Genomic DNA, 56,790 nt, shown 5'->3' on the forward strand with positions numbered 1-56,790 from the left:
CCTCACGCATTGAAAGTTCTTCATCGGGAGCAGTCCGGACAACAGTCATCCGGAACGCCGGAGAATGGCGGTCATTTTTCCAGGTAATACCATCAAGACCGTGGAGTTGCCAGGCTCTTACCCAGCGTCGCACTGATGTTCTTTCAACACCAAAACGTTCAGCGGTACGGTGTGTTCCATCTTTTCCGGCGAGGTAGTGATTAACTACAGCTAATCTGGTTTCGAGGGAATATTTTGGCTTTGCCATAAAAAACTGCACCTTACTCAGTTGGGTGTCCAACTTTTGGGGTGCAGTCCAAGCATCAGCTTCCGGGCTTTTTTTACCGCGTTAAAACGCTATCAGAAAGTGGTCCAGCCTTCATCGCTGCTTTGCGTTTCACGCGGTGCAGCAGGTGCATTCGCCGTTGGCGTGGCTTTGGGTTTCCCTGTGGAGGATTTCGGCGCGCTTTTGGCTTCGTTTTGCTCCAGACGGAACGTAGCCACCAGTTCTTCCAGCAGACGCGCCTGCTCTTCCAGCGAACCTGCCGCTGAAGACGATTCGCTCACCAGCGCCGCGTTTTGCTGCGTGGTGCTGTCCAGCTCGCTCACTGCGCGGGCAATCTGCTCGATACCACGGCTCTGCTCTTCCGACGCGGAGGAAATTTCACCCATGATATCGTTAACACGCGTTACCGACTGGACAACCTGGTCCATGGTTTCACCGGCTTTGGCCACTAATTCACTGCCGACATTGATACGGGAAACCGACTCGCTGATCAGTTGTTCAATATCTTTTGCCGCCTGTGAACTGCGCTGAGACAGGCTGCGCACTTCGCTGGCCACTACGGCGAAACCCCGGCCTTGTTCACCGGCACGCGCGGCTTCCACCGCGGCGTTCAGCGCCAGAATGTTCGTCTGGAATGCAATGCTGTTAATCACTGCGGTGATATCAGCAATTTTGTTAGAGCTGCTGTGAATGTCGCCCATGGTGTTCACCACTTCGCGCATCACCGTACCGCCTTCGCCGGCCGTCTGTGAGGCCTGCGCTGCAAGGCTGCTGGCGTTACGGGCGTTATCGGCGTTATTTTTCACCGTCGCGGTTAACTCTTCCATGCTGGCGGCCGTTTCCACAACCGCTGCGGCCTGCTGTTCCGTACGGGAAGAGAGATCGGTATTGCCTTCGGCAATTTCGGTTGCCGCGCGGGAAACCTTTGTCACGCTGTTACGCACTTCGTGGATCATTTCACGCAGTGTGTCGTTCATCCGCCCCATTGCCCCGGTCAATTGCCCCAGCTCGTCGGTACTCTGCGCGCGAATTTGCGAGCTGAGATCGCCGCTGGCAATACGTTCCGCCAGCGCAAGGTTGCGGTCAATCGGACGGGTAATCTGGCGGATCACCCACCAGGAGACAATCACACCAAGCAGAATGGCGATAGCGCCAATAATTGCGGCGATGGTACTGGAGCTATAGGCCAGCTCATCGTTGTGCGCTTTCACCAGCGTAATGATCTGCTTCAGCGCCGCGCTGCTGTTATCGCCACTGGTTTTAACATGATCTTCTGCGGTCTTCAGCGCCTGGTAGGCGGTGAAATAGTTGCGGCTCAGATCGTGGTATTTAACGGTGTTATCCCATAAAGCCTGTAACGGCGCTTGCAGTTCGCCAGGCAACTGGCTCGCCAGCGCCTGCACGCTTTTTTGCGTGTCACTGAAATGGCGTTCCAGCGCGTCGCTGCTCTCTTTGCCTGGGCTATAACGGACGACCAGCGCCGCTTCACGCACGGCGCTGATAGCAAATAATTGCTCATAAACTTGCGTCATCAGGCCCGGATCGGCAACCGGCGTACGCACGAGCGTGGTGTAGCTGGCGGCAAGATCTTCAGCAGCGAGTTTATCCAGCGCATCACGAACAGCGTGAATATCACTGGTCGCTTTTTGCATTTCGCCAATGCTGCTCTGGAATTTCGCCAGATGATCGGCGACATCACTGATGATCTGCTTTTCGTTGGTGGACCAGCTCATGTTGTCAGCACTTGCCGTCAACTCTGAAGCGTGGCGCACATAATCAGACATCACCTGACCCGATTTATCATCACCATAGAAATATTTCAGGCGGTTAATTTTTGCCTGAAACACTTCGATGTTGATGTTGTACAACAGATTGGTTTTTTGGTAAACGTCGCGGATTTCCTGAAAGCGCAACACACTGAGGACAGAAGAAACAGCAACCAGAAACAGAACTAACCCAAATCCTACCGACAGCTTTCTACTAATTTTTATATTGCTTAACCGTTGGTTAAATGACATTCCCCGACTCCTCGCTGGACACCAAATGTTAGCGCCTTACTACGCGCTAAAAGGTTATCGGCAGGGAATGCGTGGATTACAGGTATTAACTGGTCTTATAAGTGCAAAACGTGATATGGATGCGCCCCAATGACAAATTTTTGTCGGGCAACATCCATGATTTAGGTTAAATGATTGTATTTAAGAAAAATCGCTCAGCGATAAAATTGCTTATGGATAATGTTTGCGCCCTCATCGATGGCGCGCCATATTCCGCGTTCGCTGGCAAAGGCATCACCTTCTTCAAGTGCGGCTAATAAGTCTGAATAATCGTGGCTGCGTGTTAAATCATCCGAATGTGGATAAAGATAATTAAAACATGGGCCAATGCGTACCCATAATTGCTCAATCAGTGCTGTCAATGTCGGCATACCTGCCTGCTGGTAAATCGAAAAGCGAAAAATCCGATTTGCCTGCAACATCTGCTCGGTATGGCCACTTTTTAGTGTTTCGTGAAAAGCCGCCGCCAGCGCACGCAACTCCCTGATCCTCTCCGGGGTCATACTTTGACTGGCGGCACGGGCAGCCATCCCTTCAAGGTTTTTGCGTATCTGGTTGATTTCGTCATAGCGTTCGAGGCTGACTTCCGGCACCAAAAACGCCTGCGCCGGTGTGGCATGCAGTGCGCCTGCGGAGACCAACCGCAAAAGCGCTTCCCGTACCGGAGTAATGCTGGTACCCAACTGATCTGCTATTTCTTTCGTGATAAGCCGTGCGCCAGGTTTCAGCGCGCCGATAATAAGCGCATTCTTCAGACTCGCCTCCACCTGCATAGTAAGGCTGGTTCGTTGCGCTTTTTCCAAATCAAGCATGTTTGCGTCCTGTATAATTTCTTATTTATTTTCAGCCTGGTAGCGTGTCCGTAATCATTCAAATATATTATATAAACATGCCTGATATTGGATTGTCGCGTAAAAGGTGTAGCTAATAATTAGTTATTATGCACAACTACCAGGAACCGCCTTCACAAGGTTATCAGTTCCTTATGCATGTCTAATTAAAGACGTTTTTTCAGATTTTGCACAATTCTGATGGCGGTTTTTTTCGCCGCCATCAATCGTTTAGCGTGAGGGTCCAATTTGCACGACGACCTTGCCGAAATTTCGACCTTCCAGCATACCGATAAACGTCTCTGGCGCTCGCTCAAGACCTTCTGTGAGTTGCTCACGGTAGTGAATTATTTCCTGTTTTACCCATTTCCCCATTTCTTGCTGGAATTCATTAATTCGGTGACCGTAATCCTGCGTAATAATAAATCCCTGCAACCGAATTCGTTTTTTAAGCAGCGTTGCCATTAATAGCGGAATACGATCCGGGCCGTCAGGAAGTTCAGTGGCGTTATAACCGCTGACTAATCCGCAAAGCGGAATTCGCGCCTGAGTATTTAATAATGGCAGTACGGCATCAAAGACTTTGCCGCCGACATTTTCGAAATAGATATCGATCCCTTGCGGGCAGGCCGCCGCCAGTTGTTCGGCAAAATCCTCCGCGTGATGGTCAAGACAGAGATCAAAACCGAGCACCTCCACGGCATGGCGGCATTTCTCTTTGCCCCCGGCAACCCCGACAACACGACAGCCCTTAATTTTACCGATCTGCCCGACCGTTGCGCCGACCGGGCCGGTTGCCGCGGCAACAACCAGCGTTTCCCCCGCTTTCGGCTGACCGATATCAAGCAGCCCCATGTAGGCGGTAAACCCCGGCATGCCGAGAATACCCAGTGACCAGGAAGGATGCTGCGGATCTTTACCAAGGTTGATCACATCGTCGCCGTTAGCGATGTCGTAATCCTGCCAGCCGCTGTAAGCCAGCACCCAATCGCCTTCGGCAAAATCCGGATGCAGTGAACTGACCACGCGGCTGACCGTCGCGCCGCACATCACTTCGCCGATTTTTACCGGCGGCGAGTAGGATGGCGCATCGCTCATACGACCGCGCATATAGGGATCTAACGAGAGGTAAACAGTACGCAGTAACACCTGGCCTTCGCCGGGCGTTGCGATGTCGTCCTCTTCAAGGCGGAAATTGTCGGTAACCGGGGCGCCATGTGGACGGGAAGCCAGTACCCAACGGCGATTGCGGTGAGAAGATTGGTTCATCGTGCTCTCCTGTGCATGAAAGACTAATTACTGATACTAGTCGTTTCCTGCCAGCAGCGCGTTAACATTATGAACCGGCGTGGTTGAGCCGCACCACCAGGTAGCGACAAGGCGCACTGCTCTCGTTGATAAAACGGCAATCGTTCGGCGGCCCAAGTTCCAGGCAATCCCCGGCTTTCATCTCGTGTCGCGTATCACCTTCGACAAACACCAACTCGCCTTCCTGCAACCAAATTAACTGCCGCGCCAGCGCATACGAAGAAGCGGGCATCGGAATATCGCTGCCCGCAGGCAGGTCGATTTGCACCAGATCGATAGGCAGATCGCTGCGCGGCGAGACGTGGCGGCGCAGGTAGTGGCTTTGCGGATCGCGCCATACCGGCTGATCGGCGTAGCGCAGCAGTTTTCCTTCCTGCATTTCAGCACGGGCAATCAGCGTTGACATGCTGATGCCGAACGCGCCGGAAAGCCGCGCCAGCAGCGCCGCCGTTGGGCTGCTCTCGCCGCGCTCGATTTTGTGGATCATCGCCCGCGAAACGCCCGCGCGTTCGGCCAGTTCGCTCAATGACCAGCCGCGGGATTCACGTTCTACACGAATTCGGGCACTGATCCGTTGATTTATATTGTCTGAGATAGTATTCATATCGTAATACTATAGTGTACAAATCTGAGGTTCAACCATGAATATTCGTTTTGCCGGGAAAGAAGATTGTGCCGCCATTGCGGAGATCTACAACCATGCAGTGGTGAACACCGCCGCCATCTGGAACGATCAAACGGTCGATGTCGGGAACCGCATTGCCTGGTTTGAAGCGCGCGCCAAACTGGGTTATCCGGTGCTGGTCAGTGAAGAAAATGGCGTGGTCACCGGCTACTCTTCGTTCGGTGACTGGCGCGCTTTCGACGGTTTTCGCCACACCGTCGAGCACTCGGTGTATGTTCACCCAGAACATCAGGGCAAAGGCCTCGGGCTGGCGCTGATGGAACGTCTGATTGAAGAAGCGAAACGCATTGGCAAACATGTGATGGTGGCGGGGATTGAATCGCAAAACCACGGCTCTATTCACCTGCACAGTAAACTGGGTTTTGTCACCACCGGGGAAATGCCGCAGGTCGGCACCAAGTTTGGCCGCTGGCTCGATTTAACCTTTATGCAGTTGCAGCTCGATAACCGTACCGATCCGGATGCTATCTAATGAACCAGTCGTTGACCCTCACCTTTCTGATCGCCGCCGGGATTGGCCTGGTCGTGCAAAATACGCTGATGGTGCGCATTACCCAGTCGGCCTCGACGATCCTTATCGCCATGCTGCTCAACTCGCTGGTGGGTATTGTACTGTTTGTCTCGATTTTGCTGATTAAGCACGGGATGAGCGGGTTTCAGGAACTGTACGCCAGCGTGAAGTGGTGGACATTGATTCCCGGTCTGCTGGGTTCGTTTTTTGTCTTTGCCAGCATCAGCGGTTATCAGTACGTTGGCGCGGCCACGACCATTGCGGTTCTGGTGGCAAGCCAGCTGATTGGCGGGCTGGCGATGGATGTGATGAGGAGTCAGGGGATCGCGCTGCGGGCGCTGATTGGCCCGGTGTGCGGCGCGGTGCTGCTGGTGATTGGCGCCTGGCTGGTTGCCAGACGCCAGTTCTGATTACAGGATTGAGCCACCTTTGGTGAGCTGGTCACGGCGCGCTTCCATATCTTCTTTATGCTGGCGGCCGTGATGCGCAATCGCCGTTCGCAGGCGCTGCTGCTGCGTGTAGCGCTCTTCCCGGCTTAGCGCGGCATCATCGCTGAGTTCAACCAGTAATTCGTTCATCCCAATAATAACGCTCTGTTCAATGGCCGCATCAACGCGCGCGACAACCTCATCCAGATGTGACATATCCACTCCTTTAATTCAATTTCGCTTTCGAGAAATCACTGCCCATCAGGCTAACCTGGTAACCGGTCACATTGCTGCGCGTGGCGTAGAAGGTTTTGCCGTTCGCCAGCGCAATCCACGGCGCCTGCTGGTAGAAGATATCCTGCGCCTGTTCGTACAGTTTGGCGCGTGCCGCCGGATCGCTGACCACTTTGGCTTTCTGCACCAGCGCATCATAGCCTTTATCGCACCAGCGCGCGGCGTTGGCGCCGGTTTTGATGCTGTTGCAGCCCAGCAGCGTATCGGCGAAGTTATCCGGGTCGCCATTATCCGACATCCAGCCGAACAGTGCCGTATCGTGCTCGCCTTTGCGCATTCCGGCCAGATACTCGCCCCATTCGAAAGAGACAATCTTCGCTTTTACGCCCACTTTCGCCCAGTCGCTCTGGATCATCTCGGCGATACGGCGCGAGTTCGGGTTATACGGGCGCTGTACCGGCATTGACCACAGTGTGGCTTCAAAGCCTTTCTCCAGGCCCGCCTGTTTCAGCAGTGCTTTGGCTTTTTCCGGATCGTAGCTGTAATCCTTCAGATCTTTGTTATAGCCCAGCATATTGGGCGGCAGCGGTGATTTCGCCACGCTGCCCGAGCCGAGGAATACGGCGTTAACGATCGCCTGCTTATCGGTGGCGTAGTTCAGCGCCTGACGCACCAGTACGTTATCAAACGGTTTTTTCTCGGTATTAAACGCCAGATAACCGACGTTCAGCGCATCAACGGTATGCAGCGTCAAATCTTTGTTGTTTTTGATCTGATCGAACTGCACCGGTGACGGTGCCGGAATGATCTGGCACTCGTTGGTTTGCAGCTTCGCCAGGCGCGTCTGCACATCCGGAGTGATAGAGAAAATCAGGTGTTTAGTCGGTACCGGGCCTTCCCAGTAGTTCGGGTTGGCAAGGTAGCGGATTTGCGCATCGGTTTTATATTGCTGCAACACATAGGGGCCAGTACCGATTGGCCAGTTATCGACGTTTTCCGGCGTGCCTTTTTTCAGCATCGCATCGGCGTATTCTGCTGAGAGAATAGAGGCGAAATCCATCCCCCAGTCGGCAAGAAATGCGGCGTTCGGTTCGTTCAGCACAAACTGGACGTGGTAATCATCCACCTTTTTCACCTCTTTAATCAGCTTATCAAGGCCGACATCGGTGAAGTATTCGTAATTACCCTGCGAAACATTGTGATACGGGTGTTTCGCGTCCATCTGCCGCATGACGGAAAAAATCACGTCATCGGCATTGAAATCGCGCGTCGGTTTAAAATATTTATTGCTGTTGAATTTCACCCCCTGGCGCAGTGTAAACGTCCAGGTTTTGCCATCTTCCGACACTTTCCACTCCGTCGCCAGCGACGGAATCGGGGTATTTTTCACCGGATCGAAGGTGACCAGGCGGTTGTAAAGCACCTGCGAGCTGGCAACAAAAGTAGGCCCGGAACTGGCAATTTGCGGGTTAAAGGATTCAGGCGACGCTTCGGAACAGTAGACGATGGTGTCGTTAGATGCAGCCCATGCAGCACTTGCCGGTAACAATGTGCTCAGCGCGAGGGCGAGCAGCGTTTTCCCCGTAGTCATTATCAGGAACCTTCTTATTTATATGGAGTAGTAATCTCAGCACAGCTCAGGTGAACTGGCAAATAGTGATTCTCTATCAGGTTATGCTAAAGCAGTTGATTTCGCTGAAATATCAACCATCATTACGATTAAAACTTATCTTAAATAATTATCGCGGCGTCAAGTCTGATTGATGTTATCTATGCATCGAGAATTCAATGGTTTTGCAGTCTCCTCTTCCTTTTACTGGCGACAAGTTTGCGTATAGTAGACGCGTAAAGAAGCCTATGGGATGAAAACGTGGCAAAAACTCTCTTACGCAGCGGCGATCTGGATGATTTCCAGGCCGTGGGCGGCGGCGGTCAGGCCGTATTTGATTCGGCATTACAAATTCGTGAAGCACTGCGTCTGCGCAAACAGCAGGCGCTGGTTGACTGTCTGGCAATACCCCAGGTCAATGATGAAGGCGATCGTGTCGACTGGTATTCACCCATCGACGGTCGTTCGGTTTCGTGGAAAGCCGCCGATGAAGAGGCGCGAAGCCGCGCCCGCGAGCACCTCGAAAATACCCTCGACAGCGCTTATGCCCTGAGCCGCAAATGCCTGCAATCGCAGAAAACAGCGCAGCAGCTGTTTGGCTCGCTGCTGGAAAAAGCGCTGCAATTTCCCGGTGAAAACCACGTTTTCCTCGTCGATGGCAAACCGGTCATCACCTTCTGGGGGTTCGTCAACCTCAATGAAAGCGCGCGTGAAAATGTGCTCGACTGTCTGCGCGAACCGGAACCCGAAGTGCCGGAAATCACCATGCTGCCGGAACCGGAGCCAGAAGAAGAGCCTGCCGTTGAAGTCACCTTCAGCCAGGCGGATGCGCCGCTGTTAAGCCCGCCGCCGGAAATCAAAATGCAGCCTGAACCGGTTGAAGAGCCGCCGGTGCAGGCCGCGCCGACGCCAGAACCCGCACCGGTTGCCGCGACGCCGGCGAAAAAACGTCGTCGCTACGGTCTGTGGGCACTGCCGGTTGCCGCCGCCGTTGCGGCGGCTATTGCCACCCCGCTGCTGCTGAAGCAACAAGAGGTTCCGGCTCCCGCGCCGGTGGTTGCCAAAGTTGAACCTGTCGAGATTGCGCCGCCCGCCATGCAGGCCGCGCCAATTCCTGTGCTGGCGGCGAAGCTGCCGCTGCACCAGGCGGAAGTCTCTGCCCCAGTTGAACCCGTAGTCGAGAAACCCGCAGCGAAAGAGCCGGTGGTGATTTCCGCCATCCCGAAAGGTGCGCTGGTGATGGATGCTGTCGAGGTGAAAATCGGTTCGACTAAATTCCTTAACGGTAGCTGGCGCGTTGATCTGGATGTCAAAGATCCGGTGACCGGCAAAGCGCCAGCGGTGCGTTACCAGATCCAGAACAACAAAGGGTCGGCGCGCATTGTTCACGGTAAGAACATTACCTGCCGCGCAGATCTCTTCTCTGGCCTGCACGACACCGGCGAACTGCTGATTAAAAGCCGCGGTAACGCGCGGTGCAGCGACGGTACCCGTTACCCGATGCCGGACATTTCCTGTAAAGCAGGCAGCAACGACGTAGCCGAGTGCAGCGCACGTTTTGACGCCAAAACCACCGTTCCGGTGACGTTCAGAAAAACAGGTGACTGAGTTTATGCTGGTTAATCTTTGCGACTACAAACAGAGCGTGACGCTGATTGCCAACAGCGGCGTGCAGTTTCTTGATTTTGGCGTGACGCCGCAGGATTCGGCCAATAGCGGCCGTTTTGTGCGTAAAACGGCTAACGGCCCGCTGCTGCGACTCGATTTTGATGTGGTGAACGAGCGCTATACCCTGCCGAACCGCGATGGCGGTCAGCCGGAAGTGGTTAAGCCGGAAAGTACCCACGCGTTGCAGTATTCGCTGTCGATCCTCGATGGCGTCTGGCTGCCGGTGCCTTTTTTGCGCTTTAACCCGCCGCGTACTTTTGTTGAAGGGCCGGATAACTGGGCGCGGGTGCAGATCCGTAAATTGAGCGAGCCGGACAGCGCAGGCAATACGCACCGTATCGCGCTGGCGCTCGACAGCCAGATCAACGACAACTCCCCGGCTTCTTTGGCGCCGCAGGAGAACGACATTCTTAACGGCACGCGCTTTGCGCTGGCCTGGCATGATGATGAAGTCGCCGATTTCCTCGATCAAACCTGGGTTGACGGCTGGCTGCGCGAAGCCTTCTTACACTACATTTCGCAGCATGAAAGCCGCAGCGAGCGGGAAATCACGCAGGCGCTGCGCGGCTTTGAATACCAGGCGCACTGGCTGAACCTGATGACCCTGCTCGGCTCGCAATTGCAGGTGCCGGAAGTCAAAATTGTCACCCATACGCTGAGTACCCCGGCGATTCCGGTTGATCTGATCCTCGATGTCGGTAACACCCACACCTGCGGCGTAATCATTGAAGATCATGGCGATGCCAATGACGGTTTGCGCCAGACGGCAGAGTTGCAGGTGCGATCGCTCAGCGAGCCGCAATTCCTTAACGAGCCGTTATTTACCAGCCGGCTGGAGTTTTCGGAAGCGCGTTTTGGTAAGCAGCACTTCTCGGTGGAGAGCGGGCGCGAAGATGCATTCATCTGGCCGTCGATTGTGCGCGTCGGCGATGAAGCCCGCAAACTGGCGATGCAGCGCGTCGGTACTGAAGGCAACAGCGGGATCTCCAGCCCGCGCCGTTATCTGTGGGATGAAACCCCGGTGTTGCAGGACTGGCGCTTTAGCCAGATGAACAGCAAAACGCAGCGCGAACCGCTGGCCACCGCTTTCCCACTGATGAATCTGATGAACGATGAAGGCCAGCCGCTCTACAGCTTGCCGCTGGATGAGCGTTTGCCGGTCTTTTCGCCGCAGTACAGCCGCAGCACCCTGATGACCCATATGCTGTGCGAATTGCTGTCGCAGGCGCTGGGGCAAATCAACAGCGTGGCGACGCGTTTACGCCTCGGCTTCCCGGCGTCTCCGCGCCAGTTGCGCACCATCATTTTGACCCTGCCTTCCGCGATGCCGAAGCAGGAGCGTGAAATCTTCCGCCGCCGCATGTTTGAAGCAATAGCGCTGGTGTGGAAAGCGATGGGCTGGCATCCGCAGGATGAAGACTTTGCCAACCGCAAGCAGCAGGAAAAGAGCGTGGTGCCGGTTCCGCATATTCAGATGGAGTGGGACGAAGCAAGCTGCGGACAACTGGTGTGGCTGTATAACGAAGCGATCTCCCGTTTTGCCGGGCAGACAGAAACCTTTTTTGCCTCCCTCGCCCGCCCGGATCGCGAGGAAGCGCCCGGCGCAGTCAAAGGCCGTTCGCTGCGCGTTGCCTCTGTCGATATTGGCGGCGGCACCACCGATATGGCGATCACCCATTATCAGCTTGATGATGGCACCGGCAGCAACGTCAAAATCACCCCGCAACTGCTGTTTCGCGAAGGGTTTAAAGTGGCGGGTGACGACATTCTGCTGGATGTGATCCAGCGCTGCGTGCTGCCTGCGCTGCAAACGCAGATGCAAAAAGCGGGCATCAGCGATGCGGCGGCGATTATGGCGACGCTGTTTGGCGATTCCGGACGTATTGATACGCAGGCAGTGTTGCGCCAGCAGACCACGCTGCAACTGTTTATGCCGATCGGTCACGCGATCCTTGCCGCCTGGGAAGAGAGCGATATCAACGATCCGCTGGCCGGATTGCATGCGACCTTCGGCGAATTGCTCAAGCAGCAGCCGACGCGCAACGTGATGAATTATCTGCGTCAGGCGATCGATCATGCGTTGCCGTCCGGCTCGGCGGAGTTCGACGTGCTTTCCGTGCCGTTGCAGGTCAATTTCCGCGAATTGCAGGATGCGATGCTGAACGGGCAATTTACGCTGACCGCCCCGCTGCATGCGGTGTGCGAAGCCATTTCCCACTACAGTTGTGACGTGTTGCTGATCACCGGCCGTCCGGGCTGCCTGCCGGGCGTGCAGGCGCTGATCCGCCATTTGCAACCGGTTCCGGTTAACCGCATGATCTGGCTGGATAAATATCGCGTGCATGAGTGGTATCCCTTCAGCCAGCAGGGCAAAATCGGTAACCCGAAATCAACAGCGGCGGTCGGTGCGATGCTGTGCAGCCTGGCGCTGGATTTGCGTCTGCCGCGCTTTAACTTTAAGGCGGCTGACATTGGCGCTTACTCCACCGTGCGCTACCTCGGCGTGCTGGATAATGTGGTTAACACCCTGCGTGACGAAAACATCTGGTATCACGATATTGATCTCGATAAACCGGGCGCCAAGCTGGATGCGAAGCTGCACTTCCCGCTGCGCGGCAATGTGACGCTGGGTTTCCGTCAGTTAGCTAACGCCCGCTGGCCCGCCACGCCGCTCTATACGCTGAGCATTAACTCGCAGGATCTGGCGAAAACCATCGCTGGCGATGGCGTGTTAAATGTGCGCCTGGCCTTTAGCGGCGGCAACAAACATCACGGCCCGGAATCCTTGACGCTGAGCGAAGCCTGGTTGCAGGACGGAACGCCGGTGCCTGCCGACGCGTTAACTTTTAAACTGAATACGCTGGCCGACCGCCGCCATAGCGGTAGTCACTACTGGATCGACAGCGGGAGTGTGTATCTGAAATGAGTGCGAGCGTAAACACCACCCAGGCGTTGAGCGCATGGATTAACGAGAACCGGACACTTTCACCGCTGCTGGATGATGATGCCGACGCGCTGCTGGCGCGCCTGAATGCGGCTGCAGCCGGAGAAACCGCGCTGCGCGACGCCGTTAACGCGCCCTGCACCATCGGTCTGTATGGCCATTCGCAGGCGGCGAAAGCCCATCTGCTCGGCGCGCTGTGCGGTAGCGGCAACGGGCGGCTGGATGTGCGTCCGGGCGACAAAACGCTGGATTACTTTACCCACATCAATCCGGGCCACGCGCTGACCAGCATGGCGCTGCGTTTCAGCCCGGATCACTCGCCGATGGACGACAGCTTTCCGCTCTGTTTGCGCATTATCAGCGAAGCCGAACTGGTGCAGTTGTTTATTGCCCATACCCAGCAGCAGCCGGAATTGCGTGCGGCCGATAAAGCGGTGATCGAAAGCCGGGTCGCGAAATGGCGCGCCCTGCGCCAGCCGAATCCGGTACCGGGGATCACCGCCGAAGAGATTGGCGGCATTGCCCGTTTCTGGCGCTCGGTTGTACCTTCGTCGCAGCAGCAAATGGACGATGCTTTGTGGTATCAATTCGCCAGCCTGCTGCCGCAACTGGATCTCAGCGCGCGGGCCAGCGCCTGGTCGTTATTATGGGGCGAGCAACACGAGCTGACGCAGCAGTGGCTGGCGCTGGCGCACACCCTGCACCAGACCGGCAATGCCAGCGAACTGGCCGCGCCGTTAAGCGTTCTGGTCGATAGCTTCGCCCTGCCGACAGATGGATTTTTAACCCCGGCGGAACCCGGCAGCGAAGAGATTCATGATGAAGTGGTGGTGCATCCCTGGGCCAACGATCAACGGCTCAATGCCGTCAGTATTCCACTGGCGACGCTGGCGCTGATCACCCGCGAATTGGTGCTGCCGGTGGAAAACAGCGTGCTGCCGTCAGTGGATATTCTGGATATCCCGGTGCCCGGCCCGCAGGACGGCCAACCGCTGTGGCGCAGCAAATGCCGCTGGCTGCTGGAGAGCTATCGCCAGCGTTTACAGCCGGACGTGCTGATGATCTGCAACGCCACGCTGGAGCGTTCGACTACCGCAGCCACTGCCCGCGCCCTGCTCAACTGGGTAAAAGAGACGCAATCGGGCCAGGAAGCGGCGTTGCCGGGTCTGGTCTGGGCAATTACGCCACAAGATGCGCGTTTTACGCTGGCGCAGAACCTGGATGAAGCGGTCCAGCAGTTGATCGGCAAACCGGGACAACACTGGGGCACGTTGCAAGCGCTGGATGCCAGCAGTCTGCAACGCCTGCTGGCATGGTTAGCGCAGGCCACCGCGCCGGATCTGCGTCAACAGCGTTTAAAAGCGCTGGCAGAGCGCCATCAGCATGCGCTGCGCGAGCTGCTGCAAACATGGCTCGTCAGCCCGGAGCAGGATGCGGCTACTCAGCGCACCCGCGCTGAAGCCGTGGTGCGCGAATTGCAGGGCCAGGCTTCCCGCCACGGTGAACTGCTGGAAGGTTTGCAGCCGGATATGCAGCAGTTCGATACGCTGTGGAAAGTACAGCAGCCGCGCGAAGAGAAAGTCAGCGGCCTGTTTAATGATGCAATCGATCTGTTTGCCGAATCGCCGGACAACGCGGAACAGCAGTCGCAAAGCAAAGATGTCGGCCAGCAGGCGCATGCGCTGTGGGTTAACCATGTTCGCCAGTGGAGCCGCAACGACGACAACGCTGTGCGTCTTGGGCTCAGTCCGTCTGCCCTGCGCCAGATGGCGGAAATTGTGATTGCCAGCAGCTACCGCCTCAATCTGCCGGAGCAGCTGCAAGCCATCATGCAGCGTGATACTGCCTGCGCCGCGCAGCTGCATGCCGCGATTGGCAACTTTGTCGCCTGGCTCGGTTATGCCTCGGTGGCGGAAGCCGATCGTCCGGCCAGCCGCGTGCAGAAAGACCGCGCCATTTTCGCCACCGGTTCGACGGAAGCGAGCAACACGCGCTTAACCCGACTGAGCGAGCAGCCGGTTCACGCCGCCACCCGCTATGTTTACGACTGGCTGGTTGCGCTCTATCACCGTGCAACGGAAAACATTGGCTACCGCCACCCGCTGGATGTCACTCCGGCGGCGCGCAAGAAGCTGAAGTCTCTACTGCCATAAGCTAAAACGGATGCAGTACAAAAAGAAACCCGGCCGGTATTGCGCGCCGGGTTTTTTATTTGTGCGGCACAACAGGGAATTTCGCGCACGTAATTTCCCTGGCCAACGGTGGGTTGAGCAATGATTGCGACAATCCTTAGTCGTCGGTAATGCCATCGTAATGTCAAAAATGACTAAATGACACGTCATGCATGACTTTCAATTTTAAAGAATAATAATTTCAATTGTTTAAAAATATGGCGTGAAATTTGCTTTAAGTGAATGGATACACAAAGCGGAAAAGCGGTATGTCACGCTAAATATATGTCAGTACAAATTAGGAATATCATCAAGTAAATCAAGGACGTTTATGAAAAATCGTTGGCTTGTTGCTGCTGCGGCAGTAGGAATTCATGCATCTTTAGGTTCAGTCTATGCCTGGAGCGTGTTTAAAAAACCCTTTATAGATGCTTTTGGTTGGAGTGATTTTGAGGCGGGCCTGCCGTTTGGTCTGGCTATTTTTCTCCTGGGAACGTCTGCCGCAATAATGGGGCATGTGGTCGAGCGTCGGGGGCCACGTTTTTCAGGCATCCTGTCGGCATTAATTTGGACAGTCGGCCTTCTCGGTGCAGGTTTTGCCACTTCTGATTTCATCACCGACAACACCCTTCGCCTGTGGTTGTTATTGAGCTTTTCCGCTATTGGCGGTATCGGACTGGGTACCGGTTATGTCACGCCCGTTTCTACCCTGATGAAATGGTTTCCGGATCGTCGAGGCTTTGCCACTGGTCTTGCAATAATGGGATTTGGCTTCGGGGCATTTCTGGGTGGGCCGGTGATGACCCGATTAATTGCTGCGGAGGGTATTTCATTCACATTTTACCTGTTGGGAGGCGTGTATTGCCTGATCATGCTAGTTTCAGCCAGCTATCTCTCGCCGCCACCGAAAAACTGGACACCCGCGGGTGCGCAAAATAAGCCAGAAAAAACAACAACGCTCCCGGCTCAGGGAATTATGCCGATGCGGGCCAATAAGGCGGTTCGCACCCCTTACTTTTATGGATTGTGGTTGATGATGTTCATTAATATCACCTGTGGCATTGCGGTGATTTCGGTGGCTTCCCCTCTGGCTCAGGAAGCCACGGGAATATCAGCGCTGGCGGCTGGAGCGCTGGTCGGAATGATTGGTTTATTCAATGGTTTTGGCCGAATTTTGTGGGCATCTTTCTCAGATATCATTGGGCGCCCCAGTACCTTTATCACCTTTTTTATTCTGCAAATTGCCGCATTCAGATTACTGCCCTCACTGGATGAGATCGTGTTATTTGAAGCTACGCTACTGCTTATTATCACCTGCTATGGCGGTGGTTATTCGACGTTACCCGCTTATATTGGCGATATATTCGGATTCCAACAGGTCAGCGCCATCCACGGCTATGTATTGACTGCCTGGGCCATCGCGGGTTTGGTGGGATCGTCCGTGTCGTCGCTGATTCGACAAAATACAGGAAGCTATGATGCCATGATGCAGGTCTTTGCCGGAATATTGGCTGTGGCGCTTTTGATTTCAGCGCTCATGAAGTACTTCATTATGCGCAAATTACGCGAAAATGCCACGATACCGACAACGGACAATGGATAGTGAGTTTTCAGGCTCTGCCGCAAGCAGAGCCTCACCGTTCTGGAAGCGGGTGCCAGTAAGTTGTTGCGGAGCCACTGGATAGCGCTTCAATCCAAAGAACTTCACTTTCCCTTAGCGGATGTTATTCCACAAAACCGCCAATAAAGTGGCTGAGTGCCTGCGCCAGCGCGGCGGGCTGCTCCCACGACATCGAATGCCCCGCATCGGCAATCACCTGTACCGGGATCCCCTGTTTTCGCACCGCTTCTTCGTCATTATCCGGCAGTGAAAGCGTGCCAAAGATCAGCGTTTTTGGCCGCGGGAAATCGACAAACAGCGTCATCCACGTTGGCTCAATACCGTCAACCAGGCTTTTTGCTCCTCGCCAGACCGCCCACGGCGCATTGCTTTGCAGGCATCCGGCCCACGCGGTTTTCTCCTGCGCCAGCATTGCCGCGTAACCGCTGGTGACAAACCCCGCTTCATCCTGGCTGGCAATCTGGCGGCTGAACATACCACCGCCGGGATAGAAATTGGGTTCCGATACCGCCAGCCCATTCACACGTTCGGCCATTTGCGCTGCCACCTCAATGGCGATGCTGCCGCCCATGCTGTGGCCGTAGAGCCAGAAGGCCTGCAGATCGAGCTTATCCAGCAACTCCACCACCACTTTCGCCTGATCGCTGGTGCGATAGGAGAAACTGGCTGGCCGTTCGCTGTAACCGCTGCCGGGTAAATCGATAAGGATGGCGCGCCTGCCGCCAAATGCGGGATCGGCAACCACACGCGGATATTCAAACGATGATGCGCAGCCCAGCCCGTGGATAAACACCAGCGGATCGCCGTGCCCCGGCAGATCGAGCCAACGCACCTGCCCCTGAGCATAACGTGAATAGAATGTGTTCATGAGGTTTCCCTTTTATCGGATAACTGTGATTATATACAGTATTGCGATAAAAGGGAGAGATCGCGATCAAAAGAGTGAAAACAGTAACGCGACCGGAAAGCTGATGGGCCAGGTGGCACCAATGAGTAGTGCGCTGAGGAGTCGGACTTTGCGGTTGTCGCGGGCCAGAAAGTACGTTGCCACGCCGGACAGTACGGCCATTACAACGTAAAAGATGAGCAGTTTTGTGTAGAGTTCCAACGTATGCCTCCTGTCCTTAGGTAAACATTCAGCTAACATGTTGCCCTAATTTTCAATAAGGTATCGTTTTATTCGTCACGCTTTATGATCAGAAAATCGAGAACAACAACGCCACGGGAAAACTCATTGGCCAGGTGGAACCGACCAGAAAGGCGCTCAGCAAGCGAATGCGTTTACGATCGTGGGAAAGGAACCAGGTAATCAGTGCGCAAATCAACGCCATCACTGCGTAGAAAACCAACATTTTTTGATATAACGACATAACAAACATTAACCTGGAAGTAACAAAACGTGCGCAATATGCTCTAATTGTTGATATTTATCAAGTTTAATTACTTTTGTAACAATCCAGGCCATCAGTAATTTTGATTTAACTTACTGAAGAACATAAAAAAGCCGGGATTTTACCCGGCCTGTCAATTTTACGGTTGCTGGCGCTCGCGCCAGGCTTTCACCTGCTCTTTACTGACATCGTCAGGATAACAAAGTGGCGAATAGCCCCCCTGTTTGCTCCAGGCGCTGCGCCTGCCGCACGCACTGCCGTTGCGCGCCTGATTGTACGGGCAGGCGCAGGGACCGGGATATTGCGCAATGGATTCCGCAATGATCGCTTTTTTAACCTGCGCATCGGACAGCGCCTGCGTTCTGGCAACCCCTTCTGTTGCGCCCAGCAATGAGACCGCAACAACCATCCCCCACATCATCGAACGAATTCGCATTTTTGTTATCCTGGTAAAGGTAGGAATATGCAGATTATTATTCTCACACCCTGTGAATATTGATTAAACACAAATTACGCTGACCCTTTTCTTTTTTATAGTGAGATTTAACTTAAGTCTGAATTTAAGATTCTGAAGCATTAACGTAAGCATCGGGAAATTTGGCGGCGCACAATCTTCTCTGATATTGTCTCTCTGTAAGGAATACTTCGGATCAAACAAGGTAAGGTTATGCAGAATTATGACGACCTGTGGCAAGCCATAGAAATTCGGGTGCGTGAAAACAATGACATAACGCACATCGATATGACCACTGACACACCGCGCGGACAGGCAGCACGCCAGCGCATTGCGCAGATTTTTATCCTTGAATATCTGCTTGCGCGCCACCGCGAGAAGTACGCCAGCAGCTTTGTTCCGTTGGCAGGCGAAGAAGCGCTTTATCATTTGATTTTTAAACGCACCGGCTGGAAACCATTTGAAGTAAAACAGTTATCCTTTATTGATACGCTGTTTGTACTGGCAGAATTATTTCGTGATGAAAACCTGTCGGCGGAAGTTCGCGCCGTTATTCGTTCTCAGGGTGTAAAAGAAGAGTCCTACCCGACCTATGATTTTTCAGAGAAAGATTGGGCGCCGCGCGAGAATGAAGCATTTTTAAAACGATAAGCAGGCAAATTAATTAAATAATTAAATAAAAAAGGGCTCACTCTGGAGCCCTTTTTTTAATTAAATGATGCTGAGGCGATTTCACTGCTGGAAAGATTTTCCACGCGCGCAAAATAAAACTCTTCGCCTTCGCAATAGTAGGTTTCGATGGGTAACAAACCGGTTTGCGCTCCGCTGCTACCGTTACCAGTAGCCCATGAGACGGCGGTTTCGCTATCATCGACCGTCAAAAACTCAGACGCGCCCCCGGGTACGAGCACGACCACGATTTTACTCATTATGGGTTTTCCCCTGCCTGTTTTTTATAAAAAAGCCAGCCATTATCTTCTGTCGCAATGACTGTCTGTTATAGAACCGATGACACTCATATGACGGGCAGAGGAAATGCTGGTGCGCGGTATTATTTGATTAAGATATTTCGCCACTCCGCTGATGGCTGAATATTATTAAATCAGTTTTTCATGAATAACAACACAGATAATTTATCTATGAGATTTGCCTCATGATTCATAAGGTTTTTTAAAAGCCTTCCATGGCTTTATTCAACGATTAATGTTTGATCATTACGTGACGAACAACCGTGTAATCTTCCAGCCCGTACAGCGACATATCTTTGCCGTAACCAGAGAGTTTCTGCCCGCCGTGCGGCATTTCGCTGACCAGCATAAAATGGGTATTCACCCAGGTGCAGCCATATTGCAGGCGCGCGCTTAAGCGATGCGCCCGCCCGACATCACGCGTCCAGACTGATGATGCCAGCCCGTACTGTGAGTCATTTGCCCAGCCGAGCACCTGCTCTTCATCATCAAACACCGTGACGCTGACCACCGGGCCAAACACTTCGCGCTGCACAATGGCATCTTCCTGTTTCGCTCCGGCCAGCAAGGTTGGCTGATAGTAATAGCCTGCGCCCTCGCCCTTTTTCCCGCCGGTGACCACGTTGATGTGGCTCAGCGCTTTTGCCTCTTCAACGGCTTTACTGACGCGCACCAGATGAGCGGCAGAACTCAGCGGCCCCAGTTCGGTACTTTCCTCTTCTGGCGCCCCCATTTTCAGGCTGGCGACGGCGGCACCGAGTTTTTCGACCAGCGCATCGTAGATCCCTTTTTGCGCGTAAATCCGGCATGCTGCGGTGCAATCTTGCCCGGCGTTATAAAAACCAAAGGTGCGCACGCCCTCGACTACAGCGTCGAGATCCGCATCATCAAACACAATCACCGGCGCTTTGCCGCCCAGTTCCATATGGGTGCGCTTAATTGACGATGCGGTATGAGCAATAATGTGTTCGCCGGTGGCGATCGAACCGGTGAGCGACACCATACGTACTTTTTCGTGGCCGGTTAACGGATCGCCGACCGTCTGACCGCGGCCAAACAGCACATTCAGCACGCCAGCCGGGAAGATATCTTTCGCCAGTTCGGCAAGTTTCAGCGCCGTCAGCGGGGTAATTTCCGACGGTTTGATCACCACGCAGTTACCCGCCGCCAGCGCCGGGCCCAGTTTCCATGCTGCCATCATCAGCGGGTAGTTCCACGGCGCAATGGATGCCACCACGCCCAGCGGATCGCGGCGGATCATCGACGTATGCCCTTCCAGATACTCCCCGGCCGCCAGCCCGTTCAGGCAGCGCGCCGCGCCAGCGAAGAAACGGAACACATCCACCACCGCCGGAATTTCATCATTCAGCACGCAGTGGTAGGGTTTGCCGCAGTTGAGGGATTCCAGTTGCGCAAAGGTTTCGGCGTTGTCCTCAATCACCTGCGCCAGTTGCAGCAGGCATTCGGCCCGCGCTTTTGGCGTGGTTTGCCCCCAACGGGCAAAAGCCCGATCGGCGGCCAGCACCGCCGCATCGACCTGCGCGGCGGAGGCTTCGGCGATCTCCAGCAACACCTCGCCGGTGGCCGGGTTGTAGACAGCCTGTTTCTCGCCTTCGCCGTTAACCAGTTCTCCATTGATAAACAAGTGATGTTGCATAGTTCTGTCCTTCAGCTTGGTGTGTTATTTGCCGGTTCCGGCAACGGTGTCGGTATCGCGTGTCAGCCACCAGGCACCGAGAATAGGTAGCATCGTCACCAGCATCACCAGTAGTGCCACCACATTGGTCACCGGCACATCGCGCGGGCGACCCAACTGGTTCAGCAGCCACAGCGGCAGAGTGCGCTCATGGCCTGCGGTAAAGGTAGTGACGATGATTTCGTCAAACGACAGCGCAAACGCCAGCATCCCTCCGGCCAGCAGCGCCGAACCGAGATTCGGCAGCACCACATAGCGAAAGGTCTGCCAGCCGTTGGCGCCCAGATCCATTGAGGCTTCGACCAGGCTCCACGAGGTGCGCCGGAAACGGGCGATGACGTTGTTAAACACCACCACCACGCAAAACGTCGCGTGCCCGACAACAATGGTGAAAAACCCCGGCTCCAGATTGACCGCTTTGAAGGCAGTCAGCAGCGCCAGCCCGGTAATGATCCCTGGCAACGCTATCGGCAACAGCAGCAACAGCGAGATCGCATTCTTGCCAAAAAACTCGCTGCGCCATAAGGCCATTGCAGCAAGTGTGCCAAGAATCAAGGCGATAGCTGTCGCCAGCGCCGCGATCTGGAGTGACAGTGTCACTGCATCAAGAATATCCCCACGTGCCGCCGCGACGCTGAACCAGCGCAGCGTAAAGCCCTGCGGCGGGAAACTGAACGCCGCATCCTCAGTATTGAAAGCATAGATGGCAATGATCAAGAGCGGGAAATGGAGAAAGATAACGCCGCCCCATGCGGCGACTTTGAGTAAAAAAGGTGCGCGGTCAGAGTGCATTGAATGCTCCCAGACGTTTCACGAACGCCAGATAAAGGGCAATCAACACGATGGGCACCAGCGTAAAGGCGGCGGCCATCGGCATATTGCCAATCGCGCCCTGCTGCGCATACACCATGTTGCCAATGAAGTAACCCGGCGGCCCCACCAGTTGCGGCACGATAAAATCGCCCAGCGTTAGCGAGAAGGTGAAAATCGACCCGGCCGCCACGCCCGGAATAGCCAGCGGCAACACCACATAGCGGAAAGTCTGGCGCGGATGAGCCCCCAAATCGGCCGATGCCTGCAACAGCGAGGGCGGTAGCCGCTCCAGCGCCGCCTGAACCGGTAAAATCATAAACGGCAGCCAGATATAGACGAACACCAGAAAGCGCCCCAGCCCGGAGGTGGAGAGCGTATTCCCGCCGACGGCAGGCAGCGTCAGAAAAGTGGTTAACAGCGGCTCCAGCCCCAGATGGCTTAAAAACCACTGCGCCACGCCATCTTTTGCCAGCAGCAGCGTCCACGCATAGGCTTTGACGATATAACTGGCCCACATCGGCAACATGACGGCGATATAGAAAAACGCCTTCCATTTCCCCTGCGCATAACGCGCCATATACCACGCCATCGGGAACGCGAGGATCGCGCTTGCCACGGTGACGGTCATTGCCATCATCAGGGTGCGCACGATGATGTCGTAATTCGCCGGGTTGAACAGCGCTTGCAGGTTGGCCAGCGTCAAATCCGGCGTCACCGACATGGTGAAGTCGTCGAAGGTATAAAAGCCCTGCCACAGCAGCGTTAACAGCGAGCCAAAATAGACAATACCGAACCACATCAGCGGCCCCAGCAACAAGAGCAGCAGCCCAAGCAGCGGTTTGCGCCAGAACACCCCGCTCAGGCTGGCACGTCGCCGGGCGGTTAACGGAGTACTCATTGCCATGTCACCCCGCTCCCTGCAACGGCACCATCGCGTCCCGCGACCATGAAATCTGCACCTGTTGCCCCGGCGTCAGTATTTCGGTCAGCAGCAGGCCGGAGAGATTCGCCTGGCTGACCAGCACTTTCTCCCCCTGCGCCAGCAGCAGTTCAAAACGCGTCGCCGCTCCCTGATACTGCACCGCCTGCACCACGGCGTTGACTTCAATTTCCCCTGGCGCGTTCAGGCGAATATGTTCCGGGCGCAACGAAAAGGTGCCCTGCATACCGCACAGTTTGCTGGCAAGCTCCTGATTGAAGACGTTTGACGTACCGACAAACCCGGCGACAAACGGCGTGCGCGGGCGCAGGTAAAGTTCACGCGGGGTATCAATCTGCTCGATGCGGCCGTTATTAAACACCGCCACCCGATCCGACATCGACAGCGCTTCGCCCTGATCGTGAGTGACGAAAATAAAAGTGATGCCGAGATCCTGTTGCAGTTTTTTCAGCTCCAGTTGCATCTGTTCGCGCAGTTTCAGATCGAGCGCGCCGAGCGGCTCATCCAGCAGCAAGACGCGCGGCTCGTTAACCAGCGCACGGGCGATCGCCACCCGTTGCCGCTGCCCGCCGGAGAGTTGTGAAGGTTTGCGTGTATGGACAAAACCGAGCGCCACCTTTTCCAGCGCTTCACGGGCGCGGGCGTGGCGCTGCTTTTTGTCCACGCCTTTCACCATCAGCCCGTAGGCCACATTGTCGAGAATCGACATATGCGGGAACAGCGCGTAGTCCTGGAACACGGTGTTGACGTCCCGCTCCCACGGCGGCAGTTCGCTGGCTTCACGGCCAAAGATGCGGATTGCGCCGCCGCTCAATTGCTCAAACCCGGCAATCAGCCGCAGACAGGTGGTTTTGCCGGAGCCGGACGGCCCCAGCATGGAGAAAAACTCCCCGTCGTTGACGGCGATAGTGACGCCGTCAACCGCCCGGATGTCGCCGTATAACCGCGAGACATCCAGAAATTCCACTGCATAGGTCATGCTTGGCTCCTGGCAGGTTAACGGCCACCCATAATGGCGATGTAATCCTGTGTCCAGCGGCTGTACGGCACATATTTGCCACCCTCAGCAACCGGGGTTTTCCAGAAAGCGATTTTGTCAAAGAAGCGGTAACCGTTGGTTTCGCAGCCTTGCTCACCCAGCAGCGTGCTGGCTTTGCACCCTTCCGGCACCACTGGCAGCGAACCAAACCAGGCGGCCACGTCGCCCTGAACTTTTGGCGTCAGCGACCAGTTCATCCACTTGTAGGCGCAGTTCGGGTGTTTCGCATCGGCATGCAATATCGTGGTATCCGCCCAGCCTGTAACGCCCTCTTTCGGAAATACGGTGGCAATCGGCTGGTTTTCCCCTTTCAGGGCATTCGCCTGATACGGCCAGGCGCTGGAGGCGACAACGCCTTCGTTTTTGAAGTCGCTCATCTGTACCGTGGTGTCATGCCAGTAGCGGTGGATCAGCATGTGCTGATCGCGCAGAGTTTTCAGCACCGCCTGATATTGCGCTTCCGTGAGCTGGTAGGGATCGTCAATACCCAGTTGCGGCTGCGTGGCTTTCAGGAACAGCGCCGCATCGGCGATGTAGATCGGCCCGTCGTAAGCCTGCACGCGCCCTTTATTGGTTTTACCATCCGGCAGGTTTTGTTGCACAAACACCACCGACCAGCTATCCGGCGGCGTCGGGAAGGTTTTGGTGTTATACATCAGCAGGTTTGGTCCCCACTGATACGGCGTGCCATACACTTTGCCGCCGACGTTAAACCACGCGCCGTTAACCAGTTTCGGGTCGAGGGTTTTCCAGTTCGGGATCAGCGCAGTATTAATCGGCTGCACGCGTTTCCCCATAATCAGGCGCAGCGAGGCATCGCCGGAGGCGGTGACCAGATCGTAACCGCCTTTCGCCATCAGGCTGACCATTTCATCGGAGGTGGCGGCGGTTTTGACGTTCACCGCGCAACCGGTGTCCTTTTCAAAGGCGGTAACCCAGTCATATTGCTTGTCGGTCTGGCCGCGTTCGATATACCCCGGCCAGGCAATAATATCCAGACGACCTTCCCCTTTTCCTACTTCGGTGGGTTCGGCGGCATGCGCGACCATCATCGTCATGCTCAGCGCACACAGACTGCTGCGGGCAAATTTCTTGCTCATTGTTTACTCCTGTCGCAATGAAAAAAGTGCGGCAGCCTTGCCGTAAATATATCTCCCTTAATAAAAATAGACGGCACGCGGACGGCCAGAATGTCGCCCGGCGTAAATTTCGCCAGGATGTGACACATAACGCATTACGTTTCGAATGAAAATGATAACCGGCCGTCTTTTTGAGTATAGACAAGGAGTTAGCCGGTACGCGGTTAATCTGTGTTGCTATTCACATTTCCTATGAATACACAAAACAAAAGCACAGAAAATAATGACGGCGCCCTGCAAGTTTTCACCGTCACTATTTTTAAAATGAGAACAAGATATTCAGAAAATAAGAATGGGGTGAGCGAGTTTATTTCATCATCTGGCGAATCAATTCCCCTAAGCGAATTGCCGCACGCTCCTCTTTATCGCCCCACGCCCAGGCGCAATTAAAGCGGAAAAAGGATTGCCAGCGGTCTGATGTTGAGAACATTTTCCCCGGCGCGATGCTGATATGGTGCGCCAGCGCCTGCTGGCTCAGTACTCCGGCATCCAGCCCGGCGGGCAGCTCCAGCCAGAGAAAATAGCCGCTCTCATTGCGGTAAATTTTTACCTCCGGCGGAAGATGGCGCAGCAGCGCCTGCCAGGCCAGATGCTTGCGCTCCGCCAGCACGCGCCGCAGGCGGCGCAGATGCGCGTCATAGTGATGGGTGGAGAGATAATCGACCAGCGCCAGTTGCAGCGGCGAACTGGTGGAGAGCGTACTCATTAACTGCAGTTGCTGAATGCGCCGCGCGTGGCGACCGGCCGCCACCCAGCCAACGCGGAAACCGGCGACCAGGCATTTAGAAAACGACGAGCAGTGCAGCGTCATATCCTGCTTATCCCACGCTTTTGCCGGTAACGGCTGCTCGCGGCCGTAATAGAGTTCGCTGTAGACATCGTCTTCGATAAGCGTGACGTTATGTTCCGCCAATAGCGCCACCAGATGCGCTTTTTTCTCCGCGCTCAACGTAAAACCGAGCGGGTTCTGGCTATTGGTCATCAGCCAGCAGGCTTTTACCGGATAATCGGCCAATGCCTGCGCCAGCGCATCGAGATCGATCCCCTCTTTCACATCCGTCGGCACCGACAGCGCTTTCAGCTTTAAACGCTCCAGCGCCTGCAACGCGCCATAAAAGCACGGGCTTTCAATGATCACCCAGTCGCCCGGTTCGGTAACCGCCTGCAAACTGAGGTTCAGCGCCTCCAGCGCTCCGGCGGTAATGACAATTTCGTCCGGCGAGATGTTCATCCCCTGACGGGCGTAGCGCCGGGCAATGGCGTGTCGCAACTGGCTGTTGCCCGGCGGCAGGTTTTCAATCACGCTCATGGCGGTGGCGCTTTTACTGACCTTCGCCAGCGAACGGTTAAGCTGCGGCATCGGAAACAGTTTCGGATCGGGAAACGCCGAGCCAAACGGTAGCACCGAGGCATCGCAGCTGGCCTGCAATACATCGAAAATATAGGTATTGATATCCACCGCTTCATCGCGGGTAACCTGCGCCGCCGCCACGCGTGGCACACCGGATGCCGGTGCGACAAAGTAACCGGATTGCGGCCGGGCAATCACCCGCCCCTGGCTTTCCAGCAACTGATAAGCGTGGCCCACCGTCATAAAACTCAGCCCGCTGCTGGTGACCTGCTCACGCAGCGACGGCAGTTTTTCCCCCGGACGCCAGACGCCAAGCTCAATTTGTTCACTGATTTGTTGCGCCAGGCGCTGGTATTTTTTCATGCATATTCACCGGGTTGAGGATGATGAATATCATGGCACGGGAACTCGCCTTTTACTATATCAGTTCACGTAAACCAGCCATTGTAGAGGTACTGTTATGCTACAGAGGGATAAGCGCTTTGCCCGGTAGTCTGCCTCGGGTAAAGAGCTTGCTGGCCAGCCAGGTGAACACACGCTCATCCAGTAATGCATCGACAAATAATGAATTCCAGTTATTTTTTGAAGCATACTCTTCATCCTTTGCCTGCAATTCCCATTCAAGAATGTCTCGCAGATGACCAATACTCTTCGGATTTTCCCGCAATGGCGTTATATAAACCGCAGGCCTGCGGCAAAAATCAATAAAACGCTTCCGCACGTAGTTTTCCAGTTTTTCCTGTACCAGTTTTTCGAAATGATAATTAACGGCGGTGAAGTCCGGGTGGCTTGCTGGTAATATTACTCTGCTACTCACGGTCGGAGCCGAATCAAGGTGATGAAGATCGACTTTAATTAATCGCTGTTGCAGGCAGTTATCAAAATAGGGATGCAGGAAGCGCTCATTGACATTTTTTCCGGTTAAGCGGTTACTTCTTTTACTGTTGCACAGGCAGGTAGGTACAAGATTTAAAGAGAAAATCGCGAAAATATTATGCGGCGCTTGTGGCAAATAATGATCAATGGTGCCGCAAGAAAATGAACCACACATCGGGCAACAGCGAAAACTGTGTTCATCACGTAGTTTATCAATAAATTTGATCGGCAACATAGGGTGATCATAATAGTATGATAACAGTTCCCCCATCTCTTTGCTGATAGATATTTTACTCAACCCGGCAATTATTTTTTCTGGATTTCCCCGGTTAGTTTTGTAGAGCCGATAAGCAGCTTTTATATTGCTGATATCACTGGCTAACCCAATGACCTTGGCCATTTTTGTACTTCGTGAATTTAAGATATCGAGACGCTTTTCATCACGATAATTAGCACATCTTAACTTATTCATTTGAGCCTTCCAGGGCAATTCGCAATGAGGACAATAACTCACTTGCCAGCAAATGTCCGTAATCACGTGCCAATGCTTCCCAGCCTTCTGTTCTGTATTTTTCTAGCAAAATGGCAGTGATACGTTCAACTTGCGGCGTTTGCTGTTCCTGGCCAAATACGAACCATGAAATTGCGCCGACATCGGCTCCCAGTGTTTTCAGGATCGGTACATCGACAGTTATTTCATCTTCATTTTTCTGCCGTAACACAACGACCTGTTCCTGGCTTACTTCACGGACAAAATACACCGAGTGAGTTGCAACGATGGCAACCGATCCGCTCATTTCAAGCAAATTAAACAATAAATTCGCGAACTGGCTAATAAACTGCGGGTGGAGATGGGTTTCAGGCTCATCAATCAGTACCAGCGTACCATTATCAATATGGCAACAGGCTTGCGCGGCGAAAGCGAGAAAATTTCGCTCTCCGCTGCTGAGAGGGTAACGTCTGTCGCCACACTGGCGAAAGGGTTCCTCATGTACAAGCACATCATTGAAGGAGTCGATACGGACACGCCCCGGCCAGGGTTGATAAATATTCGCCAGTTCGTCAAGGGTAATAAAGCCACCATCACTATGATGCGCAAGCGCAATCTCATGGCTATTATCAATAGAATGTAACGCCGCGCGGAAAATATCCCAACGACTGCGGTTCCCTAGCGTTTCCCGTACGCGAGCCAGCTTCAGAATATCATTGACAATAAAATTACGATCCAGCCTGCTACGTGGAGCGGTATTCGGATTGAGTAAAAAACGACGATAATAAATTTGTACCGGAGCGTATAAATCCGGACGATTCATTGTACGCCCATCATCAGGAAAAAGAGATTGCAACTCTTTTGACGGCGAGAACGCAAGCAGTCGGTTGACCATCACTCGCTGATGAGTCTCAGGAACAAAAAAATTATCCTTTTTGGCAATTAATGCCGAGGCGATTTCTGCCAGCGTCTGGCTTTTCCCTATACCATTTTTACCAATAATGACAGCAATGCGCTGAGAAATGAGGTTTTCAAGATTGAAATTGAATGTAATTTCATGTGGCGTGGACATAGTCTCACGTTTGAATCGAATATGCATACTGGATGAGATAACATCAAATAACTCTTCATTTAATCCACGCAAGATCGTCCCGGCATTATTCCATGCAAACCAGGAGCTTGAGTGACGAAGGAATGAGTATTTAAATATACTGCGATCTTCCAGTTTGGTAATAAATTCAGATGAGATATTAAGCTCTTTGGCCAGAATGACATCATTGAGTTTTTTGAGTATGGTTTGTGCTGCATCCAGGCCAAAACTCTTGATCAGTAAGCGATACTCCGCAGAACTTTTTAGCATTATATAGAAAGAACCGATACTGTTCTTTAAATCAATGTAATCGGTATCATTCCTTTTAAAGTAGCGAGAAATTATCTGTAAGCCGTCATTATCTTCATCAAGGTCGCGTATGGCGTTATTCATGTCAATAAACCCGATATAACCGGGCACCAGTACACTGTCCGTTGCTGTCTTTATTAAAATTGCGACATTGGAAAAATAGCCGTTATCGTTCCAGGCGCGATCGATATGCTGGCTTTGAATATAAATACCGGGCTTTTTTTCATAATCTCGGAATCTGTTGGAGGGTCGCACCAGATAGACCGGTAATTGCTCGATGCTATTCATCGTTTTCCCTGGTTTATTTTCTTTTCGACGATTTAACATCGACCATTGCCTGCACGATGTCAACGCCCATAAATTATAGCCTTTTACTCTTTTTTATATCAGTAATGAAATTTACATAGTTTATAACAACTGTTATACAAAAATTTCGCCAATCTGTTTCTGCAAGTTCCGGCTCGCACTCATTACCATACCCCTCACAGCAGTTGATCTGAGGTTGTCTATGTTTGGTTTAGACGCGTTTCACCTGGCGAGAATACAGTTCGCCTTCACCGTTTCGTTTCACATTATTTTTCCGGCGATCACCATCGGGCTGGCCAGTTTTCTGGCGGTGCTGGAGGGCTTATGGCTGAAAACCCGTAACCCGGACTGGCGCACGCTGTACCACTTCTGGTCGAAGGTTTTCGCCGTTAACTTCGGCATGGGCGTGGTTTCCGGGTTGGTGATGGCTTACCAGTTTGGCACCAACTGGAGCGGCTTTTCCCAGTTCGCGGGCAGCATTACCGGGCCATTACTGACCTATGAAGTGCTGACCGCGTTCTTTCTGGAAGCCGGTTTTCTCGGCGTGATGCTGTTTGGCTGGAACCGCGTCGGGCCGGGGCTGCACTATTTTGCCACCTGCATGGTGGCGCTGGGCACGCTGATGTCCACTTTCTGGATCCTCGCCTCCAATAGCTGGATGCACACACCGCAGGGTTACATTATCGAGCAGGGCCAGGTGGTTCCGGTGGACTGGCTGAAAGTGATCTTCAACCCTTCCTTCCCGTATCGCCTGATGCATATGACCATCGCCGCGTTCCTCAGCAGTGCGCTGTTTGTCGGCGCATCTGCCGCCTGGCATTTACTGCGCGGTAACGATACGCCCGCGATGCGCAAAATGTTCTCAATGGCGATGTGGATGGCGCTGATTGTCGCGCCAATCCAGGCGATGGTGGGCGATATGCACGGGCTTAACACGCTGGAGCATCAACCGGCAAAAATTGCCGCCATTGAAGGCCACTGGGAGAATCCGCCCGGCGAAGCCACCCCGCTGCTGCTGTTCGGCCTGCCGGATATGCAACAGGAACGCACCCGTTACGCGGTTGAGATCCCGGCGCTTGGCAGCCTGATCCTTACTCACAGCCTGGATAAACAGGTTCCGGCGCTAAAAGAGTTTCCCAAAGACGAGCGCCCTTATGCGCCGCTGGTGTTCTGGTCATTTCGCGTGATGGTCGGCCTCGGCGTGCTGATGATCGCCCTAGGTGTCGGCGCGCTGTGGCTGCGCTACAAACAGCGGCTCTACCAATCGCGACCGTTCCTGCATTTTGCCCTGTGGATGGGGCCTGCCGGGCTGATCGCCATTCTCGCCGGTTGGGTCACCACCGAAGTTGGCCGCCAGCCGTGGGTCGTCAACGGATTGTTGCGCACGGCCGATGCGGTTTCGGCGCACGGCGTGATGCAGATGAGTCTCAGCCTGCTGACATTCTTCGTGGTTTACAGCGCCGTTTTTGGTGTCGGCTACAGCTATATGGTGCGGTTGATCTGCAAAGGCCCGCAAGCCTGGCATGAGGAGGCTAAATAATGGGTATCGATCTTTCGCTGATCTGGTTTGTGATTATTGTTTTTGCCACCCTGATGTACATCGTGATGGACGGTTTTGATCTGGGGATCGGCATTCTGTTTCCGCTGACCCGCGATGCTCACGATCGCGATGTGATGGTGAACAGTGTTGCGCCGGTCTGGGACGGCAACGAGACCTGGCTGGTGCTCGGCGGAGCGGGGTTGTTCGGCGCATTTCCGCTGGCTTATGCGGTGATTGTTGATGCGCTGACCATTCCGCTGACGCTCATGCTGCTGGGGCTGATTTTTCGCGGCGTGGCGTTCGAGTTTCGTTTCAAAGCCACGCCTGCGCATCGTCCGTTCTGGGATAAAGCGTTTATGGCAGGTTCTGTACTGGCAACCTTTACTCAGGGCGTGGTGGTTGGCGCAGTGCTGAATGGTTTTTCGGTCAGCGGACGGCGCTTTAACGGCGGCGCGCTGGACTGGCTGACGCCCTTCACCCTGTTCTGCGGCGTCGGGCTGGTGATTGCCTATGCGCTGCTGGGCGCAAGCTGGCTGGTGATGAAAAGCGGCGCGCCGTTGCAGGATAAAATGCGCGCAGCGGCGAGGAAATTGCTGCTGGTTTTACTGGCGGTTATTGCGGTCATCAGCCTGTGGACACCGCTGGCGCACCCGGAGATTGCTTCCCGTTGGTTCAGCCTGCCAAACCTGTTGTTCTTCGCGCCGGTGCCGCTGCTGGTTATTGCACTCAGCGCCTGGTTGTGGCGCAGCCTCGGCAATCCTCAGCATCATGCATTGCCGTTTGTGCAGACGCTGGGCCTGATTTTCCTCGGCTTTAGCGGGCTGGGCATCAGCATCTGGCCGCATATCATTCCGCCGGATATCACCTTCTGGCAGGCCGCCGCACCGCCGCAAAGCCAGGGCTTTATGCTGGTCGGCGCGCTGCTGATTATCCCGATTATCCTGGTCTATACCGCGTGGAGCTATTATGTGTTTCGCGGCAAAGTACAACCTGGCGAGGGCTATCACTGATGAAACAATCGTTTTTCAACCGCCTGATGTGGCTGATACTGATCTGGGGCGGCAGCGTGCTGGCGCTGGCCGCCGTGAGTATGGTGTTCCGCCTGCTGATGTCGGCGGCCGGGTTTAAATCCCACTGATGTGTGCAGAGTTTGCTGTGGTAAACAGCAAACTCTTTTTTATAGAAATAAGGCGGTTATGGACGAGAAGCGGATGTCTGTCTTGTTCTGCTGACTGCAAAACCCTGCTCTGCTTGCGAAGGCGTTAAATAGATGAGCGATGTGCTTTATTGATATAAGCCTGTAAGCCCTCTGCAAGAATATCGAATACCGTTTTACAGGCCTGGCTGTGGCGCAAGTCCTCGTGCATCACCAACCAGGTATCAAGATGGAATGCAAAGAAATCAGGCATCAACCTCTTTAATGGGACAGGAAAATCGGCAAGTTGAACCTGGCATATACCTATACCAGCACCTGCGCGAATAAGGTTCAACTGCGCCACATCACTGTCAGTACGTAAGGTAAATACTTCACGATTCAACTGAGGATAGTGCTTCAGTGCCTGTAAAATAAAGGGCGTCGTTTTATCAAAGCCGACAAGCGCATGCGTGAACAACGCGTCAATACTTTCCGGTGCGGCATGCCGGGCAAGATAGGAATGTGATGCATGCAGACCAATTTCAATACTGCCTAACCGGCGTGCAATCAGTTGCTCCTGCATCGGTGTGGTCATGCGTACCGCAATATCCACTTCCCGGTTCAATAAATCCTGCATTCGGTTAGACAGAACCAGTTCAATTGTAACCTGCGGATAATCCTCTTTAATGCGTGCAATCAGGGGAGGAAGAACTTCCGTGCCGATAATTTCGCTCGCAGAAACACGCACCACTCCACGCAACCCGGCGGTGAGGATACTGAAGCTGGCAGCCGTTCGCTCAATCATACTGGCCGTGTTTTCCATCGCTTGCGCATGGCCTTGAATTGCTACCGCCGCATCCGTGGCCTGCAGGCCAGTCTGAGACCGAGTAAACAAAACCAGACCAAGGGCGGATTCCAGTGCTGCCACGTGGCGCCCCGCTGTGGGCTGGGTAATGGCAAGCATGCGGGCTGCCCCCGACAGGGAGCCTTCTTTCATCACCGCCAGGAAGGTTCGATACCATTCCCATGGAATATTTATCTTCATACAAAAATGCATACCTGCTGCCTGATGTTATGCAATTACATTTAGCTCGCGCAGGCACTACGATGTCAAGCAGACATCCGGCAAAGGCAAGGTTATGAAAAACAGAAACAAGGTACTCATATTGGGCGCAACAGGCGGAATCGGTAGCGAAATCGCCCGTAAACTCATCCGTGAAAAATGGGACGTTCACGCATTGCGCCGCAATGCTCCAGGTGAAAAGCACGGAAATATGACGTGGATAGACGGTGATGCGTTGAATGCAGAACAGGTAACGGCGGCTGCGTCAGAATGTCGCGTGATTGTCCATGCCGTTAATCCGCCAGGTTATCGAAACTGGGAACAACTGGTTTTGCCAATGTTACATAACACCATCAGTGCGGCGGAGCGAAATGATGCATTAATCGTTCTCCCGGGCACCGTTTACAACTACGGTCCGGACGCCTTTCCTCTCTTGCGGGAGAACTCGCCTCAGACTCCCGTCACCAAAAAAGGAGCCATACGGGTGCAAATGGAGAAGGCGCTGTTCGCCTACGCGCAGCGAGGCGGAAAGGTGCTGATTCTGCGGGCAGGTGACTTCTTTGGCCCTGACGCAGGTAACAGCTGGTTTTCACAGGGATGGATCAAACCGGGTCAACTTCCCCGGACAATTAAAAACCCGGGTAAAGCCGGAGCAGGCCATCAATGGGCCTATCTGCCGGACGTCGCCGAAACGCTGTCTGCATTGTTGGCGCGTCGGGACCAACTCGAGCCGTTTGCCTGTTTTCATATGCGGGGGCACTGGGATCCCGATGGCACGGAGATGGCCGCAGCGATACAGCATGTCGCGAAACTTGCTGGTATTAAAGCGAAGGTAAAATCATTTCCCTGGTGGCTCATCTTTGCGATGGCACCGTTCAATACCACACTGCATGAGATGCGGGAGATGCGGTATTTGTGGGAACAGCCAATACAGATGGACAATTCAAAACTGATCGATTTTTTGGGCCATGAACCGCATACCCCGCTTATTGAGGCCGTGCGTACTACTTTGATCGGCCTGGGCTGTATTCATCACGCGTGAGTAACGCGTTTGTGAGCGGATCAGATGAGTCACCGTTGCGGCAACCTCTTCCCGCGTGGCAATGCGGCGGATGGGATGGAGTGCTATCAGCGACTCCGGAACCGATTCGCCTAACTATCGCCGGGGCGTGAAAACAATGTCGTGCAATCTCCAGCCGTGGATTGCCGGAAGTGAGGCACCCAATATAAATTAATCAGGCTCGCCTTTCTGATCCTGAGAAGTTAACGCAGCCAGATTGATATAGTTAAGGATCCTCATATTCCTCTCTTCGCTTCGCGTCACCAGCGCCATGCATAACTCCGCATCGTCATCCGCCAACGGGATGAACACCACCCCACCGGGCCTGAGGCTGTCAACCGGTTTGGGCAGAACAGAAATCCCCACACCCGCCGCGACCAGCCCAATGTGCGTCAACACCTCTGCGGCTTCCTGGACAACGGTTGGTGTGAATCCGGCCCGTTGGCAAAGCCGTCTGACCAGTTCAGGAACCGCCGCTCCTGATGTTTCCGGGTAAAAGATAAAAGACGCGTTACGCATGGCGGCAATGGGCAGAGAATCGGCCGTCGCTTGAGGGTGATCTTCTGGCAGAACAACGCAGAGCCGGTCATGCCTGAGGATGCGGATGTCCAGCCCATCCTGCCGGGTGCCGGGTGTCAGACGCACGTAGCCGATATCAATTTCCTGCTGAAGAAGCGCGTCAAACTGCTGGCGGGAGTACATCTCGCGAAGTGAGATCCTGACGTCAGGATAATGGCGTCGGTAGGTTTTAAGCGGCTGACTGAGTTCATCCACAAATAAGCCGGTGGTGGTAAACCCTATTCGCAACTCCCCCCTTTTCCCCTGCTCAATATCACGTAATTCAGCCTGCAGATTACCGCTGATGCGTAATATTTCCTTCGCCTGAATGACGAGGTGCTCCCCGGCTTCCGTCAGCGCCACACTGCGCCTCGTCCGGTTAAAGAGTTTTACACCCAGCTCGCCTTCAAGTGACTGGATCTGCTGCGACAGCGGAGGCTGGCCAATATTGAGTTTTTCTGCGGCGCGCGTGAAGTGCAGCTCTTGCGCGACGGTCAGAAAATAACGCAGATGACGAAATTCCACTTATATGCCCGGATATATAAATTGATGCTTATTTATATATTGGACAGCAAAACAAGGCAATCCTACCATGGCAGCCGCCAGCAAATATGACGCCAATGCAAACACTTAGCGCCGACCATAGCATTTCAGTAAGGAACACCAATGCATAACGAGCTTTACCTGCTGCTCCCTGTCGCATTTATTGCCGGGATCATTAACGCGGCTGTCGGCGGTGGCGGATTGATCACTATTCCGACCTTTTACAGCACCCTGCCACATTTCACGCCTGCGCAAATCATGGGGATCGACAAGCTCTCTTCCGTTATGGGGCACCTGATGTCTGTCCGGCAGTTTATGACAAGATTGCGCCTGCCCTGGCAACTGATCCTGCCCACCGCAGCCAGTGCGGTTGTCGGCGCTTACTCGGGGATCCGGCTACTGGACTTTATGCCTTCCGCGTGGATGCGCCCGGTCGTTATCGTGGTGCTGGCGGTGATGGTGGCCTACACCTGGTTCAAACCCCAGTTCGGTCATCATGATACCAGTCAGGCACCGACCCGGGCCGATCTCATCAAGGGTGTTTGCCTGGGCTTTGCTATCGGCTTTTATGACGGATTTATTGGGCCGGGAACGGGAAGTTTTCTGCTGTTTTTGTTTATCCGTTTCTTTCATTTTGATTTTTTGCGGGCAACCGCCTGCGCCAAAGTTGTCAATTTTGGCACCAACTTCGCGACGTTGTTTTTTCTTATTCCACACGGTCTTATTGATTATGGGCTGGCTATTCCACTGGGGATCGCGGCAATCAGTGGCTCCTTTATCGGCGTACAGATTGCGCTTAAGGGGGGAAATCAATGGATACGCCGACTTTTCCTGTTACTGGCGTGCAGCCTGCTGATCAAGCTGTTATGGGAAACGATCCACTGAACCAAACAGCAATGAATTACGCAACAGGCTCCGTGCTTTTCACGCAGGCACTGTGACTAATTACGTAAGCCGCTCGCCAGTAGCGTAAACACCTCGATATAGTTGGGGAGCGCTTTTTGCGCATCGTCGCTGGCCGCAATTGCCAGTGCGGCATTCATTGCCGCACCATTTAACATCTGCGCAGCGGCATCGGCGTCCACCGGTTTGAGGATGTCGCGTTCGATCAGTTTCAGCACCGCCTGGCGGGTGGATTCCAGGCAGCTATTCTGGCTTGGCCACTGTGCCGGGTCGCCGAGAAAAGCCGGGCCATCCAGCAAAACAATACGCTGTACTTCCGGGTCGAGAGCCATTTTGATGTAGGCAATCCCTTCGGCCAGTAACCTTTCCCATTCATCGCTGGCAGTGGCCGCAATCGCTTTCGCACGTTGTGCCATTTCCCCGTCCACCTGCGCAACAACCGCGGCAAGCAATCCCTTTTTATCACCAAAGTTGTGATAGAGCGCGCCGCGCGTCAGGCCAACGCTGGCCGTTAATTCATCCATCGATGCGGCGGCATAGCCTCTTTCTGCAAACGCCTTTCGCGCTGCACCGATCAATTTAGCCCGGTTCTCTTCCATCGTTTCACTGCGACGCTTAATCATGCGATCTCCTTTTGACATACGCGGCGTATGTGATATTAATTTAACATACGCCGCGTATATTAAACGATTTGTCAGCACCCTGCTTCTCGTTTTCACCATTCACTGAAAAAGGAAACCCTATGATCCAGCGTGAACCCGTATTCCCGGCTAACCGCCATGCGCTTTATGAAGAACATGGTTATTCAGCCGCCATCCGTTCCGGAGATTTGCTGTTTGTTTCCGGCCAGGTCGGTAGCCGCGCCGACGGTACGCCGGAGCCGGATTTTGCCGCTCAGGTGCAACTGGCATTCGATAATCTGCGAGCGACGCTTGCTGCCGCAGGCTGTACGTTTGACGATCTGATTGATGTCACGACCTTTCATACCGATCCGCAAAACCAGTTTCCGACAATTATGCAGATAAAACAGGCGCTTTTCCCGCTGCCACCTTATCCGAACTGGACGGCCGTCGGCGTTACCTGGCTTGCCGGATTTGATTTTGAAATAAAGGTTATTGCCCGCATTCCTGCCCGGTAGAAACAGGTGCCGGTATTTGCGCCGTTTACGCTTCGGGCGTGCTCAGGCGCAAAACCGTTGTTTCGCGCGACATCTTATTTTCATCAAACGCCGATACACTTAATGAGAATGATTTGGTGAGCTTTGTTGAGGCATATGCCATTGCTAACAGAGTGAGTTAACTATGCCAAAGGCCGGAAATATGTCTCTTCGTTCCCTCAGGGCGCTGTGCCTGACAAGTTTTTTTATTGCTGATGTCCGCGATGGTCTCGGCCCTTTTCTGGGGATATTTCTCACCCAGCGCCACTGGCAACCGGATGATATCGGCTTGCTGATGACGCTGGGAGGCGTAGCCGGTTTATTGGCAACGCTCCCGGCAGGATTTATCACCGACACATCCAAAAACAAGCGCACTCTGCTGGCGCTGCTCTGCATCATGATCACCGCAAGTACGCTTCTGCTCTGGTTCAGCCAGCAAAACACCGTCGTTGCGCTTTCGCAAATAGTCAGCGGTATCTGCGCGGCTTTTGTCGGCCCTCTGATCACGGGGATTACGCTGGGTCTGACAAGGCAACGCGGTTTTAATGCGCAAATGGGTAAAAATGAGGCATTCAATCACGCCGGGAATTTCTTTACCGCGCTGATTGCCGGAGGCATTGCCTGGTACTGGGGCGTCGGCGGTATTTTCCTGTTGATGGCCTGTACGACCGTGTTAACGCTGTGTGCGCTGCTGGCTATTCGTAGTCAAGATATCGATAACGATGCGGCGCGAGGGATTCAGTCCTCGGTTCCCCAACCGCTGCCGGGGCTCTCGGTACTCACCCAAAACAGGGCACTTTTGATTACCGGATTGACCCTGATGCTGTTTCATCTGGCCAATGCGGCGCTGTTACCCATGCTCAGCATGCGCGTCGCCGCCGCACCTGGCGCCATGAATCCCGGTTTGTATGCTGCCGCCACGGTGATTATTTCTCAGGCGGTGATGATTCCGGTGGCCATCTGGGTTGCCCGGCGCATCGATAAGTACGGCTACTGGCGATTAATTATGCTGGCGTTGCTGATAATGCCTCTGCGGGCTGCGCTGGCAGCGTCCACTGCGGCCCCGCTGATGATGGTGCCGGTGCAAATACTGGACGGAGCGGCTGCGGGTATCCTGGGCGTGGTCGTACCCGGTTTTATTGTGGCGCTGCTGTGCGACAGCGGACACGTCAATGCCGGGCAAAGCGTAGTGATGTTAATGCAGGGCGTGGGGGCATCAATGAGCCCTGCATTAACAGGGACGATTGCCGGTAATTACTCCTTTGCCACGGCGTTCAGCGTGCTGAGCGCCATTGCGCTTGTGGCGCTGCTTATCTGGTGGCGATATGCGAGCGTACTTATTGAGTATGCATCCGCACGGGCATTAAAGGTGGGTGCGGACTGAGCCGCCGCAATCTACTCTTTTATACTCTTGCTCATGTTGATTCCTGTCACGCCAAAACCGATGGCCTCATATACGTGCCGGGCGCGATCGTTGTCGCCCGCAACGCGAAGCCTGATCTGTTCAATGCCCTTACACCGCATCTCATGCTCAAACGTCCGCAGAGCAAGTTTACCCAAACCTTGCCCCTGCAAGGCGTTGAAAATATGAAAATCGTAAATGAAGACAGTACGCATGGCAGTATCGGGTTTATACCAGAGATAGCCGACATGCTTCTCCGTGTTGTCTGATTTGGCAATCAGACACAGCAAAACCTGGCCTGGTGTATTGACTCCCTCAGGAAGATCTTCCGCAATCTCCTGCTTTGCTCTTGCCAGTGAATCTTCCGCAGAAAGCCGGTAGTTTGACGCAATTTCCCGCGCATAATCCGCAATGAAATATTCCAGATAACCAGGATATTCATCCTCGCGCATTGGGCGAAATTCAATCATTCGTGTTCCTTTATTTTGGTGTGTATTCTGCAATAACTAACGGTCTTATTGTTTTTATCTGACTGTATAGCAAAGATAAATTGTCTCTGTGGTTCTGTCAGCATAAAACACACACTCATGTTGGCTTTTATGGCGCGTTGAATATCTTGCTCAGTGAAAATGCGCGGCCCATTTTGGCGGGCGGAGATTGATGTGACTGGGCTGGTATCGGCGACCTGGTTTACATCCCCTGACATTTGCACAGAGTTTGCTGCGATCTGCAGCAAACTCTTCATCCGTACCAGGCTTTAATTCAACGCGTCCAGCGCAATAATCCCCTGCCCGGTTTTTATCCAGCGCGGCGCTTTCAGGCGCTCAGCAAAAAATGTTACCAGCTCCAGCAGCAAATCCCCCATCACGCGGGACTGATCAGTGGACAGCGAACCATTAATCAGCAACCGCGTTAGCTCCTCACAATAGCGGCACAGCGCATCGCTTTCCGGTGCGAATTCCGGGATATAGGGTAAAAACTCGACGGTCAGAGATTCAGTTAAATGCGCGGGGATCGGTTCGTGTAATGTCGTGCGTAATAAATTAAGGCAGGAAGAAAGTTTGCCGCAGAGCGCCAGTTTTTCTGCCGGTTCATGCGTTTCAACCAGCACTTCGACAAATCGCTCGCAGTTATCGGCCAGCTCGGTGAAATCGGTTGAACAGGAAAAAGGAAGCGCTAACAGAGAATGAATGTGGTTGGGAGTTATAGCCATAAGGCAGCCTCACTAAGTGTGTTTTTGACATCGACCATCACTAAGTTTGAACAGGAGGCTAACCCCGGCACCTGAATTTGCAGGTGCCGGGAAAAGATACGACGAGGTGCGATATAGGGCAATGGGGATTATTGGGAAGCGGCTCTCAGAAAATGAAGAAAATATATGAAACATCATATGTTTTTTTAAAGAGAAAGAGCCCGATCGGTAGCGGTAACATTTGCAAGGTAGTTATGAGCAAGGATCAGTACACTATGCTTGGATCTCTATCAACTAATAGCTAGCAGAAAATTGATAATGGGAGTTTAAACTAACCTAATGTACTAGACATGATAAATGGCGAAGAACTAAAATCAATCAAGCACAGAAAACTCTAAAGTTATATTAACCATTCCCGATAACCAATAAAATAACATGAAATTGAACCTAAGACAGGGGGCGTTATGGTCATCATAAAAGGCGATCCAATTGCAAGTGATAATTTGGCTGTGTTTTTAAAGCCAAATTATCGATGGAATGACTTCGGTTTTTTTACAACCTTTACCTTGTATATAAGCCAGAAAGAGAGGATAATCAAAATAGGCGAAATGAAAATTGGGTGTATAGGACAAGATGAAAATACCCTAACATGGGAGTTAATTGAAGATGGAATCGGAAGTTTAAAAGATAATTTCTTTTCGCTAGGGCAAGATCCTGAGTATTACAATAATTTAATTCATTTTCCTAGAGAACTGAGAAATGAAATTCTAAGTGCTTTAAAGGATATACCTTATAACTATAACAGACTAAATGAATTTGAGGGTGAATTAGTTTTTCAAAAATCCCTTGCACGATATGTTAGCGTTTCCAGCATTGTGCAATTTAAAGCGATATTACATGAAAGTGATTTTCAGAAAATGTTTGGATTGAGATTGAATTTAGGTTTAAAAGATAATCCTGAATTTAATGTCTACCAAGGTTCAAAACCACCGACTAACATCCATGTATTGATTGGCAGAAACGGGGTTGGAAAAAGTCATTTACTCAGGATGATTGTTGATAACATTGACAAAGCAAATGGTATAATTACTAATAATAATGGAGAAAATGTATCAGCTTCAGATTTTGGGTTACTGTTATACTTCTCTCTCAGCATTTTCGACAAACCTTTTGAAGGTGCGACGTTTAATGAAGGTGATTTCAAAACTAATCAGTCAAAAAAGAGATATATAGGTATTTTTGATTACATAAGTGGCGAGCTAAAAGATCTTAAAAATGATTTGGCTAAGGAATTTTCTCATGCATTATATTCTTGCTTATACGGTTCGGAAATTAAAAAGAAACTTTGGTCGAAGGTCGTGAAATCATTGGAAGTTGATGTAAACTTTAGGGAACTTAAACTATCCAATCTTGAAAAGATACTTGAAGATAATTTCATAGAAAAGTCCATTCATTTTTTTAAATCTTTAAGCTCGGGGCACTCGGCGGTTATATATAATTTGATTCATATAGTTGAATTAGTTGAAAATAAAACAATTTGTATATTTGACGAACCTGAAAACCACCTTCACCCACCTCTTCTTTCAGCTTTTATCCGCACCTTATCAGATATATTAAGTGAAAACAATGGCATGGCAATTATTGCAACGCATTCTCCTGTAATATTACAAGAAATTCCAAGGTCATGCATTTGGAAAATGCATAGATTTAACGAGGAGATTGTGGATTATGCTAGGCCTAATATTGAAACATTTGGTGAAAGCGTTGGTGAAATAACTGCGGAGGTTTTTAGTTTGGACATAAGAAACTCTGGATTCTATGCTTTACTCGAAAATGATTCAGAGAGAGAGGAAAGTGCAGAAGCCGTGATTCAGTCATATAAAAACCAAATCGGCTTCGAAGGGAGGTCTGTAATTTATTCTACTTTCAATAAAAAGGCGGTGAGCAATGATGATTTACACCTTTGATCAAATTTATGAAAGCTGCGTAATTGGGGTCAAAAAAAGATCATTTAATGCAGATGAAATTAAGCTCAATGCATTTCTTCGTGCTAATCATAATTATTATCGGATTTATGCTAACTACGGATTGCTTCATCTGTATATTGACAAGGCTGAGGATATGGGGTGGAACAAAGAATATCTACTCCATTTATATAATCAAAGGCTTTCAAAAAATGGTACTACAGCCAGGGAATATTATAATTTACTTAAATCTTATTCTGCAGATAATAAATGTACATTATGCCATATATCTGAAGCAGATAGTTTAGACCATTTTCTTCCTAAGGAATTATTCCCTTCGCTGACCATTTCTCCCAACAATTTAATTCCATCATGTGATAAATGCAACAAAAAGAAACTCGAATATTTCACAAGCCAAAAAGACGCTCAACTTATCCATCCTAGGTTTGAGGGGTATTACAATAGTTTTTGGTTGCTGGCTCGTTTTGACGAAAAGCAGAATAGAATAATTATTTTTCCGAACAAGAACATTTATCATGAAAATAGTATAGAGTATCAAAGAATTTTAAAGCACATTGATAGATTAGGCCTTACTACTGTTTATGAAGCTAATGCAATGAGAAAAGTAAGGGAAATTGTTAGAGCAACAACAATTAATAGTAATTTGACATTAAAAGAAGCAGTTACGAAAGAAATTGAAACCCTGCAAGCTAACTTTGAAGAGTACATGGAGGCGAAGTTCACATTTGATATTTGGAAGTGGATTACTTGCATGGCTCTCTTACAATCAGATTACTTCCTGGCAAATGGAACTAAAATATTTTCTAGTCAACCTGTGATTACAAAACCTAGCTATAAATTTAGATAGTTACTTTTGATAGTTATTTCAGCACACCTCAAAAACAAGATACGCCGCTGCACGTGACGGGTAGTGCAGCGGCAGTTGCGCGTTGATTGCCGGATGGCGGCGTTGCCTTATCCGGCCTACGAATATATTCGGCAATGGCTAGCCTGACGCAGAGCAGGATTCACCTACCCCGGCCAACACCTTACCCGTGCATCACCACGCTGTTTTCCACCGGCACGCGCGGCATTCGCGTGTTGGCGGCAGCGGCGCTTTTATCGGCATAGCCAAACGAAATACCAAACAGCAGGCGATACTCGTCGGAAACGCCCAGCTCGGCGCGGATCATATCGGCGTGAAAACCGAGCATCGTTTGCGGAATACCGGCAAAACCGCGCGCAGTCAGCGACAGCAGAAAACTTTGCGCGTACATGCCGATGTCCGATGCGACGCGGATGTTATCGCCAAAGGACGGCATAAACAGAAACGCGGCATGTGGCGCATTAAAGAACTGGTAGTTACGCAGATAGGCTTCTTTGCGGCGAACCTTGTCGTCGCGGTCAATGCCGATCGCCTCGTAGTACAGCCGCGCCTGTTCGTACGCGCGTTCGATGTAGTCGCCGTGGAAATCCTCATAAGAAAAAGTGAAATCCGTCGTCTGCCGCCCTTCCAGGTCGTTAGCCGTCATCATTTTTGCCAGCCGATCTTTGGTCTCGCCGGAAACCACATGCACGTGCCACGGCTGCGTGTTGCAGTTCGACGGTGAGTATTGCGCATCCTGCAATACCGCGCGGATCTGCTCGTCTGTGAGCGGTGTGGGTAAAAATGCGCGAACGGACGAACGCTGACGGACGGTTTCATCGAAAGCTAAAACAGGGTTATTCATCATACTCTCCGGTGATTATCGTTCTCATAGGTTAGCGATGAACTCTGTGCGTAAAAACACTACAATGCGCTATGGACCATTGCGGATTATGCAAAGATGAAATCACTCAGCCAGATTAGCGCCCGTTCGATGCACCTGTTTCTTGCCATTGTGCGTGAAGGGAATTTGTCCGAAGTGGCGCGGAACGAAGGGCTTGCCGCCTCGTCGCTTTCCCGCGTGGTTCAGCAACTGGAACAGGCGCTGGAAACGCAACTGTTGTATCGCAACACCCGCGCGGTGACGGCCACTGATGCCGGTCATATCTATGCCGAGGCTTTTCGCGTCATGCTCCAGCAGCTTGCCGATGCGCAAACGCAGGTAGGCGAACGGCGCAACGAACCCGGCGGTCGCATTCGCATTAACGCCCCAACCTCCTTCGGTTTAAGGCATATCGGGCCGCGCATCAGCGAACTGAGTGCGCGTTATCCGGCGCTGTACATCGAACTGAACCTGAATGATGACTATATCGATCCCTTTGCCGATGGCACGGATCTGCTGCTGCGCATCGCCTCGCTGAAAGATTCAGAACTGCATGGCCGCTTGATCGCCAGCCAGCGCTGTCATCTGGTGGCAACACCCGCCTATCTTCGCCGTCACGGACGACCGGAATCGCCGGAAGCGCTACAACATCATCAGTTGCTGGCTTATCGCGGAAAAACCGGGTTGCAGCGCTGGCGTTTTCAGCAGGGCGATCGGCAGTATCAGTTTTTCCCGCAGGCAAAAATTGTTTCTGACAATGCCGAATTGTTACTCCAGGCGGCAAGAAATGACGCAGGAATACTGCTTTACCCGGACTGGCAGATAGGTGAGATGCTGAATCGCGGTGAACTGGTCGATTTACTACCAGAATTTGCGCCAACCTATTCTGCCGAAGCGCAATCGCTGTGGTTGCTCTATCCGGGCGGGAAATACCCGTCGCTCAATACCCGCGTGGTGATCGATTTCTTACTGGCGAGTTTCGGTTCACCGCCTTACTGGCGCTATCTGCCGTCATCTTCCAGGAATATTCCAGAAGGTTAACGGCTCCATAAAATCTTCACTTTTTTGGCGTGAAATCAGCGCCACGCAATAGCGCGTGTAAGGAAGTAATATGAAAAAGATTGCACTGATGTCTGCCATTCTGGCCGTGAGCTTCTCTTCAATGGTATTTGCTGACGATCGTCCGCCGGTACCGCAGGATCAATACCCGACCGGCGAACACCATAAAGGTGATAAGAGGCCGTCGCGCGAAGCGCCGCCGCCGAAACACAAGGGCGATAAAGCGCCGCGCCATGATGAAAAACATAACGACAAGCACAAAGACGATCACGGTAAAAAACCGCCGCTGCCGGAAGATAACCGCTAAAAAAAACGGGTGGCTAAGCCACCCGTTTTGCTATCGGTTTTTCGGTAACGTCTTCAGCAAATCATCCGGGCTGATGGACGCCACCACGCTGCCGGAGAGCGGCATCTTCAGGATGTGGTTTTTAATCTTCCCGATCACGTGCATTTCGCACGGACGGCAATCAAATTTCAGCGTCAGCACTTCATCGCCGTGCACCAGTTGCATCGGCGTGGCGCGCCAGCTTTTGATATTGCCTTTCGCCTGTTTCGGGCACAGGTTGAAGGCAAAACGCAGGCAGTGCTTGGTGATCATCACCGGTACGTCACCCTTCTCTTCGTGCGCTTCAAACGCGGCATCGATCAGCTGTACGCCGTAGCGATGATAAAATTCACGCGCTTTATGGTTATAAACGTTAGCAAGGAATGAAAGATGCGTTTCCGGGTAGACCGGCGGCGGCGTGGCGACTGCTTTACGGCTGCCGCGCTGGTAGTTAGCCAGACGCGCCTCTTCCAGCATCTCCACCGCTTCACGGCGCAACTGGTTAAGCTGGCTGTTGGGCACAAACAGCGCACCCGGCAGATTCACCTGAACCCCTTTGGCGTAGTAGCGGGTTTGCCCCAGCTTCATCAGGCCGTCTTTCAGGTTATCCAGCGCTTTTTGCGCGTTGTTGGCTTCGTCGAACTGCCCTTCCAGCGTATGCGTTACCGACACGCCATCTTCGCTGGTCAGCGTTAACACCAGTTGCTCCTGCCAGCCGCCCAGCTCAATGTCCACCGCGATCCGCCGCTCGCTGGAGGTTTTCAGCAACGCCTGCTGCCAGTTGTGATCGAGGTTGCGGTTCAGCGGGTGATGCGGACGCAGGGTTTTCAGCACGTCCGGCATCTCGTTCGGGAACACGCGGTAGCGGTTTTCCGCAGTTTTCTCGGCCACGTTGACGCGAAAACCGACCACTTCACGTTTCACCAGCACGTTCAGGCCATCACCGTTCGCCAGCGGCTCGGTGACTTCAACATCGAGATGATCTTTGCCCACTTTCAACACTTCACCGACCGGCAGGCCGATAAATTTCGGTGAATCGAAGGCGCCGATATCGCCTTTGCGCGCATTAACAAAGTAGTCGGTGCTGCCGCGATGGAACGTTTTGTCCGTCGAGGGAATAAAGAAGTGCTCGGTACGCCCGGCGGAGGCGCGCGCGAGGTCGCCGCGATCTTCAATGATTGCATCGAGCATCTGGCGATAATGCGCGGTGATATTCTTCACGTAGCTCATGTCTTTGTAGCGCCCTTCAATCTTGAAGGAGCGCACGCCCGCGTCGATCAACGCCGCCAGGTTGGCGGTCTGGTCATTATCTTTCATCGACAGCAGGTGTTTTTCATAGGCTACCACGCGCCCCTGATCGTCTTTCAGGGTGTACGGCAGACGGCAGGCCTGCGAGCAATCGCCACGGTTGGCGCTGCGCCCGGTTTGCGCATGGGAAATGTTGCACTGCCCGGAATAGGCCACGCACAGCGCGCCGTGAATAAAGAACTCGATGGTGGCATCTGTCGCGTTGTGAATGGCGCGGATCTGCTCAAGGTTGAGTTCGCGCGCCAGAACGATCTGGCTGAAACCCACATCAGAAAGGAATTTGGCTTTTTCCACGCTGCGGATATCGCACTGGGTGCTGGCGTGTAGCTCAATCGGTGGAATATCCAGCTCAAGAATGCCCATATCCTGCACAATCAGCGCATCAACGCCCGCCTGGTAGAGATCGCCTATCAGGCGCTGCGCCGGTTCCAGTTCATCATCGTGAAGAATGGTGTTCAGAGTGATAAACACTTTCGCGCCGTAGCGATGGGCGAACGGCACCAGTTCGGCGATATCCTGCAGGCTGTTACCGGCATTGTGGCGAGCGCCAAAACCCGGCCCGCCGATGTAGACGGCGTCCGCACCGTGCAGGATAGCCTCACGGGCAATGGCGGCATCGCGGGCCGGGCTTAACAGTTCAAGATGATGGGGTTGCAGGCGCATACAATCGTCGTTATCCATTATGTACAAAATGGCGGCTATTGTAGTCACAACCGGGGCGTTTCACCACCTGCCACAGGAGGAATTTGCGCCAGGTGATAATGCAATGTCGAAATTGCTATTTCCGCTGCGTTCCGCTTAACAGTAAGGTAGTGGCTCGGACATTCCTCGTCACGTTGTTAACCCGACATACTTCAGGTTGCAGGAACTGCACCCCGAATTATTCAAGGTTGTCTGATTCGTTAATCGTCGTCGTTTTTGCCGCAGGCTTGCCTGCGGCTTTTTCTTTTGGGTAATGGATAAGCGAGTGGAAGTGCGTGGTTTGCGCCGTGCTGTTGCGGTAGGCGTGCGCTTCATCCCCGGCAAAACGCAGACCGCAGCCCGCCACAACGCTTCGCCACTGCCCGTCTATGCACATATCCAGCACGCCGCTAATCACAATCACATGCTCGATAACCCCGGCTTCGTGCGGCGTGGATTCGCTGATAGCGCCAGGCGCGAGATTAATCGAGAAGAGATCAAAGTGCAGTTTCTCATCCCACGGGAAAATCGGCGTGATCACCATCGCCTGCTGCTGTGGATCGTACGCCCGCGGCGTTTCCTCTTCCGGCGGCGCAATAAAGGTGGAGAAAGGAACATTCAGGCCGGTGGCGATTTTCCATAACGTCGACACGGTCGGACTGGATTCGTTGCGTTCTATCTGCCCGAGCATCGCTTTGGAAACGCCCGTCTCCTCTGCCAGCCGGGAAAGGCTCCAGCCGCGGCCCTGACGCAGGCTTTTCAGCATAGTTGCCAGATAAACGGTGAGATCCATTATTCCTCCTGCTTACTTGTACGCTATAGCGCACGATGCTAAATTATTCGAATGCTATAACGCACAAGGAACGCCAATGCGTCTTGCCACGTTTTCCACAACCTCTTCGCTGCCGTTTACCAGCATTCTGGCGGGCTTCGTCGCCGTGCTGGTCGGCTACGCCAGCTCTGCCGCTATTATCTGGCAGGCCGCCTCCGCTACCGGCGCGAGCCCGGCGCAAATCGCCGGATGGATGACTGCGCTTGGCTTCGGCATGGGCATCAGCACGCTGGCGTTGACGCTCTGGTATCACATGCCGGTGCTCACTGCCTGGTCCACTCCCGGCGCGGCGCTGCTGGCGACCAGCCTGCAAGGCGCAACGCCTGGTGAAGCGGTTGGTATCTTTATCTTTGCCAACGCGCTCATCGTGTTGTGCGGCGTCACCGGGTTATTCGCCCGGCTGATGAAAATCATTCCGCACACGCTGGCGGCCGCGATGCTGGCCGGTATTCTGCTGCGTTTTGGCTTGCAAGCCTTCACCAATATTGAGGGCCATTTTGCGTTGTGCGGCAGTATGCTACTGGCCTGGCTGGTCTGTAAAGCCCTCGCCCCGCGCTATGCTATTGTTGCAACATTAATTATTGGCGCGCTGGTCGCCGTTTTGCATGGTGACGTTGTCACGGATCGACTGGCCTTTTCCGTCGTCGCTCCGGTTTACACCGCGCCGGAGTTTCGCTGGACATCGCTTATCAGCATCGGCATTCCCTTTTTTCTGGTGACTATGGCCTCGCAAAACGCGCCCGGCTTCGCCACGATGCAGGCTTCCGGTTACACCATTCCGGTTTCACCGCTGATTATTTTCACCGGCGCGCTGGCGCTGCTGTTTTCGCCGTTTGGCGTCTATTCGATCTGTATTGCGGCAATTACGGCAGCCATTTGCCAAAGCCCGGATGCGCACCCGGACGCCAGCAAACGCTGGATGGCCGCAGCGGCGGCTGGCCTGTTTTATCTGTTGGCGGGAATATTTGGCGGATCGATCACCGGGTTGCTGGCCGCCCTGCCGTTGAGCTGGATCCAGACGCTCGCCGGTCTGGCGCTACTGGGCACTATCAGCGGTAGCCTGCATCAGGCGCTGGTTAAGGAGACGGATCGCGATGCGGCCATTGTCACCTTCCTGGTCACCGCCAGCGGCGTCACGCTGCTGGGCATTGGTTCGGCATTCTGGGGATTAGTGGCAGGTGGCATCTGCTACGGCGCATTAACGCTGGCGCGCCGCGCGTAGCTGTGACGGCGTCAGCCCTTTTGCGGCTTTAAAGCGGTTGCTGAAGTGGCTGGCGGAACTAAAACCGCAGGCCAGAGCGATATCGGTCAGAGGAAGTGTGCTGTTGAGCAACAGATCGTTCGCCCTTACCATCCGGCGCTGCATCACAAACTGGTGCGGCGCAACGCCCATCGACTGGCGAAACATGCGGGCAAAGTGATATTCACTGAGCGCAACCTGCGCGGCCAGATCTGAGAGCAACAACGCCTGCGCCAGATGCGCTTCGATATAATCCAGCACATTACGCAGCGCCACCGGTGCCAGACCGCCGTTCACCACGGGCAATTGCCACTGCACATTGCTGTAGTGTTGCACCAGATGCGTCAGCAGCAGTGTTGAAGCGGTGCTCAGCGTAAGCTGGTTGGCATTTTGCTGCCAGTCGCAATCCAGCAGAAACTGGCGATAAAGCGCGGTGATGCGCGCATCCTGCGAGAAGGTTTTCTCATCGAGGGTGAACGCGGCCGGGCTGCGATCCCAGACCCGCTCCCCGACGTCCCGCAGATGCTCATCGGTGCAATAAAGGTGGACGAAGGTCAAATCATCGCGAATGTCCCACACCGATTCGCTCTCTTTCGGCATCAGACAAAAACGATCCGGCCCGCCGCCGTTTTTCCAGCCATAGGCGGTTTTGTGGTAACTCTCGTAGCCATCGGCCACGTACAGGCTCAGCGTATGATGGTTGCAGTACTGCGTAATGTTGTCGCGTTTGTTCGACCAGACGGCCAGTTGAATGCCAGAGTGAAGCGCCACCGAATTGTGCAATACGGTGTTGTGTTTGCTCAGATTTTCAAAGGCTTCGTAGTGGTCAGACATTCGCGGAAATTATCATTGATCAACCAGAACCCCAGTCTATGAATAGCTGAAGCCGGATTCCAGCGTTGTGTGAAGAAAAGCGCAAGAATATGCAAGTCCAGCGCAACCCCGTGCAATCGCCCCTGCCCGCGTTTTGCCACACTCAGGGTTCGTTTTTCGCATCGGAAATGACTATGAACGCATTGCTGTACGGTCTGGTGGTGGTTATTTGGGGAACTACGTGGATTGCGATTTTTCTGCAACAAGGCCCGGTGCCCGCGCCGGTGTCGATTTTTTGGCGTTTTGCGCTGGCAACGGTGGCAATCATGCTGGTGCTGCTGGTTCGGCGCAAACTGCGTGGTTTACCCCTGCGCGATCACCTGTTTTGTCTGCTGCAAGGCAGTTGTGTCTTCGGCTTTAACTTCTGGTGTTTTTATACCGCCGCCGCGTGGATTAACACCGGGCTGGAATCGGTGATCTTTTCGATGGCGGTGCTGTTTAATGCCGTCAACAGCTACCTGTTCTTCGGGCAAAAACCGCCAGCACGCTTCTTTGTTGCTGCTGCGCTGGGGTTAACCGGTATTGTGACGCTGTTCTGGGAAGATCTGGTCACCAGCGGCTGGAGCAGCACGCTGCTGCTGGGCATTGGTCTGTCGGCGCTGGGGACGCTGGGCTTTTCGTTTGGCAATATGATAAGCCTGCGCCATCAGCGTAAAGGGCTGGAAACCCTGACCACCAATAGCTGGGCGATGCTGTACGGCACGCTGATTATGGGCGCAATTGGCCTGCTGCGCGGCGACGATTTTACGCCGCAGTGGACGACAAGCTATCTCGGCGCGCTGGTCTATCTGGCGCTGTTCGGTTCGGTGATCGGCTTTGGCGCGTATTTTACGCTGGTTGGCCGCATTGGTCCGAGCAAAGCGGCGTACAGCACCTTGCTGTTTCCGCTGGTTGCGCTGAGCATTTCAACCTTTTACGAGGGCTACGTCTGGCATCTGAATGCGATTGCCGGTTTACTGCTGATCCTCACCGGCAATCTGGTGATGTTTGCCCGCCCGGAAAACTGGCTGGGCGGACGCGGTTTGCGGCGTAAAGCTAACGTTTGCTGATATTGGCCCCGATTTGGAATCGGAAAATATCGACCGTTCATCCGCTTAAAAAATAACGGCGATGCCCCAGGGAGCTTAATGCGATCCCTGGGGTTATCTGCATTAGTTACCAGCGGCCATAGGGGTATTTTTTCCCTTTAATAAAATCCTCTGTATCTTTGTCATACCCATAAGAAAAATCGCTTTTCGTTATCCCCTTACAGATATCCAGTTTATCCCCGGACAGCGTATACAGAACTGACGGCGTGACGCGGTAATTCGACTCAGAACCGCTTCCCTGTAGCCAGACGGCTATTTTCCCTCCCGGTGCCAGCCCGAGCTGCACTCTGTCGTAATATGCCGTATCCCCTTTATAATCCTTATACTCGCTCGGCCTGAGCATTTTTTCGAGGACCGGTTTAGGGATCGTCAGATGGGTCTCATAGACCTTTTTATCGATCACTGAGTCCCAGCAAAAAATAATATGCCGGGGAGGACGGTTAACGTGATTCCAGTAACCACCAGCAGTTCGATCTTTGTCATTCCACTGCCGATAACGCCAGGCATGTCGGGGGTACTGTTGAGCGTATTAAAACGATAAATCGTCCCATCAGCATCCTGAACAACGGCAAACGTCACCAGAGCGGGCAGTGCTTTGGGGGTGAAAAAATCAAAAGTCCACTCTGTGGGCGCACCGTTTTTAACTGCTGAGGAACCGGTCCGGCCTGCACTGTGACAGGCAGTCAGAACCAGGAGTGAAAGCAGCCCTGCCGTGCGGATTATTTCCATATTTTATTTCCTTCCATATCGTAAACAGTCTGCTGCCAGCGTTCATCCGGGCGGTTAGTGAACGTCACCAGCTTCGCCGGTCTGACCGGTACTGTATATGACGACATGCAGAGGTAAAAAACTTATCTGGCTAAACAATAAAAAACTGGCTGAAAGGGGGTATCGCCCTTTGCAGCCAGTTGATGTCAGCTCACTTCAAAATTTTTATTAATTTACAATATGTTATCTTTATTTGGTTGAGCTTATATCAAACATCGTGGCGTCGGTCGCCATATCGTCAATCACCTGTTTCAGGGAGTCGACGGTGACCTGCGCCTTTTCATTGCTCACATCTTTGCCCTCGCCTTTGCGCACGACTTTCAACACTGTCGCATTGGTTTGGGCGTCAATCAGCTCGCCTTCAAAGTAGAGATACGTATTCATGGTGCGGTGGCCGGTTGCCATCTGCGTGCCCGCAACCACCATCGCCACCGGGATCACTTCATAGAACTGCAACCCCTGTTTGCTGGCGTCAACGCCGGTGATCGCGCCGCGGAAGATCAGGCTGTGCGCTCCCGGCGAAGTGACCAGCGGTTTGCGCGCTGCGGCAGCGGCTTTCAGTTTGCTGTTGGTGTAATTGAGTACGCCATCCAGCACCTGCTGATTCACCTGGTTGGTGGGTTTGGCTACCGGATAATAGGTTACCGGGTGATAAACAATGCTGTCATATTTTGCCGGGTCAAATCCCGGCGCCACCCAGCGCAGCACCGGTTTGCCGGTTGCTGAAGTGGTTTCCTGCAAGCCAGAATAATCTTTCAAAAAGCCGGAGTATTTTTCCGGCGCGGTCACTTTTGAGGCACAGCCAGATAACGCCAGCAGACCGGTCAATAAGGCAACGCTAACCAACGCATGATTACGCATAAGAAATTCCCTGTGAGTGCACGATCGCCATTAAGTTATAGCAAATGCATTCACAGTCCGGCGGGGCAAAAAACCGCGCGAGATCAAAAAATTGCCCGCTGAAGATAATCCATTGCTTGTGCTCAATTGACCCACTGTGCTGCCTGTGATTTTCTGTCTGGCGAGGGAACAACGACAGATAAAGAGCGATAAGGGAGGGAATCAGGTATGCGCGCCAGCACGGTTTTTAGAGGTGCGCACGCACTCGTGACCATCATTCTGCTCGTCGTCGTGGTCGGGTTCGTATGGATGCGCGGAGGCGATCGCAAAACTGGTGACGAATTCCTGTCGGCGAGGCAAGTCCAGCCTGGTTTGTGGCTCTACGCAACGCAAAACAGAACAGGCAATGCCACGGTGCCAACGGTTATCAGGTATGACCTGTCGGCCAGACAGCCTGATAACCCTAACGACGCGGTTAAGCTACTGCATGACCAGTGGCCATTCATGGAGGGAACCGGTGAAATCACGTCAATTACCTCAGAACACGATTACTTGCGCATTTCCTACCGTGGTCGCGTCTACTCTCTTGACCCCACCGCAACCTGGCAGGACGAAGGAAAGCCTGTAACGATGCGGCTGGCGTACGATATCCAGTAACCACCGGGCGGGATTGTTCCGCCCCTTATTCCGCTTCAGGATCAAAAATGTGGATTACGCATGGAGCGTATAGCCTGTAAATTGACCGATCCTTTCGCTGGATTTGGCACCTTTAGAGATGCGAAACGGAACATATTGTATGCCCAGGCTAAAAGCGCTAAAGGTTTTAAGACGATATTTGGACACTTCATTTATTGCCGCCTGTCTTAACCAGGCGGCAAACGCTTATTTTTTCAGATCCACCTGCCAGAAAATATGTTTGCCAAACGGATCGATTTCATAGCCCTGCACCTCTTTACGTACCGGTTCGAAAATCGTTGAGTGGGCAATCATCACCGCAGGCATCTGGTCATGCATCATCTGCTGTGCCTGTTTGTAAAGCGCCACGCGTTTCTCGTGATCGGTAGTGGCTTTCGCTTCGGCGATCAGGTTATCAAACGGTTTGTAGCACCATTTCGCCGAATTGGAGCCGCCATTGGCCGAGGTACAGGTAAACAGCGGGCCGAAGAAGTTATCCGGGTCGCCGGTGGCCGTCGTCCAGCCCATCAGCGCCGCCTGATGTTCGCCGCCCTTCACGCGTTTCAGGTATTCGCCCCACTCATAGGTGACGATTTTCGCCTGCACGCCCACTTTCGCCCAGTCCGCCTGAATCATCTCCGCCATACGTTTGGCGTTCGGGTTATAGGGACGCTGAACCGGCATCGCCCACAAATCAATGGTGGTGCCAGCCGGTAGCCCGACCTCTTTCAGCAGCGCTTTCGCTTTTTCCGGATCGTAATCGTAATCTTTCAGTTCGCTATCGGCGCTCCACACGCCCGGCGGCAGCAGGTTTTTCGCAGCGGTGCCAGTGCCCTGGAAGACCGCCTGAATGATGGCCGGTTTATTGATGGCCATCGCCAGCGCCTGGCGCACTTTGACATTATCCAGCGGCGCTTTTTGCGTGTTAAAGGCGAGGAAACCGGTGTTAAGCCCGGCTTTGCTTAACAGGGTGATATCTTTATTCTCTTTCAGACGCGGCAGATCCGCCGGATTGGGAAACGGCATCACCTGACACTCGTTTTTCTCCAGTTTTGCCAGGCGCACTGAGGCATCCGGAGTGATGCTGAACACCAGGCGGTCGATTTTCGCTTTGCCCTGCCAGTAGTTATCAAACGCGGTGAACAGAATGCGCGAATCTTTCTGATACTGCGCCAGACGGTACGGCCCGGTGCCGATCGGGTCCGTATCCACCCGCTCCGGGGTGCCGGCTTTCAGCATCGCATCAGCATATTCGGCGGAAAGAATCGAAGCAAAATACCAGCCCAGATCGGCAACAAACGGTGCTTCCGGGCGCGCTAGCGTAAAGCGTACGGTATGGTCATCGAGTTTATCGATGGCGGTGATCAGCGAACCGAATTCCAGGCTTTCAAAGTTGGAATAGGTGCCGTTAGAGACGTTGTGGTACGGGTTATTGGCATCTTTTTGCCGCATAAACGAGAAGATCACATCGTCGGCATTAAAATCGCGCGTCGGCGTGAAGTATTTATTGCTCTGGAACTTCACCCCTTTGCGCAGGTGGAAGGTATAAACCTTACCGTCCTCGCTCACGTCCCAGCTTTCGGCAAGGCTCGGCTGCAACTCGGTGGTGCCGACTTTAAAATCCACCAGCCGGTTGTAAACCGGTACGGCGCTGGCATCCACGCTGGTGCCGGAGGTGTAAAGTTGCGGGTTGAAGTTCTCTGGCGATCCCTCTGAACAATAGACCAGAGTCTTAGCGGCGACAGAAGAACTGACTACAAGCGAAGCCAATGCCAGAGCAAGTGTTGTCGGTTTGCTTATCATAGTTTTTCCTGTTGTTTTCTTTTAAATGCTTGTTGTTTGCCCTTTCATAAATAACATTAAAGTGAATTTGCAAACACCTGATAATTCAAATAAAGAAGGAATCACTATGCCGTCGTCTCTCGCCAGTCAATTAACTCATCGCTTCTTTCGTTACCTCACGATCACCAGCCAGAGCGATGCCACTGCGACAACACTGCCGACCACCGTCGGGCAGTTTGATATGGCACGCGAACTGGCGAATGAGCTGAAAACATTGGGGCTGGATGAGATTGTGATTGATGACCACGCGACCGTGACCGCCGTGAAAAAAGGCAATGTGCCGGGCGCACCGCGCATCGGTTTTATTACGCATATTGATACCGTTGATGTCGGTTTGTCGCCACATATTCATCCGCAGATCCTGCATTTTGAAGGTGAAGATCTCTGCCTGAATGCCCGCGAAAATATCTGGCTGCGCGTGGCGGAGCACCCGGAAATTCTGGCTTATCCCAATGAAGAGATTATTTTCAGCGACGGCACCAGCGTGCTTGGCGCAGATAACAAAGCGGCAGTAACCGTCGTCATGACCCTGCTGGAAAACCTCACCGCCGAACATCGCCACGGCGATATTGTGGTGGCTTTTGTGCCGGATGAAGAAGTCGGGCTGCGCGGGGCGAAAGCGCTGGATTTAACCCGTTTTGACGTTGATTTTGCCTGGACCATCGACTGCTGCGAGCTGGGCGAGATCGTCTATGAAAACTTTAACGCCGCCAGCGCGCAGATCCGTTTTACCGGGGTGACCGCGCACCCGATGTCGGCGAAAGGCGTACTGGTTAACCCGCTGCTGATGGCGATGGATTACATCAGCCACTTTGACCGCCAACAAACGCCGGAACACACCGCTGGCCGCGAAGGTTATGTCTGGTTTAACGGTATCAATGCGGTACAAGGGCACGCCGAGCTGAGCGCCAGCATTCGTGATTTCGACAGTGAAAGTTTTGCCCGCCGTAAACAGCAGATCGCCGACGTTGCCGCCAAAATCGCCGCACAATACCCCACCGCCAAAGTGGAATACAGCGTCAGCGATACCTACAGCAATATCAGTAACGCTATCGGCGAAGATCGCCGGGCGATCGATTTGATGTTTGAAGCGATGGAATCGCTGGGCATTACGCCGAAACCGACACCAATGCGCGGCGGCACCGATGGCGCAGCGCTGTCGGCCAAAGGTTTGCTGACGCCGAACTTCTTTACCGGTGCGCACAACTTCCACTCGCGCTTCGAATTTCTGCCGCTGAAAGCGTTTGAAGCCTCGTACAACGTCGCATTGCAGCTCTGCCTGCTGGCAGCGCGTTAACGCACCAGCAGCTCAGTGATGGTGTCCGAACTGAGCTGCACCAGCCCTTTCACACCGTAGTGCTGGCCAACTTTGGCATGGCGAATACGGATCTCACGAATATGCTGGTTGGGGTTCTCATCCAGCATGTTTTGCGCCAGCGGCAGCACGTCGTCGCCGTAATCCTCGAACAGCTCGCCGGTGGCGATCACCTGGCGAATATTATGGATCGGCGCGGTGCAGCAAATGGCAAAACAGAGGGCTTTGGCGGTACTCAGCACGGTGGCGGCTTTATCGTTTTCCCGCACGTTAAAAGCCGGTTCCAGCCCGCCTTCATAGGGTAAATGGACAATTTCCGGGTAGAAGCCGTTTTCACCAAGCCCCAGAACGCCGTTGGTGCAGTAACCATAACCGAGGCTACCAAAACCGGGCATAAACGCGACATATGACTGCCCCGGCGCGCGTTTCGCCAGCAGATAGTTAGTGCAGTGGGCGATATTGTAAATGCGGGTGGTAATGCCGAGCT

General features: G+C 53.2%; 54 protein-coding genes and 1 pseudogene (1 of these 55 cut by a window edge). 22 read left to right on the plus strand and 33 right to left on the minus strand.

Going from position 1 to position 56,790, the window contains the following annotated elements; all coding sequences use genetic code 11:
- The 5 genes from C0557_RS12070 to C0557_RS12090 form a co-directional block, all read right to left on the minus strand.
- The coding region (locus tag C0557_RS12070) for a helix-turn-helix domain-containing protein (RefSeq protein WP_217273278.1) at positions 1–247 on the minus strand (247 nt) is incomplete at its 3' end.
- Between the two features lie 92 nt (positions 248–339).
- On the minus strand, positions 340–2,283 hold the full coding sequence (locus C0557_RS12075; protein WP_208658614.1) for a methyl-accepting chemotaxis protein: 1,944 nt from the start codon (positions 2,281–2,283) through the stop codon (positions 340–342).
- A gap of 194 nt (positions 2,284–2,477) precedes the next feature.
- Positions 2,478–3,134: a GntR family transcriptional regulator gene (locus tag C0557_RS12080; RefSeq protein WP_007372109.1), complete on the minus strand. Its 657-nt coding sequence runs from the start codon at positions 3,132–3,134 to the stop codon at positions 2,478–2,480.
- A gap of 249 nt (positions 3,135–3,383) precedes the next feature.
- The gene (locus C0557_RS12085; protein ID WP_208658615.1) at positions 3,384–4,421 is read right to left on the minus strand and encodes an NADP-dependent oxidoreductase; all 1,038 of its coding nucleotides are present in this window, start codon (positions 4,419–4,421) and stop codon (positions 3,384–3,386) included.
- A 67-nt stretch (positions 4,422–4,488) separates the two neighbouring features.
- The gene (locus tag C0557_RS12090; protein WP_074776482.1) at positions 4,489–5,064 is read right to left on the minus strand and encodes a helix-turn-helix transcriptional regulator; all 576 of its coding nucleotides are present in this window, start codon (positions 5,062–5,064) and stop codon (positions 4,489–4,491) included.
- 37 nt (positions 5,065–5,101) lie between these two features.
- On the opposite strand from C0557_RS12090, the gene C0557_RS12095 reads away from it, so the two are divergent.
- Together C0557_RS12095 and C0557_RS12100 are read left to right on the plus strand one after the other, a co-directional pair.
- Positions 5,102–5,617, plus strand: coding sequence for a GNAT family N-acetyltransferase (locus C0557_RS12095; RefSeq protein WP_208658616.1), 516 nt, complete (start codon positions 5,102–5,104; stop codon positions 5,615–5,617).
- A complete protein-coding gene (locus C0557_RS12100) occupies positions 5,617–6,066 on the plus strand; it encodes a DMT family transporter (protein ID WP_074776484.1) in 450 nt (149 codons plus the stop codon). The genes C0557_RS12095 and C0557_RS12100 overlap by 1 nt, the downstream gene beginning before the upstream one ends.
- Here the strand turns inward: C0557_RS12100 and C0557_RS12105 are convergent, their stop codons facing one another.
- Together C0557_RS12105 and C0557_RS12110 are read right to left on the minus strand one after the other, a co-directional pair.
- Positions 6,067–6,300, minus strand: a complete 234-nt coding sequence (locus C0557_RS12105) for a YdcY family protein (protein WP_208658617.1) — start codon at positions 6,298–6,300, stop codon at positions 6,067–6,069.
- Positions 6,301–6,310: 10 nt separating this feature from the next.
- Positions 6,311–7,909: an ABC transporter substrate-binding protein gene (locus C0557_RS12110; RefSeq protein ID WP_208658618.1), complete on the minus strand. Its 1,599-nt coding sequence runs from the start codon at positions 7,907–7,909 to the stop codon at positions 6,311–6,313.
- 279 nt (positions 7,910–8,188) lie between these two features.
- Here C0557_RS12110 and C0557_RS12115 point away from each other — a divergent pair, with 279 nt between their 5' ends.
- The 4 genes from C0557_RS12115 (at position 8,189) to C0557_RS12130 (ending at position 16,313) form a co-directional block, all read left to right on the plus strand.
- Positions 8,189–9,535, plus strand: a complete 1,347-nt coding sequence (locus C0557_RS12115; protein ID WP_208658619.1) for an SrfA family protein — start codon at positions 8,189–8,191, stop codon at positions 9,533–9,535.
- Positions 9,536–9,539: 4 nt separating this feature from the next.
- On the plus strand, positions 9,540–12,521 hold the full coding sequence (locus C0557_RS12120) for a virulence factor SrfB (protein WP_208658620.1): 2,982 nt from the start codon (positions 9,540–9,542) through the stop codon (positions 12,519–12,521).
- A complete protein-coding gene (locus C0557_RS12125) occupies positions 12,518–14,692 on the plus strand; it encodes a virulence factor SrfC family protein (protein ID WP_208658621.1) in 2,175 nt (724 codons plus the stop codon). The genes C0557_RS12120 and C0557_RS12125 overlap by 4 nt, the downstream gene beginning before the upstream one ends.
- A 349-nt stretch (positions 14,693–15,041) precedes the next feature.
- Positions 15,042–16,313 (plus strand): OFA family MFS transporter, encoded by a 1,272-nt coding sequence (locus C0557_RS12130; protein ID WP_208658622.1) that lies wholly within the window; start codon positions 15,042–15,044, stop codon positions 16,311–16,313.
- A 121-nt stretch (positions 16,314–16,434) separates the two neighbouring features.
- On the opposite strand, the gene C0557_RS12135 is transcribed toward C0557_RS12130, so the two are convergent.
- The 4 genes from C0557_RS12135 to C0557_RS12150 form a co-directional block, all read right to left on the minus strand.
- A complete protein-coding gene (locus tag C0557_RS12135) occupies positions 16,435–17,199 on the minus strand; it encodes an alpha/beta fold hydrolase (RefSeq protein WP_208658623.1) in 765 nt (254 codons plus the stop codon).
- A 66-nt stretch (positions 17,200–17,265) separates the two neighbouring features.
- Positions 17,266–17,439, minus strand: coding sequence for a GhoT/OrtT family toxin (locus tag C0557_RS12140; protein ID WP_074776489.1), 174 nt, complete (start codon positions 17,437–17,439; stop codon positions 17,266–17,268).
- An 88-nt stretch (positions 17,440–17,527) separates the two neighbouring features.
- The gene (locus tag C0557_RS12145) at positions 17,528–17,701 is read right to left on the minus strand and encodes a GhoT/OrtT family toxin (RefSeq protein WP_064569008.1); all 174 of its coding nucleotides are present in this window, start codon (positions 17,699–17,701) and stop codon (positions 17,528–17,530) included.
- 160 nt (positions 17,702–17,861) lie between these two features.
- Complete coding sequence (locus C0557_RS12150) at positions 17,862–18,131, minus strand: hypothetical protein (RefSeq protein WP_253073834.1); 270 nt, start codon at positions 18,129–18,131, stop codon at positions 17,862–17,864.
- Positions 18,132–18,389: 258 nt separating this feature from the next.
- Here C0557_RS12150 and C0557_RS12155 point away from each other — a divergent pair, with 258 nt between their 5' ends.
- Positions 18,390–18,827, plus strand: a complete 438-nt coding sequence (locus C0557_RS12155; RefSeq protein WP_074776490.1) for a hypothetical protein — start codon at positions 18,390–18,392, stop codon at positions 18,825–18,827.
- Positions 18,828–18,883: 56 nt separating this feature from the next.
- Here C0557_RS12155 and C0557_RS12160 read toward each other — a convergent pair whose 3' ends face one another.
- From C0557_RS12160 to C0557_RS12200, 9 genes are all read right to left on the minus strand, one after another.
- A complete protein-coding gene (locus tag C0557_RS12160) occupies positions 18,884–19,105 on the minus strand; it encodes a hypothetical protein (RefSeq protein ID WP_064566303.1) in 222 nt (73 codons plus the stop codon).
- A gap of 271 nt (positions 19,106–19,376) precedes the next feature.
- Positions 19,377–20,801 carry an aminobutyraldehyde dehydrogenase gene (gene patD, locus C0557_RS12165; protein ID WP_208658625.1) on the minus strand — a complete coding sequence of 475 codons (1,425 nt, stop codon included), beginning with the start codon at positions 20,799–20,801 and terminating at the stop codon, positions 19,377–19,379.
- A 24-nt stretch (positions 20,802–20,825) separates the two neighbouring features.
- Positions 20,826–21,632 (minus strand): ABC transporter permease, encoded by an 807-nt coding sequence (locus C0557_RS12170; protein ID WP_208658626.1) that lies wholly within the window; start codon positions 21,630–21,632, stop codon positions 20,826–20,828.
- Entirely contained in the window at positions 21,622–22,557 is a 936-nt protein-coding gene (locus C0557_RS12175; protein ID WP_208658627.1) for an ABC transporter permease, read from the minus strand. The genes C0557_RS12170 and C0557_RS12175 overlap by 11 nt, the downstream gene beginning before the upstream one ends.
- A 1-nt stretch (position 22,558) precedes the next feature.
- Positions 22,559–23,572 carry an ABC transporter ATP-binding protein gene (locus tag C0557_RS12180; RefSeq protein WP_208658628.1) on the minus strand — a complete coding sequence of 338 codons (1,014 nt, stop codon included), beginning with the start codon at positions 23,570–23,572 and terminating at the stop codon, positions 22,559–22,561.
- Between the two features lie 17 nt (positions 23,573–23,589).
- Entirely contained in the window at positions 23,590–24,732 is a 1,143-nt protein-coding gene (gene ydcS / locus C0557_RS12185; protein ID WP_208658629.1) for a putative ABC transporter substrate-binding protein YdcS, read from the minus strand.
- A 346-nt stretch (positions 24,733–25,078) separates the two neighbouring features.
- A complete protein-coding gene (locus C0557_RS12190) occupies positions 25,079–26,485 on the minus strand; it encodes a PLP-dependent aminotransferase family protein (RefSeq protein WP_208658630.1) in 1,407 nt (468 codons plus the stop codon).
- 100 nt (positions 26,486–26,585) lie between these two features.
- Complete coding sequence (locus tag C0557_RS12195) at positions 26,586–27,470, minus strand: hypothetical protein (RefSeq protein ID WP_208658631.1); 885 nt, start codon at positions 27,468–27,470, stop codon at positions 26,586–26,588.
- Positions 27,463–29,175 carry an AAA family ATPase gene (locus tag C0557_RS12200; protein ID WP_208658632.1) on the minus strand — a complete coding sequence of 571 codons (1,713 nt, stop codon included), beginning with the start codon at positions 29,173–29,175 and terminating at the stop codon, positions 27,463–27,465. Before C0557_RS12200 ends, C0557_RS12195 begins: the two co-directional genes overlap by 8 nt.
- A gap of 220 nt (positions 29,176–29,395) precedes the next feature.
- On the opposite strand from C0557_RS12200, the gene C0557_RS12205 reads away from it, so the two are divergent.
- From C0557_RS12205 to C0557_RS12215, 3 genes are read left to right on the plus strand one after another with little or no spacing between them, the layout of a single operon-like run.
- Positions 29,396–30,733, plus strand: coding sequence for a cytochrome ubiquinol oxidase subunit I (locus tag C0557_RS12205; protein WP_208658633.1), 1,338 nt, complete (start codon positions 29,396–29,398; stop codon positions 30,731–30,733).
- Positions 30,733–31,743: a cytochrome d ubiquinol oxidase subunit II gene (cydB, locus tag C0557_RS12210; RefSeq protein ID WP_208658634.1), complete on the plus strand. Its 1,011-nt coding sequence runs from the start codon at positions 30,733–30,735 to the stop codon at positions 31,741–31,743. Before C0557_RS12205 ends, cydB begins: the two co-directional genes overlap by 1 nt.
- Positions 31,743–31,871, plus strand: a complete 129-nt coding sequence (locus tag C0557_RS12215; RefSeq protein ID WP_208658635.1) for a DUF2474 domain-containing protein — start codon at positions 31,743–31,745, stop codon at positions 31,869–31,871. The genes cydB and C0557_RS12215 overlap by 1 nt, the downstream gene beginning before the upstream one ends.
- A 124-nt stretch (positions 31,872–31,995) precedes the next feature.
- Here C0557_RS12215 and C0557_RS12220 read toward each other — a convergent pair whose 3' ends face one another.
- On the minus strand, positions 31,996–32,913 hold the full coding sequence (locus C0557_RS12220; protein ID WP_208658636.1) for a LysR family transcriptional regulator: 918 nt from the start codon (positions 32,911–32,913) through the stop codon (positions 31,996–31,998).
- A 94-nt stretch (positions 32,914–33,007) separates the two neighbouring features.
- On the opposite strand from C0557_RS12220, the gene C0557_RS12225 reads away from it, so the two are divergent.
- Complete coding sequence (locus tag C0557_RS12225) at positions 33,008–33,973, plus strand: NAD-dependent epimerase/dehydratase family protein (protein ID WP_208658637.1); 966 nt, start codon at positions 33,008–33,010, stop codon at positions 33,971–33,973.
- Positions 33,974–34,162: 189 nt separating this feature from the next.
- On the opposite strand, the gene C0557_RS12230 is transcribed toward C0557_RS12225, so the two are convergent.
- A complete protein-coding gene (locus C0557_RS12230; RefSeq protein WP_208658638.1) occupies positions 34,163–35,074 on the minus strand; it encodes a LysR substrate-binding domain-containing protein in 912 nt (303 codons plus the stop codon).
- Between the two features lie 141 nt (positions 35,075–35,215).
- Here C0557_RS12230 and C0557_RS12235 point away from each other — a divergent pair, with 141 nt between their 5' ends.
- The gene (locus C0557_RS12235; RefSeq protein ID WP_074776505.1) at positions 35,216–35,977 is read left to right on the plus strand and encodes a sulfite exporter TauE/SafE family protein; all 762 of its coding nucleotides are present in this window, start codon (positions 35,216–35,218) and stop codon (positions 35,975–35,977) included.
- Positions 35,978–36,033: 56 nt separating this feature from the next.
- Here C0557_RS12235 and C0557_RS12240 read toward each other — a convergent pair whose 3' ends face one another.
- Positions 36,034–36,618, minus strand: coding sequence for a TetR/AcrR family transcriptional regulator (locus C0557_RS12240; protein ID WP_208658639.1), 585 nt, complete (start codon positions 36,616–36,618; stop codon positions 36,034–36,036).
- A 119-nt stretch (positions 36,619–36,737) separates the two neighbouring features.
- Between C0557_RS12240 and C0557_RS12245 the strand changes: the two genes are divergently transcribed.
- On the plus strand, positions 36,738–37,133 hold the full coding sequence (locus C0557_RS12245; RefSeq protein WP_208658640.1) for a RidA family protein: 396 nt from the start codon (positions 36,738–36,740) through the stop codon (positions 37,131–37,133).
- A 181-nt stretch (positions 37,134–37,314) separates the two neighbouring features.
- Entirely contained in the window at positions 37,315–38,535 is a 1,221-nt protein-coding gene (locus C0557_RS12250) for an MFS transporter (protein WP_208658641.1), read from the plus strand.
- An 11-nt stretch (positions 38,536–38,546) separates the two neighbouring features.
- On the opposite strand, the gene C0557_RS12255 is transcribed toward C0557_RS12250, so the two are convergent.
- On the minus strand, positions 38,547–39,023 hold the full coding sequence (locus C0557_RS12255) for a GNAT family N-acetyltransferase (protein WP_208658642.1): 477 nt from the start codon (positions 39,021–39,023) through the stop codon (positions 38,547–38,549).
- A 287-nt stretch (positions 39,024–39,310) separates the two neighbouring features.
- Positions 39,311–39,766 (minus strand): hypothetical protein, encoded by a 456-nt coding sequence (locus C0557_RS12260; protein WP_208658643.1) that lies wholly within the window; start codon positions 39,764–39,766, stop codon positions 39,311–39,313.
- A 443-nt stretch (positions 39,767–40,209) separates the two neighbouring features.
- On the opposite strand from C0557_RS12260, the gene C0557_RS12265 reads away from it, so the two are divergent.
- Together C0557_RS12265 and C0557_RS12270 are read left to right on the plus strand one after the other, a co-directional pair.
- Positions 40,210–41,712, plus strand: a complete 1,503-nt coding sequence (locus C0557_RS12265; protein ID WP_208658644.1) for an ATP-dependent endonuclease — start codon at positions 40,210–40,212, stop codon at positions 41,710–41,712.
- Positions 41,693–42,577: an HNH endonuclease gene (locus C0557_RS12270; RefSeq protein WP_208658645.1), complete on the plus strand. Its 885-nt coding sequence runs from the start codon at positions 41,693–41,695 to the stop codon at positions 42,575–42,577. Before C0557_RS12265 ends, C0557_RS12270 begins: the two co-directional genes overlap by 20 nt.
- Before the next feature lie 181 nt (positions 42,578–42,758).
- On the opposite strand, the gene C0557_RS12275 is transcribed toward C0557_RS12270, so the two are convergent.
- Entirely contained in the window at positions 42,759–43,439 is a 681-nt protein-coding gene (locus tag C0557_RS12275) for a nitroreductase (RefSeq protein ID WP_208662922.1), read from the minus strand.
- A 96-nt stretch (positions 43,440–43,535) separates the two neighbouring features.
- Here C0557_RS12275 and C0557_RS12280 point away from each other — a divergent pair, with 96 nt between their 5' ends.
- Together C0557_RS12280 and C0557_RS12285 are read left to right on the plus strand one after the other, a co-directional pair.
- Positions 43,536–44,498 carry a LysR family transcriptional regulator gene (locus C0557_RS12280; RefSeq protein WP_208658646.1) on the plus strand — a complete coding sequence of 321 codons (963 nt, stop codon included), beginning with the start codon at positions 43,536–43,538 and terminating at the stop codon, positions 44,496–44,498.
- Between the two features lie 70 nt (positions 44,499–44,568).
- Positions 44,569–44,823, plus strand: coding sequence for a hypothetical protein (locus C0557_RS12285; protein ID WP_208658647.1), 255 nt, complete (start codon positions 44,569–44,571; stop codon positions 44,821–44,823).
- A 30-nt stretch (positions 44,824–44,853) separates the two neighbouring features.
- Here C0557_RS12285 and C0557_RS12290 read toward each other — a convergent pair whose 3' ends face one another.
- The gene (locus tag C0557_RS12290) at positions 44,854–46,812 is read right to left on the minus strand and encodes a U32 family peptidase (protein ID WP_208658648.1); all 1,959 of its coding nucleotides are present in this window, start codon (positions 46,810–46,812) and stop codon (positions 44,854–44,856) included.
- Between the two features lie 217 nt (positions 46,813–47,029).
- Positions 47,030–47,623 carry a helix-turn-helix domain-containing protein gene (locus tag C0557_RS12295; RefSeq protein ID WP_074776528.1) on the minus strand — a complete coding sequence of 198 codons (594 nt, stop codon included), beginning with the start codon at positions 47,621–47,623 and terminating at the stop codon, positions 47,030–47,032.
- Positions 47,624–47,699: 76 nt separating this feature from the next.
- On the opposite strand from C0557_RS12295, the gene C0557_RS12300 reads away from it, so the two are divergent.
- Positions 47,700–48,884 (plus strand): benzoate/H(+) symporter BenE family transporter, encoded by a 1,185-nt coding sequence (locus C0557_RS12300; RefSeq protein WP_208658649.1) that lies wholly within the window; start codon positions 47,700–47,702, stop codon positions 48,882–48,884.
- Here the strand turns inward: C0557_RS12300 and C0557_RS12305 are convergent.
- Positions 48,861–49,736 carry an AraC family transcriptional regulator gene (locus tag C0557_RS12305; RefSeq protein ID WP_074776530.1) on the minus strand — a complete coding sequence of 292 codons (876 nt, stop codon included), beginning with the start codon at positions 49,734–49,736 and terminating at the stop codon, positions 48,861–48,863. The two genes, C0557_RS12300 and C0557_RS12305, sit on opposite strands and share 24 nt — an antisense overlap.
- Before the next feature lie 173 nt (positions 49,737–49,909).
- Between C0557_RS12305 and C0557_RS12310 the strand changes: the two genes are divergently transcribed.
- The gene (locus tag C0557_RS12310; RefSeq protein ID WP_208658650.1) at positions 49,910–50,824 is read left to right on the plus strand and encodes a DMT family transporter; all 915 of its coding nucleotides are present in this window, start codon (positions 49,910–49,912) and stop codon (positions 50,822–50,824) included.
- Between the two features lie 106 nt (positions 50,825–50,930).
- On the opposite strand, the pseudogene C0557_RS27660 reads toward C0557_RS12310, so the two are convergent.
- Together C0557_RS27660 and C0557_RS12320 are read right to left on the minus strand one after the other, a co-directional pair.
- Positions 50,931–51,592: pseudogene (locus tag C0557_RS27660) on the minus strand (DUF2931 family protein).
- Between the two features lie 228 nt (positions 51,593–51,820).
- Positions 51,821–52,492, minus strand: a complete 672-nt coding sequence (locus C0557_RS12320) for a DUF3313 domain-containing protein (RefSeq protein WP_208658651.1) — start codon at positions 52,490–52,492, stop codon at positions 51,821–51,823.
- Between the two features lie 207 nt (positions 52,493–52,699).
- Between C0557_RS12320 and C0557_RS12325 the strand changes: the two genes are divergently transcribed.
- Positions 52,700–53,128 (plus strand): hypothetical protein, encoded by a 429-nt coding sequence (locus C0557_RS12325; RefSeq protein ID WP_208658652.1) that lies wholly within the window; start codon positions 52,700–52,702, stop codon positions 53,126–53,128.
- 225 nt (positions 53,129–53,353) lie between these two features.
- On the opposite strand, the gene C0557_RS12330 is transcribed toward C0557_RS12325, so the two are convergent.
- Positions 53,354–54,949 (minus strand): ABC transporter substrate-binding protein, encoded by a 1,596-nt coding sequence (locus C0557_RS12330; protein WP_208658653.1) that lies wholly within the window; start codon positions 54,947–54,949, stop codon positions 53,354–53,356.
- Positions 54,950–55,055: 106 nt separating this feature from the next.
- On the opposite strand from C0557_RS12330, the gene pepT reads away from it, so the two are divergent.
- Complete coding sequence (gene pepT, locus C0557_RS12335) at positions 55,056–56,285, plus strand: peptidase T (RefSeq protein ID WP_208658654.1); 1,230 nt, start codon at positions 55,056–55,058, stop codon at positions 56,283–56,285.
- Here the strand turns inward: pepT and C0557_RS12340 are convergent.
- Positions 56,282–56,790 carry the 3' end of a NagC family transcriptional regulator gene (locus tag C0557_RS12340; RefSeq protein ID WP_208658655.1) on the minus strand. Its footprint extends 511 nt past the window's final position, so 509 of the gene's 1,020 nt are visible here — the last part of the coding sequence; the start codon falls outside the window, past its right edge; it ends in the stop codon at positions 56,282–56,284. The genes pepT and C0557_RS12340 overlap by 4 nt on opposite strands.

It is taken from the genome of Kosakonia sp. MUSA4 (genome assembly GCF_013085925.1).
Taxonomy (GTDB): Bacteria; Pseudomonadota; Gammaproteobacteria; order Enterobacterales; family Enterobacteriaceae; genus Kosakonia; species Kosakonia sacchari_B.

What these genes read in the sequence shown, in the direction of transcription:
- C0557_RS12075 (WP_208658614.1), bottom strand. Translation starts at nt 2,283, where the DNA reads ATGTCATTTAACCAACGGTTAAGCAATATAAAAATTAGTAGAAAGCTG.
- C0557_RS12080 (WP_007372109.1), bottom strand. Translation starts at nt 3,134, where the DNA reads ATGCTTGATTTGGAAAAAGCGCAACGAACCAGCCTTACTATGCAGGTG.
- C0557_RS12085 (WP_208658615.1), bottom strand. Translation starts at nt 4,421, where the DNA reads ATGAACCAATCTTCTCACCGCAATCGCCGTTGGGTACTGGCTTCCCGT.
- C0557_RS12090 (WP_074776482.1), bottom strand. Translation starts at nt 5,064, where the DNA reads ATGAATACTATCTCAGACAATATAAATCAACGGATCAGTGCCCGAATT.
- C0557_RS12095 (WP_208658616.1), top strand. Translation starts at nt 5,102, where the DNA reads ATGAATATTCGTTTTGCCGGGAAAGAAGATTGTGCCGCCATTGCGGAG.
- C0557_RS12100 (WP_074776484.1), top strand. Translation starts at nt 5,617, where the DNA reads ATGAACCAGTCGTTGACCCTCACCTTTCTGATCGCCGCCGGGATTGGC.
- C0557_RS12105 (WP_208658617.1), bottom strand. Translation starts at nt 6,300, where the DNA reads ATGTCACATCTGGATGAGGTTGTCGCGCGCGTTGATGCGGCCATTGAA.
- C0557_RS12110 (WP_208658618.1), bottom strand. Translation starts at nt 7,909, where the DNA reads ATGACTACGGGGAAAACGCTGCTCGCCCTCGCGCTGAGCACATTGTTA.
- C0557_RS12120 (WP_208658620.1), top strand. Translation starts at nt 9,540, where the DNA reads ATGCTGGTTAATCTTTGCGACTACAAACAGAGCGTGACGCTGATTGCC.
- C0557_RS12125 (WP_208658621.1), top strand. Translation starts at nt 12,518, where the DNA reads ATGAGTGCGAGCGTAAACACCACCCAGGCGTTGAGCGCATGGATTAAC.
- C0557_RS12130 (WP_208658622.1), top strand. Translation starts at nt 15,042, where the DNA reads ATGAAAAATCGTTGGCTTGTTGCTGCTGCGGCAGTAGGAATTCATGCA.
- C0557_RS12135 (WP_208658623.1), bottom strand. Translation starts at nt 17,199, where the DNA reads ATGAACACATTCTATTCACGTTATGCTCAGGGGCAGGTGCGTTGGCTC.
- C0557_RS12145 (WP_064569008.1), bottom strand. Translation starts at nt 17,701, where the DNA reads ATGTCGTTATATCAAAAAATGTTGGTTTTCTACGCAGTGATGGCGTTG.
- C0557_RS12150 (WP_253073834.1), bottom strand. Translation starts at nt 18,131, where the DNA reads ATGGTTGTTGCGGTCTCATTGCTGGGCGCAACAGAAGGGGTTGCCAGA.
- C0557_RS12155 (WP_074776490.1), top strand. Translation starts at nt 18,390, where the DNA reads ATGCAGAATTATGACGACCTGTGGCAAGCCATAGAAATTCGGGTGCGT.
- C0557_RS12160 (WP_064566303.1), bottom strand. Translation starts at nt 19,105, where the DNA reads ATGAGTAAAATCGTGGTCGTGCTCGTACCCGGGGGCGCGTCTGAGTTT.
- patD (WP_208658625.1), bottom strand. Translation starts at nt 20,801, where the DNA reads ATGCAACATCACTTGTTTATCAATGGAGAACTGGTTAACGGCGAAGGC.
- C0557_RS12170 (WP_208658626.1), bottom strand. Translation starts at nt 21,632, where the DNA reads ATGCACTCTGACCGCGCACCTTTTTTACTCAAAGTCGCCGCATGGGGC.
- C0557_RS12175 (WP_208658627.1), bottom strand. Translation starts at nt 22,557, where the DNA reads ATGGCAATGAGTACTCCGTTAACCGCCCGGCGACGTGCCAGCCTGAGC.
- C0557_RS12180 (WP_208658628.1), bottom strand. Translation starts at nt 23,572, where the DNA reads ATGACCTATGCAGTGGAATTTCTGGATGTCTCGCGGTTATACGGCGAC.
- ydcS (WP_208658629.1), bottom strand. Translation starts at nt 24,732, where the DNA reads ATGAGCAAGAAATTTGCCCGCAGCAGTCTGTGTGCGCTGAGCATGACG.
- C0557_RS12190 (WP_208658630.1), bottom strand. Translation starts at nt 26,485, where the DNA reads ATGAAAAAATACCAGCGCCTGGCGCAACAAATCAGTGAACAAATTGAG.
- C0557_RS12195 (WP_208658631.1), bottom strand. Translation starts at nt 27,470, where the DNA reads ATGAATAAGTTAAGATGTGCTAATTATCGTGATGAAAAGCGTCTCGAT.
- C0557_RS12200 (WP_208658632.1), bottom strand. Translation starts at nt 29,175, where the DNA reads ATGAATAGCATCGAGCAATTACCGGTCTATCTGGTGCGACCCTCCAAC.
- C0557_RS12205 (WP_208658633.1), top strand. Translation starts at nt 29,396, where the DNA reads ATGTTTGGTTTAGACGCGTTTCACCTGGCGAGAATACAGTTCGCCTTC.
- cydB (WP_208658634.1), top strand. Translation starts at nt 30,733, where the DNA reads ATGGGTATCGATCTTTCGCTGATCTGGTTTGTGATTATTGTTTTTGCC.
- C0557_RS12215 (WP_208658635.1), top strand. Translation starts at nt 31,743, where the DNA reads ATGAAACAATCGTTTTTCAACCGCCTGATGTGGCTGATACTGATCTGG.
- C0557_RS12220 (WP_208658636.1), bottom strand. Translation starts at nt 32,913, where the DNA reads ATGAAGATAAATATTCCATGGGAATGGTATCGAACCTTCCTGGCGGTG.
- C0557_RS12225 (WP_208658637.1), top strand. Translation starts at nt 33,008, where the DNA reads ATGAAAAACAGAAACAAGGTACTCATATTGGGCGCAACAGGCGGAATC.
- C0557_RS12235 (WP_074776505.1), top strand. Translation starts at nt 35,216, where the DNA reads ATGCATAACGAGCTTTACCTGCTGCTCCCTGTCGCATTTATTGCCGGG.
- C0557_RS12240 (WP_208658639.1), bottom strand. Translation starts at nt 36,618, where the DNA reads ATGATTAAGCGTCGCAGTGAAACGATGGAAGAGAACCGGGCTAAATTG.
- C0557_RS12245 (WP_208658640.1), top strand. Translation starts at nt 36,738, where the DNA reads ATGATCCAGCGTGAACCCGTATTCCCGGCTAACCGCCATGCGCTTTAT.
- C0557_RS12250 (WP_208658641.1), top strand. Translation starts at nt 37,315, where the DNA reads ATGTCTCTTCGTTCCCTCAGGGCGCTGTGCCTGACAAGTTTTTTTATT.
- C0557_RS12255 (WP_208658642.1), bottom strand. Translation starts at nt 39,023, where the DNA reads ATGATTGAATTTCGCCCAATGCGCGAGGATGAATATCCTGGTTATCTG.
- C0557_RS12260 (WP_208658643.1), bottom strand. Translation starts at nt 39,766, where the DNA reads ATGGCTATAACTCCCAACCACATTCATTCTCTGTTAGCGCTTCCTTTT.
- C0557_RS12265 (WP_208658644.1), top strand. Translation starts at nt 40,210, where the DNA reads ATGGTCATCATAAAAGGCGATCCAATTGCAAGTGATAATTTGGCTGTG.
- C0557_RS12270 (WP_208658645.1), top strand. Translation starts at nt 41,693, where the DNA reads ATGATGATTTACACCTTTGATCAAATTTATGAAAGCTGCGTAATTGGG.
- C0557_RS12275 (WP_208662922.1), bottom strand. Translation starts at nt 43,439, where the DNA reads ATGAATAACCCTGTTTTAGCTTTCGATGAAACCGTCCGTCAGCGTTCG.
- C0557_RS12280 (WP_208658646.1), top strand. Translation starts at nt 43,536, where the DNA reads ATGAAATCACTCAGCCAGATTAGCGCCCGTTCGATGCACCTGTTTCTT.
- C0557_RS12285 (WP_208658647.1), top strand. Translation starts at nt 44,569, where the DNA reads ATGAAAAAGATTGCACTGATGTCTGCCATTCTGGCCGTGAGCTTCTCT.
- C0557_RS12290 (WP_208658648.1), bottom strand. Translation starts at nt 46,812, where the DNA reads ATGCGCCTGCAACCCCATCATCTTGAACTGTTAAGCCCGGCCCGCGAT.
- C0557_RS12295 (WP_074776528.1), bottom strand. Translation starts at nt 47,623, where the DNA reads ATGGATCTCACCGTTTATCTGGCAACTATGCTGAAAAGCCTGCGTCAG.
- C0557_RS12300 (WP_208658649.1), top strand. Translation starts at nt 47,700, where the DNA reads ATGCGTCTTGCCACGTTTTCCACAACCTCTTCGCTGCCGTTTACCAGC.
- C0557_RS12305 (WP_074776530.1), bottom strand. Translation starts at nt 49,736, where the DNA reads ATGTCTGACCACTACGAAGCCTTTGAAAATCTGAGCAAACACAACACC.
- C0557_RS12310 (WP_208658650.1), top strand. Translation starts at nt 49,910, where the DNA reads ATGAACGCATTGCTGTACGGTCTGGTGGTGGTTATTTGGGGAACTACG.
- C0557_RS12320 (WP_208658651.1), bottom strand. Translation starts at nt 52,492, where the DNA reads ATGCGTAATCATGCGTTGGTTAGCGTTGCCTTATTGACCGGTCTGCTG.
- C0557_RS12325 (WP_208658652.1), top strand. Translation starts at nt 52,700, where the DNA reads ATGCGCGCCAGCACGGTTTTTAGAGGTGCGCACGCACTCGTGACCATC.
- C0557_RS12330 (WP_208658653.1), bottom strand. Translation starts at nt 54,949, where the DNA reads ATGATAAGCAAACCGACAACACTTGCTCTGGCATTGGCTTCGCTTGTA.
- pepT (WP_208658654.1), top strand. Translation starts at nt 55,056, where the DNA reads ATGCCGTCGTCTCTCGCCAGTCAATTAACTCATCGCTTCTTTCGTTAC.